This window comes from Silvimonas terrae, from assembly GCF_014202765.1.
GTDB classification, from domain to species: domain Bacteria; phylum Pseudomonadota; class Gammaproteobacteria; order Burkholderiales; family Chitinibacteraceae; genus Silvimonas; species Silvimonas terrae.
Window position 1 is genome coordinate 56,784 of the sequence record NZ_JACHHN010000002.1, and the last position, 56,216, is coordinate 112,999.

59 protein-coding genes and 1 pseudogene (2 of these 60 cut by a window edge) are annotated in these 56,216 nt (G+C 57.9%); 47 read left to right on the forward strand and 13 right to left on the reverse strand.

Features of this window, described 5'->3' with window-relative positions:
• Positions 1–576, forward strand: the end of a protein-coding gene (locus HNQ50_RS04465; protein WP_184098062.1) for a multidrug efflux RND transporter permease subunit. The gene continues 2,589 nt to the left of window position 1, outside the view; the window shows 576 of its 3,165 coding nt (coding positions 2,590–3,165); its start codon lies off the left edge, out of view; the stop codon is at positions 574–576.
• A gap of 72 nt (positions 577–648) precedes the next feature.
• On the opposite strand, the gene HNQ50_RS04470 is transcribed toward HNQ50_RS04465, so the two are convergent.
• Complete coding sequence (locus tag HNQ50_RS04470; RefSeq protein ID WP_184098064.1) at positions 649–1,479, reverse strand: triose-phosphate isomerase; 831 nt, start codon at positions 1,477–1,479, stop codon at positions 649–651.
• A gap of 247 nt (positions 1,480–1,726) precedes the next feature.
• Positions 1,727–3,307: an L-aspartate oxidase gene (gene nadB / locus HNQ50_RS04475; RefSeq protein ID WP_184098066.1), complete on the reverse strand. Its 1,581-nt coding sequence runs from the start codon at positions 3,305–3,307 to the stop codon at positions 1,727–1,729.
• Positions 3,308–3,670: 363 nt separating this feature from the next.
• Here nadB and rpoE point away from each other — a divergent pair, with 363 nt between their 5' ends.
• The 15 genes from rpoE to HNQ50_RS04550 all read left to right on the forward strand — a co-directional run bounded on the left by rpoE (position 3,671) and on the right by HNQ50_RS04550 (position 17,273).
• Positions 3,671–4,282, forward strand: a complete 612-nt coding sequence (rpoE, locus tag HNQ50_RS04480; RefSeq protein ID WP_184098068.1) for an RNA polymerase sigma factor RpoE — start codon at positions 3,671–3,673, stop codon at positions 4,280–4,282.
• Between the two features lie 58 nt (positions 4,283–4,340).
• Positions 4,341–4,853: a sigma-E factor negative regulatory protein gene (locus HNQ50_RS04485; protein ID WP_184098070.1), complete on the forward strand. Its 513-nt coding sequence runs from the start codon at positions 4,341–4,343 to the stop codon at positions 4,851–4,853.
• Complete coding sequence (locus HNQ50_RS04490) at positions 4,853–5,854, forward strand: MucB/RseB C-terminal domain-containing protein (RefSeq protein WP_184098072.1); 1,002 nt, start codon at positions 4,853–4,855, stop codon at positions 5,852–5,854. The genes HNQ50_RS04485 and HNQ50_RS04490 overlap by 1 nt, the downstream gene beginning before the upstream one ends.
• Positions 5,855–5,903: 49 nt before the next feature.
• A complete protein-coding gene (locus HNQ50_RS04495; RefSeq protein ID WP_184098074.1) occupies positions 5,904–6,395 on the forward strand; it encodes a SoxR reducing system RseC family protein in 492 nt (163 codons plus the stop codon).
• Positions 6,396–6,470: 75 nt separating this feature from the next.
• Positions 6,471–7,901, forward strand: coding sequence for a DegQ family serine endoprotease (locus tag HNQ50_RS04500; protein WP_184098076.1), 1,431 nt, complete (start codon positions 6,471–6,473; stop codon positions 7,899–7,901).
• Positions 7,898–8,161 (forward strand): glutaredoxin family protein, encoded by a 264-nt coding sequence (locus HNQ50_RS04505; RefSeq protein WP_246428586.1) that lies wholly within the window; start codon positions 7,898–7,900, stop codon positions 8,159–8,161. Before HNQ50_RS04500 ends, HNQ50_RS04505 begins: the two co-directional genes overlap by 4 nt.
• A gap of 166 nt (positions 8,162–8,327) precedes the next feature.
• Positions 8,328–10,121, forward strand: a complete 1,794-nt coding sequence (gene lepA, locus HNQ50_RS04510) for a translation elongation factor 4 (protein ID WP_184098078.1) — start codon at positions 8,328–8,330, stop codon at positions 10,119–10,121.
• 82 nt (positions 10,122–10,203) lie between these two features.
• On the forward strand, positions 10,204–11,166 hold the full coding sequence (gene lepB, locus HNQ50_RS04515) for a signal peptidase I (protein WP_184098080.1): 963 nt from the start codon (positions 10,204–10,206) through the stop codon (positions 11,164–11,166).
• A gap of 68 nt (positions 11,167–11,234) precedes the next feature.
• Positions 11,235–11,603, forward strand: a complete 369-nt coding sequence (locus tag HNQ50_RS04520; RefSeq protein ID WP_184098082.1) for a DUF4845 domain-containing protein — start codon at positions 11,235–11,237, stop codon at positions 11,601–11,603.
• A 3-nt stretch (positions 11,604–11,606) separates the two neighbouring features.
• Positions 11,607–12,317, forward strand: coding sequence for a ribonuclease III (gene rnc / locus HNQ50_RS04525; RefSeq protein WP_184098084.1), 711 nt, complete (start codon positions 11,607–11,609; stop codon positions 12,315–12,317).
• 56 nt (positions 12,318–12,373) lie between these two features.
• A complete protein-coding gene (gene era, locus HNQ50_RS04530) occupies positions 12,374–13,309 on the forward strand; it encodes a GTPase Era (protein ID WP_184098086.1) in 936 nt (311 codons plus the stop codon).
• A 60-nt stretch (positions 13,310–13,369) separates the two neighbouring features.
• Positions 13,370–14,113 carry a DNA repair protein RecO gene (gene recO / locus HNQ50_RS04535; RefSeq protein WP_184098088.1) on the forward strand — a complete coding sequence of 248 codons (744 nt, stop codon included), beginning with the start codon at positions 13,370–13,372 and terminating at the stop codon, positions 14,111–14,113.
• A gap of 161 nt (positions 14,114–14,274) precedes the next feature.
• Positions 14,275–15,045, forward strand: a complete 771-nt coding sequence (locus HNQ50_RS04540; RefSeq protein WP_184098090.1) for a pyridoxine 5'-phosphate synthase — start codon at positions 14,275–14,277, stop codon at positions 15,043–15,045.
• Between the two features lie 118 nt (positions 15,046–15,163).
• On the forward strand, positions 15,164–15,532 hold the full coding sequence (locus tag HNQ50_RS04545; RefSeq protein ID WP_184098092.1) for a SpoIIAA family protein: 369 nt from the start codon (positions 15,164–15,166) through the stop codon (positions 15,530–15,532).
• Between the two features lie 22 nt (positions 15,533–15,554).
• Positions 15,555–17,273 (forward strand): cyclic-di-GMP receptor FimW-related protein, encoded by a 1,719-nt coding sequence (locus HNQ50_RS04550; protein WP_184098094.1) that lies wholly within the window; start codon positions 15,555–15,557, stop codon positions 17,271–17,273.
• Positions 17,274–17,355: 82 nt separating this feature from the next.
• Here HNQ50_RS04550 and HNQ50_RS04555 read toward each other — a convergent pair whose 3' ends face one another.
• Genes HNQ50_RS04555 through yjgA form a run of 4 tightly spaced genes read right to left on the reverse strand, consistent with a single transcriptional unit; the run spans position 17,356 to position 19,844 of the window.
• Positions 17,356–18,036 carry an alpha/beta hydrolase gene (locus HNQ50_RS04555; RefSeq protein ID WP_308419130.1) on the reverse strand — a complete coding sequence of 227 codons (681 nt, stop codon included), beginning with the start codon at positions 18,034–18,036 and terminating at the stop codon, positions 17,356–17,358.
• Positions 18,037–18,039: 3 nt separating this feature from the next.
• Complete coding sequence (mog, locus tag HNQ50_RS04560) at positions 18,040–18,621, reverse strand: molybdopterin adenylyltransferase (protein WP_184098096.1); 582 nt, start codon at positions 18,619–18,621, stop codon at positions 18,040–18,042.
• Positions 18,618–19,274 carry an HAD-IA family hydrolase gene (locus HNQ50_RS04565; protein WP_184098098.1) on the reverse strand — a complete coding sequence of 219 codons (657 nt, stop codon included), beginning with the start codon at positions 19,272–19,274 and terminating at the stop codon, positions 18,618–18,620. Before HNQ50_RS04565 ends, mog begins: the two co-directional genes overlap by 4 nt.
• A 6-nt stretch (positions 19,275–19,280) precedes the next feature.
• Entirely contained in the window at positions 19,281–19,844 is a 564-nt protein-coding gene (yjgA, locus tag HNQ50_RS04570; RefSeq protein ID WP_184098100.1) for a ribosome biogenesis factor YjgA, read from the reverse strand.
• Positions 19,845–19,937: 93 nt separating this feature from the next.
• Between yjgA and pmbA the strand changes: the two genes are divergently transcribed.
• Both pmbA and HNQ50_RS04580 read left to right on the forward strand, forming a co-directional pair.
• Complete coding sequence (pmbA, locus tag HNQ50_RS04575; RefSeq protein WP_373282224.1) at positions 19,938–21,269, forward strand: metalloprotease PmbA; 1,332 nt, start codon at positions 19,938–19,940, stop codon at positions 21,267–21,269.
• Positions 21,266–21,775, forward strand: a pseudogene (locus HNQ50_RS04580) (DNA-3-methyladenine glycosylase family protein); the annotation flags it as partial. The gene pmbA and the pseudogene HNQ50_RS04580, both read left to right, overlap by 4 nt.
• A gap of 166 nt (positions 21,776–21,941) precedes the next feature.
• Here the strand turns inward: HNQ50_RS04580 and HNQ50_RS04585 are convergent.
• On the reverse strand, positions 21,942–22,262 hold the full coding sequence (locus HNQ50_RS04585) for a MarR family winged helix-turn-helix transcriptional regulator (protein WP_308419142.1): 321 nt from the start codon (positions 22,260–22,262) through the stop codon (positions 21,942–21,944).
• Between HNQ50_RS04585 and HNQ50_RS22030 the strand changes: the two genes are divergently transcribed.
• From HNQ50_RS22030 to HNQ50_RS04595, 3 genes are all read left to right on the forward strand, one after another.
• Positions 22,167–22,397 carry a hypothetical protein gene (locus HNQ50_RS22030; protein ID WP_246428633.1) on the forward strand — a complete coding sequence of 77 codons (231 nt, stop codon included), beginning with the start codon at positions 22,167–22,169 and terminating at the stop codon, positions 22,395–22,397. The two genes, HNQ50_RS04585 and HNQ50_RS22030, sit on opposite strands and share 96 nt — an antisense overlap.
• Positions 22,398–22,538: 141 nt before the next feature.
• On the forward strand, positions 22,539–23,675 hold the full coding sequence (locus tag HNQ50_RS04590; protein ID WP_184098104.1) for an aminotransferase-like domain-containing protein: 1,137 nt from the start codon (positions 22,539–22,541) through the stop codon (positions 23,673–23,675).
• Between the two features lie 38 nt (positions 23,676–23,713).
• Complete coding sequence (locus HNQ50_RS04595; protein WP_184098106.1) at positions 23,714–24,121, forward strand: hypothetical protein; 408 nt, start codon at positions 23,714–23,716, stop codon at positions 24,119–24,121.
• 5 nt (positions 24,122–24,126) lie between these two features.
• Here the strand turns inward: HNQ50_RS04595 and HNQ50_RS04600 are convergent, their stop codons facing one another.
• Entirely contained in the window at positions 24,127–25,080 is a 954-nt protein-coding gene (locus tag HNQ50_RS04600) for a LysR substrate-binding domain-containing protein (protein WP_184098108.1), read from the reverse strand.
• Between the two features lie 212 nt (positions 25,081–25,292).
• Between HNQ50_RS04600 and HNQ50_RS04605 the strand changes: the two genes are divergently transcribed.
• From HNQ50_RS04605 to HNQ50_RS04640, 8 genes are all read left to right on the forward strand, one after another.
• A complete protein-coding gene (locus HNQ50_RS04605; protein ID WP_308419131.1) occupies positions 25,293–26,237 on the forward strand; it encodes a DMT family transporter in 945 nt (314 codons plus the stop codon).
• 192 nt (positions 26,238–26,429) lie between these two features.
• Complete coding sequence (locus tag HNQ50_RS04610) at positions 26,430–26,918, forward strand: Lrp/AsnC ligand binding domain-containing protein (protein WP_184098112.1); 489 nt, start codon at positions 26,430–26,432, stop codon at positions 26,916–26,918.
• A 334-nt stretch (positions 26,919–27,252) separates the two neighbouring features.
• Positions 27,253–28,362 (forward strand): branched-chain amino acid ABC transporter substrate-binding protein, encoded by a 1,110-nt coding sequence (locus HNQ50_RS04615; protein WP_221303008.1) that lies wholly within the window; start codon positions 27,253–27,255, stop codon positions 28,360–28,362.
• Between the two features lie 165 nt (positions 28,363–28,527).
• On the forward strand, positions 28,528–29,442 hold the full coding sequence (locus HNQ50_RS04620) for an ABC transporter permease subunit (RefSeq protein WP_184098114.1): 915 nt from the start codon (positions 28,528–28,530) through the stop codon (positions 29,440–29,442).
• A complete protein-coding gene (gene livM, locus HNQ50_RS04625; protein ID WP_184098116.1) occupies positions 29,442–30,749 on the forward strand; it encodes a high-affinity branched-chain amino acid ABC transporter permease LivM in 1,308 nt (435 codons plus the stop codon). Before HNQ50_RS04620 ends, livM begins: the two co-directional genes overlap by 1 nt.
• Positions 30,746–31,564 carry an ABC transporter ATP-binding protein gene (locus tag HNQ50_RS04630; RefSeq protein ID WP_221303009.1) on the forward strand — a complete coding sequence of 273 codons (819 nt, stop codon included), beginning with the start codon at positions 30,746–30,748 and terminating at the stop codon, positions 31,562–31,564. The genes livM and HNQ50_RS04630 overlap by 4 nt, the downstream gene beginning before the upstream one ends.
• Positions 31,561–32,283 (forward strand): ABC transporter ATP-binding protein, encoded by a 723-nt coding sequence (locus HNQ50_RS04635; protein ID WP_246428588.1) that lies wholly within the window; start codon positions 31,561–31,563, stop codon positions 32,281–32,283. The genes HNQ50_RS04630 and HNQ50_RS04635 overlap by 4 nt, the downstream gene beginning before the upstream one ends.
• A gap of 121 nt (positions 32,284–32,404) precedes the next feature.
• Positions 32,405–33,310: a DMT family transporter gene (locus tag HNQ50_RS04640; protein WP_184098118.1), complete on the forward strand. Its 906-nt coding sequence runs from the start codon at positions 32,405–32,407 to the stop codon at positions 33,308–33,310.
• Between the two features lie 29 nt (positions 33,311–33,339).
• On the opposite strand, the gene HNQ50_RS04645 is transcribed toward HNQ50_RS04640, so the two are convergent.
• Both HNQ50_RS04645 and HNQ50_RS04650 read right to left on the reverse strand, forming a co-directional pair.
• Positions 33,340–34,674, reverse strand: coding sequence for a caspase family protein (locus HNQ50_RS04645; protein WP_184098120.1), 1,335 nt, complete (start codon positions 34,672–34,674; stop codon positions 33,340–33,342).
• A 10-nt stretch (positions 34,675–34,684) separates the two neighbouring features.
• Complete coding sequence (locus tag HNQ50_RS04650) at positions 34,685–35,506, reverse strand: lysozyme family protein (RefSeq protein ID WP_184098122.1); 822 nt, start codon at positions 35,504–35,506, stop codon at positions 34,685–34,687.
• A 401-nt stretch (positions 35,507–35,907) separates the two neighbouring features.
• Between HNQ50_RS04650 and HNQ50_RS04655 the strand changes: the two genes are divergently transcribed.
• The 15 genes from HNQ50_RS04655 to HNQ50_RS04725 all read left to right on the forward strand — a co-directional run bounded on the left by HNQ50_RS04655 (position 35,908) and on the right by HNQ50_RS04725 (position 48,626).
• On the forward strand, positions 35,908–36,408 hold the full coding sequence (locus HNQ50_RS04655) for a low molecular weight protein-tyrosine-phosphatase (protein WP_184098124.1): 501 nt from the start codon (positions 35,908–35,910) through the stop codon (positions 36,406–36,408).
• A gap of 366 nt (positions 36,409–36,774) precedes the next feature.
• Positions 36,775–37,344, forward strand: a complete 570-nt coding sequence (locus HNQ50_RS04660; RefSeq protein WP_221303010.1) for a TMEM165/GDT1 family protein — start codon at positions 36,775–36,777, stop codon at positions 37,342–37,344.
• 222 nt (positions 37,345–37,566) lie between these two features.
• Positions 37,567–38,859 carry an NCS2 family permease gene (locus HNQ50_RS04665; protein WP_184098127.1) on the forward strand — a complete coding sequence of 431 codons (1,293 nt, stop codon included), beginning with the start codon at positions 37,567–37,569 and terminating at the stop codon, positions 38,857–38,859.
• A 21-nt stretch (positions 38,860–38,880) separates the two neighbouring features.
• Positions 38,881–39,429 carry an adenine phosphoribosyltransferase gene (locus HNQ50_RS04670; RefSeq protein ID WP_184098129.1) on the forward strand — a complete coding sequence of 183 codons (549 nt, stop codon included), beginning with the start codon at positions 38,881–38,883 and terminating at the stop codon, positions 39,427–39,429.
• Between the two features lie 14 nt (positions 39,430–39,443).
• Positions 39,444–39,998, forward strand: a complete 555-nt coding sequence (locus tag HNQ50_RS04675) for a hypoxanthine-guanine phosphoribosyltransferase (protein ID WP_184098131.1) — start codon at positions 39,444–39,446, stop codon at positions 39,996–39,998.
• A gap of 1,148 nt (positions 39,999–41,146) precedes the next feature.
• Positions 41,147–42,394, forward strand: coding sequence for a serine hydroxymethyltransferase (gene glyA, locus HNQ50_RS04680; RefSeq protein WP_184098133.1), 1,248 nt, complete (start codon positions 41,147–41,149; stop codon positions 42,392–42,394).
• A 204-nt stretch (positions 42,395–42,598) separates the two neighbouring features.
• Complete coding sequence (gene nrdR / locus HNQ50_RS04685; protein WP_184098135.1) at positions 42,599–43,060, forward strand: transcriptional regulator NrdR; 462 nt, start codon at positions 42,599–42,601, stop codon at positions 43,058–43,060.
• Positions 43,057–44,169 (forward strand): bifunctional diaminohydroxyphosphoribosylaminopyrimidine deaminase/5-amino-6-(5-phosphoribosylamino)uracil reductase RibD, encoded by a 1,113-nt coding sequence (gene ribD, locus HNQ50_RS04690; RefSeq protein WP_184098137.1) that lies wholly within the window; start codon positions 43,057–43,059, stop codon positions 44,167–44,169. Before nrdR ends, ribD begins: the two co-directional genes overlap by 4 nt.
• 4 nt (positions 44,170–44,173) lie before the next feature.
• Entirely contained in the window at positions 44,174–44,353 is a 180-nt protein-coding gene (locus HNQ50_RS04695; RefSeq protein WP_221303012.1) for a YfgJ family double zinc ribbon protein, read from the forward strand.
• The gene (locus HNQ50_RS04700; RefSeq protein WP_184098141.1) at positions 44,354–44,965 is read left to right on the forward strand and encodes a riboflavin synthase; all 612 of its coding nucleotides are present in this window, start codon (positions 44,354–44,356) and stop codon (positions 44,963–44,965) included.
• Positions 44,966–46,075, forward strand: coding sequence for a bifunctional 3,4-dihydroxy-2-butanone-4-phosphate synthase/GTP cyclohydrolase II (ribBA, locus tag HNQ50_RS04705; protein WP_184098143.1), 1,110 nt, complete (start codon positions 44,966–44,968; stop codon positions 46,073–46,075).
• A gap of 40 nt (positions 46,076–46,115) precedes the next feature.
• Positions 46,116–46,589 carry a 6,7-dimethyl-8-ribityllumazine synthase gene (gene ribH / locus HNQ50_RS04710; RefSeq protein WP_184098145.1) on the forward strand — a complete coding sequence of 158 codons (474 nt, stop codon included), beginning with the start codon at positions 46,116–46,118 and terminating at the stop codon, positions 46,587–46,589.
• A complete protein-coding gene (gene nusB / locus HNQ50_RS04715) occupies positions 46,586–47,077 on the forward strand; it encodes a transcription antitermination factor NusB (protein ID WP_184098147.1) in 492 nt (163 codons plus the stop codon). The genes ribH and nusB overlap by 4 nt, the downstream gene beginning before the upstream one ends.
• 13 nt (positions 47,078–47,090) lie before the next feature.
• The gene (gene thiL, locus HNQ50_RS04720) at positions 47,091–48,062 is read left to right on the forward strand and encodes a thiamine-phosphate kinase (protein WP_184098149.1); all 972 of its coding nucleotides are present in this window, start codon (positions 47,091–47,093) and stop codon (positions 48,060–48,062) included.
• Positions 48,063–48,122: 60 nt separating this feature from the next.
• A complete protein-coding gene (locus tag HNQ50_RS04725; protein ID WP_184098151.1) occupies positions 48,123–48,626 on the forward strand; it encodes a phosphatidylglycerophosphatase A family protein in 504 nt (167 codons plus the stop codon).
• 65 nt (positions 48,627–48,691) lie between these two features.
• Here the strand turns inward: HNQ50_RS04725 and bamC are convergent, their stop codons facing one another.
• On the reverse strand, positions 48,692–49,933 hold the full coding sequence (gene bamC / locus HNQ50_RS04730) for an NlpB/DapX family lipoprotein (RefSeq protein ID WP_184098153.1): 1,242 nt from the start codon (positions 49,931–49,933) through the stop codon (positions 48,692–48,694).
• A 36-nt stretch (positions 49,934–49,969) separates the two neighbouring features.
• Positions 49,970–50,845 (reverse strand): 4-hydroxy-tetrahydrodipicolinate synthase, encoded by an 876-nt coding sequence (dapA, locus tag HNQ50_RS04735; protein ID WP_184098155.1) that lies wholly within the window; start codon positions 50,843–50,845, stop codon positions 49,970–49,972.
• Positions 50,846–51,471: 626 nt separating this feature from the next.
• Here dapA and nagE point away from each other — a divergent pair.
• The gene (gene nagE, locus HNQ50_RS04740) at positions 51,472–53,469 is read left to right on the forward strand and encodes an N-acetylglucosamine-specific PTS transporter subunit IIBC (protein WP_184098157.1); all 1,998 of its coding nucleotides are present in this window, start codon (positions 51,472–51,474) and stop codon (positions 53,467–53,469) included.
• A gap of 194 nt (positions 53,470–53,663) precedes the next feature.
• Here the strand turns inward: nagE and HNQ50_RS04745 are convergent, their stop codons facing one another.
• Positions 53,664–54,644: a malate dehydrogenase gene (locus HNQ50_RS04745; RefSeq protein ID WP_184098159.1), complete on the reverse strand. Its 981-nt coding sequence runs from the start codon at positions 54,642–54,644 to the stop codon at positions 53,664–53,666.
• 320 nt (positions 54,645–54,964) lie between these two features.
• On the opposite strand from HNQ50_RS04745, the gene HNQ50_RS04750 reads away from it, so the two are divergent.
• Entirely contained in the window at positions 54,965–55,687 is a 723-nt protein-coding gene (locus HNQ50_RS04750) for a GntR family transcriptional regulator (protein ID WP_184098161.1), read from the forward strand.
• A gap of 178 nt (positions 55,688–55,865) precedes the next feature.
• Positions 55,866–56,216 carry the 5' portion of a succinate dehydrogenase, cytochrome b556 subunit gene (gene sdhC / locus HNQ50_RS04755; RefSeq protein ID WP_184098163.1) on the forward strand. The gene runs 24 nt beyond the window's last position, so the window shows 351 of its 375 coding nt (coding positions 1–351); it begins with the start codon at positions 55,866–55,868; its stop codon lies beyond the right edge, outside the window.

The following is a 56,216-nucleotide window of genomic DNA, read 5'->3' on the forward strand; positions in this document are numbered from 1 at the left end:
GATTCGCTGGCATCGCAACCGTATCTGATCGCGGCGGCACTGGTTGCGGTGTATATCGTGCTGGGGCTGTTGTATGAGAGCTATATTCACCCGCTGACCATTCTGTCGACCTTGCCGTCGGCGGGGGTGGGCGCGCTCTTGATCTTGATGGCGGCGGGCTACGATCTCTCGGTGATCGCCTTGATCGGGATTATCTTGCTGATCGGCATTGTGAAGAAAAACGGCATCATGATGATCGACTTTGCCCTCACCGCCGAGCGCGAACATGGCATGGGGCCGCAGGAATCCATCTATCAGGCGTGTATCTTGCGGTTCCGCCCGATCATGATGACCACCATGTGCGCCTTGCTGGCGGGCCTGCCCTTGATGCTGGGGCACGGTGCGGGGTCTGAACTGCGCCGTCCGCTAGGTTATGCCATGGTGGGTGGTCTGGTGCTCTCGCAAGCGCTGACCCTGTTTACTACGCCGGTGGTATATCTATATCTGGATCGCTTCAGTCACTGGATTCAGACCCGGCGCTCCGCCAAAAAGCAGTCCCGCAAAGAGGCTGCCGTGTTGCAAGGGGCGGGCGAGTAAACCCGCCGGCCCACAAAAAAGCCGCATCGAGTGATGCGGCTTTTTTTATACCCGGTTTCCCGAGATATGGATTCAGGCGGCGGCGCCGTTCGCCAGTGGCGCATGGCGCGGGCCGTGGTAGGCGCCAATCCGGGCAGCCAGCGAGACTTCCAGGCAAATCTGCAAAAAGCGCTCGGCTGGATTGGATGCACGACCGACCAGCACGCCATCGATTTCTGCGCCGATCATCAAGCTCGCCGCGTTGTGTTCATCCACACTGCCGCCGTAGAGAATGCGCTGCGGAAAACCAACCCCGTTGTCCTCGTGCAGTTCCTGCAACAACTGACGCAAAACCCGGATCGTACCGGCCAGTTGAATGACGGAAATAACGGTGGAGCCATCCAGCGCCCATTGCGGCTGATAAACCAGGATCATGCGTGACCAGTCCGCGCCGAACAACGCCACTGCCTGCTGGAGCTGCTGTTGCAGCACTTTGGTGGTCTGGTTGCTGCGGCGCTGATCCGCATCTTCGCCAATACACAGTACCGGGGTGAGGCCACTTTGAATGGCTTGCTGGACCTTGTGGGCAATCTGGTGTTCGGCTTCGTTGAACATGCGCCGGCGTTCGGCGTGGCCAACGACCACGTATTTACAGCCGGCATCCACCAACGCACTGGCGGGGACATCCACCGCATCCGGAATATCAGGATCCAGGCTGCAGCTCTGGCCGCCAAGCACGTAACCGTTGGCGAGAAGCGGTGCTGCTGCTTCGGACAAAAATGCGTGCGCCGGACAAACAACAATTTCCACATCCTTGGGATGAGGTACTTCGGCCAGTTCGGCCAAAACGCCGGCGCTGGCTTCGCGAGAGACGTAGGTCTTCCAGTTCCCGATCACCAGGGGTTTGAGGTTTTCTTCACTCATCAAGATTCGACTCCGGGTTGCGGGGATGGATCTGGCTTTTCTTTGGTATAGCCTGGATGGGATTCCCGCACAGCGACGAGCCGGCAACCGGTCGTCATTCCGGTCAGCTTGAGCCCGTTGGCGGGGGCGCACATGAAAGGTGCATAAACACCTTAAACTGGCACGCCACCCACAATCAACCGGATTTTGTAGTTGTTGTCCGACAAGTACACAAACGGCGCCATCCGCACGAATGACTTGCCTGGATTTACGGTTTGAGGATGGTCGGCGTCGCATCCGGCAACATGCCAGGATAATCGCGGCTGTAATGCAGTCCGCGGCTTTCCTTGCGTGCCATGGCCGATTGCACGATCAATTGGGCCGTCGTCACCAGGTTGCGTAACTCGATCAGGTCATTACCCACGCGGAAATTGCTGTAGTAGTCGTGGATTTCGTGCTGCAGCAGTTCAATGCGGTGCAGCGCGCGTTCCAGCCGCTTGTTGGTCCGCACAATGCCGACGTAATCCCACATGAAGCGTCGCAGTTCATCCCAATTGTGGGCAATGACCACTTCTTCATCCGGATCGGTGACCTGGCTTTCATCCCATTCCGGGACCGCTGGCAAGGCCGCAGGTGGCGTGGCCAGAATGTCTTCGGCGGTGGCCTTGCCGATCACCATGCATTCGAGCAGGGAGTTGGAAGCCAGCCGGTTGGCCCCATGCAGCCCGGTGCAGGCCGCTTCGCCAACAGCATAGAGGCCACTGACATCGGTGCGACCATACAGATCGACCACCAGACCGCCGCAGGTGTAGTGTGCGGCCGGCACCACCGGGATCGGTTCACGGGTGATATCAATCCCCAATTCCAGGCAGCGCTGGTAAATGTTGGGGAAGTGTTCCTTGATGAATTCAGCCGGCTTGTACGAGATATCCAGGTACACGCAATCGTAGCCGCCTTTTTTCATTTCAAAGTCGATGGCCCGCGCCACGACATCACGCGGGGCCAGTTCAGCGCGCTCATCATGCTGCGGCATGAAGCGTGTGCCGTCCGGCAATTTGAGAATACCGCCTTCGCCACGCACGGCTTCGGTAATCAGGAACGATTTGGCGTGGGGGTGATACAGGCAAGTGGGGTGGAACTGGATGAACTCCATGTTCGAGACACTGCAACCCGCGCGCCAGCCCATGGCAATGCCATCGCCCGTCGCGACATCCGGATTGGTCGTGTATAGATAGACCTTGCCGGCGCCACCCGTGGCCAGCACGGTGTGACCTGCCACAAAGGTTTCTACCTTGTCGTTTGCTTTGTCATAGACATAAGCGCCCCAGCAACGGTCATCTGCAAGCCCCAGTTTCTTGCCGGTAATGAGGTCCAGCGCAATGTGGTCTTCCAGCACGGTAATGTTGGGGTGAGAGGCCACTTTTCTGGCCAGGGTGTCGATCACCGCCGCGCCGGTCGCATCTGCGGCATGAATGATGCGGCGATGGCTGTGACCCCCTTCACGCGTCAAATGGTAGCCGTGATAGTTGGTATCGCCGGAATCGTCGCGGGTAAAGGGCACGCCCATCTCGATCAGCCAGTCGATGGCATCACGTGAATTTTCAATAATGAAACGAGTGGCTTGCGCGTCGCATAATCCGGCTCCCGCAACAAAGGTATCCCGGATGTGTAATTCTATGCTGTCTGCATCATCCAGCACGGCGGCAATGCCGCCCTGGGCCCAGCCGCTGCCACCATCGCGCAGCGCCCGTTTGGTCACCAGCCCCACCTTCAAACTGTCGGCAAGCTTGAGGGCAATGGTCATGCCGGCAAGGCCGCTCCCCATGATCAACACATCGAACTGGCGCATAGCTACTCGTCGCTGTCGCAAAGTTGTAACTATAACAGCCTCTACCATTGGCCGACTTGCCAGTGGCATTAATTGAACGGTTTTTAAGCCGGTTTTAAGGCACGGATGCGACGATGAATACACAACGTCCGTCTTGTAAAACGGTTTTGTCAGCCCCACATAACAAAGAATCAATCAAGAAGGTCTGCATCTGACAGCAATCTGGATGGCATGCACAGCATGTCATGCTGCCAGTCTGGCGCGTGTGCTTGTTATCAAAATCAGGGGAGCCGCGCCATTTGCCCTGGAGTTATCCCGGTGTATTACCGGGATGCCATTGCTGTCATTTGAATATTTAGCAGGCCGGTCCTTACGGAGCCCGCATTGGAAAACCTAACCGAACGGGATGTCGATCAGGCTCTTGTCGTGCGCGCGCAAAGCGGCGACAAGAAAGCCTTCGAGCTCCTGGTCGCCAAATACCAGCGCAGAATTGCGCGTCTGCTTTCAAGGCTCATCCGTGACCCGCACGAAATCGAAGACGTAACGCAAGAGGCCTTCATCAAAGCCTATCGTGCCTTGCCCTCTTTTCGGGGCGAGAGCGCGTTCTATACCTGGCTTTACCGTATTGCCATCAATACCGCCAAGAATTACCTTGCGGCGATGGGCCGTCGGCCGCAGCTTGCTGCCGATTATGAAGACGACGAAGGCGAAACCCTGGATGCTGCGGCACAGATTCCGGATTACCATACGCCCGATGCTGAACTCTCCAACAGGGAGATTGTCAGAACTGTCAATGAGGTGGTCGACACACTTCCGGACGAACTGAAAACGGCCATCACGTTGCGTGAAATGGACGGTTTATCGTACGAAGACATCGCCGCCGTCATGAACTGTCCCATAGGTACCGTCCGATCGCGTATCTTTCGGGCTCGCGAAGCCATTGCCGGCAAATTGCGACCCTTGCTGGAGACAGTAGGCAAAGACAGGCGCTGGTAACAGGAATACACAGCACGACAAAGCCCGCTGGCGGCGGGCACCAAGAGGGTAACGAATCATGAAAGAACATTTGTCCGCACTGATCGACGGAGAGCTGGAACCAGCCGAGTTCGACCATGTTCTGGCGCAACTGCACGCCGATCCGGCCATGCGCAATGACTGGCAAGACTGGCACCTTGTGGGTGACGTGATGCAACAGCATCCCATTCTCTCGCCGGATTTCATGAAATCCTTTTCTGAGCGCCTTGCAGCTGAACCCGTCGTGCTGGTCGCTGCGGTCGCTTCACGCCGTCGTCGCTTCATGCGGCGTGCGCTGGCGCCGTTGTCTGCCGCTGCTTCTGTCGCCTTTCTGAGTGTGGTGGGCTGGCAAGCTTTCCACGGCGCATATACTGGTGCTCCGCTGGGTAATCCGCAGATGGCCGCCGCCAAGCAGCAGGTTGTACGCGTCGCGGCGACCGGTACCGACAACCGTTTCCGTGCTTACCTTGCTGCCCATCACGAAGATTCGGGCAACCCGATTGATGGCCGCGATATCGTTTACGCCTCGTTTGAGACCCAACCGACCAAATAATGATGAAAACCAAGGGCTGGATCCTTGCCGGCAGTCTGTTTCTGGCCGGCCACCGCTTGCTGGCTGCTACTCCCGTTGCCAATGAACTTTTGAATCCACAGGACGCAACCCAGTTGGTGACGCGCGTGGCCAATGCCGCGCGCACCGTGACCTTTCAGGGCGTCTACGTGCATCAGCACGGCGACAATATGGAAGCGTTCCGGGTTATTCACGAAGCCACTTCCGGCAACGACATTGAGCGCCGGGAATCGCTGGATGGGCCGCCTCGTGAATTTTACCGCCAGGGCAACCAGATCAGTCTGTATCTGCCAGGTGGCCAGGTGTACCCGATCGACCGTCGGCAGTCTTCCAAGCTGTTTCCGCGGCAATTTCCGGATGACCCGGAGCACGTACTGGTCAATTACCATGTGCGCTATATCGGCCAGGAGCGCGTGGCGGGGCAGGACACCAACATTTACGATTTCGAGCCCAAAGACAAACTGCGTTATCCGCATCGCTACTGGGTTCATACCGATACCGGTTTGATGCTCAAGTCGGTGATGCTGGGTGTGCGGCATGAGCCCGTTGAAGTCTTTGCGTTCTCGCAGGTGCAGATTGGCGGCACGATCGACAAACGTCAGCTCAAACCGGTTTACCCCGTCAAGCCGGCGCCGGTAGATGATGCGCCAGGCACGTTGACCCTGCCCAAAGATCCAGAATGGGATATCCATAATCTGCCGGGTGGGTTCCGCCTGTTGAAAGTGGGTCAGCGCCCCATGGTGGGCAAGCCGCGGCCAGTGATACACCACCTGTATGGTGATGGCCTCGTCACGCTCTCGGTGTTCATTGAACCGTTTGATCCGGCCGCACCGCTGGGTATTGCCCAGCAAGCCGGGATTACCGTGTTTGCCCGCAAAGCTGGCCCGTATCTGATTACGGTACTGGGTGAAGTGCCCGCTGAAACGGTTCAGGCATTTAGCTATGCCTATACGCCAAAAGGCGAAAAACCGAGCGCGCAGTAAGCGAAGCACGCATAATTGCGCATTGGTGTGCCCATTGAAATGAACTCATATGATTGAAAGCGAAGCACAAGTCGTCAGCCGTGAAGGCGAACATGTCTGGGTGCGGATTCGTCCCCATGCCCCTTGCGGCAATTGCGATCCGGAAACGGGATGCAAGTCGGTGGCCATTACCCGCATGTTTGGTAATGCCAAAGAGGCATTTCGTGTCCGTAATACCGTGGATGCCCAGCCGGGTGACTTTGTCCGTATCGGCGTTGCTGACGGCATGTTGCTGCGTACCGCGTTTGCCGCTTATGGCGTGCCCTTGATTGCCCTGATGGCTGGCGCGGTGATTGGCCGCAGCGTTGCACCGTTTGGCCTGCCAGACCTGGGCGCCGTCATCGGTGCTGCTGTGGGTTTTGTGGCGGGTTTCATGATTTTGCGTGGGCGCCGGCATCTGGCCACCCAGGCTGAACCGGCTACGCTGGAGCGCCTTCAACCTGGCGCGCAACCCATCAAGTTCTGTGATCGCAACACCCCCAGTCCGGATAGCGCACACTAAGCTTCAGGCTCTGCCTTGAACTTGTAGAGGGCGCGTTTGTCTGTGTTTGACCCGTTCCTGAACAGTGGCCAAATCATGCAAATCAAAACCTTGATGCTTAGCGGTTGTATTGCCCTCAGCAGCCTTGCTGCCAGCGCAGCAGTGACTGGTCTGCCTGATTTCACGCAATTGGTGGAAAAAGAAGGCAAGGCGGTGGTGAATGTCTCGACCACCTCGACAGTGCGCGAGTCGGACGAACAGTCTGGACTGGATGAAGACACGCTTAATCTTTTGCGCCGTTTTGGTTTTCCGGTCCCCCCATCGGCCGGGCAACAGCAACCACGCGAGCGTACAGCGCAGTCGCTCGGTTCGGGCTTCATCATTGACGCCAATGGCTATGTGTTGACCAATGCGCATGTCGTCGCGCAGGCGGATTCCATCAAGGTCACGCTGACCGACAAAAAAGAGTACAAGGCCACTGTCGTGGGTTCCGATACCCGCACCGACATTGCCCTGCTGAAGATTGAAGCGGCCAACTTGCCCAGAGTAGACCTGGGCAATTCTGATGCACTCAAGCCAGGCCAGTGGGTCGTTGCCATTGGCTCACCCTTCGGCTTTGAAAATACCGTCACCGCGGGGATTGTTTCGGCGACCGGGCGGCGTTTGCTGGATGAAAACCAGACCCCGTTTATCCAGACTGATGTCGCGATCAATCCCGGTAATTCTGGTGGACCGCTGTTCAATATGGATGGCCAGGTGGTTGGGATTAACTCCCAGATTTACAGCCGTTCTGGCGGTTTTATGGGCTTGTCGTTCTCCATTCCGATCAATGAAGCCATGAAAGTGGTGGATGAACTGAAGGCGCACGGCAAAGTGACGCGTGGCCGCATTGGTGTGGCCGTGCAGGCGGTTAACGACGATCTGGCCAGAAGCTTTGGCCTCGCAAAGACCCAAGGCGCATTGGTTTCTGCGGTAGACAAGGATGGTCCAGCCGGCAAGGCGGGCGTCAAACCGGGTGATATTGTGCTCAAATTCAATGGGCAGCCGGTGGAAGAGAGCGGTGATTTGCCGCGTCTGGTTACGGCGACCAAGCCGGGGTCCACGGCCACCATGCAGATCTGGCGTGACAAGGCAGCCAAAGATGTTTCGTTGACGGTGGGCACGCTGGACGAACAAGATGAGGCCGCGTCGGGCAAACCTGGCAAACAAGGCGGCAAAAAGAGTGATGAGGCGGTCTCCGCGCGTCGCTTTGGCCTCTCGCTGATTGAGCTCAATCCACGACAGTTGAAACAGCTGGGCATCAAATACGGTGTAGGCGTGCAGGGGGCTAGTGGTGCCGCCATGCGCGCCGGGCTGCAGGCCGGTGATGTGATCGTAGGCATTGCCGGGACTGATTTGACCAGCTTTGCCCAGTTGAAACAGTCGCTGGAAGCCCTCAAAGCGGGTGAAAGCCTGGCGCTTAGAGTGATGCGGCAAGATGGCTCCTTGTTCCTGACCATCAAGGCGCCCACAGACAAGGATAAATGAACGCAATGACCATGCCCATGCAGCTACGCCTTTACGGTCGCGAGTATTGCAGCCTGTGCCTTAATATGCGCGAGCAACTTGATGCGCTGTCGCGGCAACGCGGTTTTCATGTGACCTGGATCGACATTGACGACAATGACGATCTGGAAGACCGTTACGGCGAGCTGGTTCCGGTGCTGGCAGACAGTCTGGATGCAGAAATTTGTCACTACCACCTGGACCTGGAAGCGCTGGATGCCTGGCTGGTCAAGGCGCATTAAGTCAAGCCGGGCAGGGCGGCGGGCCGATGTTTTTGTTTGCAGCCCCGATTTCCGGTAAAATCCGTTCCAGTTATCCGGCTATCAACCGAGGGGCACGCAGGCGTGCCCCTTTTTGCAGTTGCGCGCCACATCTGCCCACTGCCTTGAAACAGACTGAAATCACTCGATGAAGCACATTCGCAATTTTTCCATCATTGCCCACATTGACCATGGCAAGTCGACGCTGGCAGACCGTTTTATCCAGTTTTGTGGCGGCCTCGAAGCGCGCGAGATGTCCGAGCAAGTGCTCGACTCGATGGACATCGAGAAAGAACGCGGTATTACCATCAAGGCGCAAACCGCTGCGCTGACCTACAAGGCACGTGATGGTCAGGTCTACAACCTGAACCTGATTGACACCCCGGGACACGTGGACTTCAGCTATGAAGTCAGTCGTTCGCTGGCTGCCTGTGAAGGCGCGCTGCTGGTGGTGGATGCCTCGCAAGGCGTGGAAGCCCAGACCGTTGCCAACTGCTACACCGCCATTGAACAGGGTGTGGAAGTGGTGGCCGTGCTCAACAAGATTGACTTGCCCGCCGCTGAACCCGAGCGCGTGATCCAGGAAATCGAAGACATCGTCGGCATTGAAGCTACTGACGCGGTGCGTGCTTCTGCTAAAAATGGCATCGGCATTGAAGACATCCTGGAAGAAGTGGTGCGTCGCGTGCCGGAGCCCAAGGGCAATCCGGATGGCCCGCTCAAGGCCTTGATTATTGATTCCTGGTTCGACAACTACGTGGGCGTAATCATGCTGGTCCGCGTGGTAGATGGCGAACTGCGGCCCAAGGACAAGATTCTGTTCATGTCGACCAAAGCGCAGCATCTGTGCGAACAGGTTGGCGTGTTTACCCCCAAATCGGTTCAGCGCGACGTCCTGCGTGCCGGTGAGGTGGGTTTTGTGATTGCCGGCATCAAAGAGCTGGCCAGCGCCAAGGTCGGCGATACCGTTACCCTGGTCAAGCCCGCAGCAGAAGCGCCGTTGCCCGGTTTCAAGGAAGTGAAATCGCAGGTGTTCGCCGGGCTGTATCCGGTGGAAAGCCACGATTTTGAAGCCTTGCGGGAATCACTGGAAAAACTGCAGCTCAACGATGCCTCACTGCATTTTGAGCCGGAAGTCTCGCAGGCACTGGGTTTTGGATTCCGCTGCGGTTTCCTGGGGTTGTTGCACCTGGAAATTGTGCAAGAACGCCTTGAGCGCGAATTCGACATGGATCTCATCACCACGGCACCGACCGTGGTGTACGAAGTGCTGATGAAAGACGGCACGATTGTCGAAGTGGAAAACCCCTCCAAGCTGCCGGACCCCGGCAAGGTGGAAGAAATCCGCGAGCCCATCATCACTTCCACCATCCTCGTACCACAGGACTACGTGGGCGCGGTGATGACGTTGTGCAACCAGAAGCGCGGCGCGCAACGCAATATGCAGTACATGGGCCGTCAGGTCATGCTGACGTATGACATGCCTATGGCGGAAGTGGTCATGGACTTCTTTGACAAGCTCAAATCTGTGTCGCGCGGCTATGCTTCGCTGGATTATGACTTCAAGGAATTCCGCTCTGACGACCTGGTGAAACTGGACGTGCTGGTCAATGGCGAGCGGGTCGATGCGCTGAGCCTGATCGTGCACCGCGCCAGTTCGGTGTACCGTGGCCGCGAACTTGTTTCCAAAATGCGGGAACTCATTCCGCGCCAGATGTTCGATATTGCCATCCAGGCCGCAATTGGCGCCCATATCATTGCCCGTGAAACAGTCAAAGCCATGCGCAAAGACGTGCTGGCAAAGTGTTACGGTGGCGATATTACCCGCAAGAAAAAGCTGCTGGAGAAACAGAAAGCAGGTAAAAAGCGCATGAAACAGGTGGGTAACGTGGAAATTCCACAAGAGGCTTTCCTCGCCATCCTGCAAGTCAGCGACAAATAACTACAAACACGGTCAACGGCATGTGCTGGCGGGGTGACGAAACGCCCCGCCTGTTCCAATCCAATCCATAACAAGGTTTCTGATGAACTGGCTTTTTATCGGCATCGTGGTGACTTTGCTTGGCCCGATCATGATCGCGCTGGGCAGCAAGCAGGAACGTACCGGTCCGGAAGCGCCGCAACTGGTGCAGTACGGTTACCTCTTTGCGATTGTGGGCGTGTTTATCCTGCTGGTGCAGTACCTGTCGATCGCTGCCGCCATGCTGGTGTTTGTCCTGCTGACCGGCATCGTCTGGGGGCTGGACAAGTTTGTGCTGGGTAAAAAGCGGGGCACTGCCCACGTGCCGGACTGGGTTGAATATGGCCGCGGCTTTTTCCCGGTGATCCTGGTGGTATTCCTGCTGCGCTCGTTCCTGATCGAGCCTTACCAGATTCCGTCTTCCTCCATGCGTCCGGGCCTCGTGGTCGGCGATTTCATTGTGGTGAACAAGTTTGCTTATGGCTTGCGTGTGCCTGTGCTGAACAATGTGTTCGTGCCGGTGGGCAAGCCACAGCACGGTGACGTGATGGTGTTCAACTACCCGGAAAACCCGGCAGTGAACTACATCAAGCGGACCATCGGTGTTCCGGGTGACACCGTGGAGTACCGCAACAAGCATCTGACCATCAACGGTCAGCCCGTGCCAACGCAAGATGCCGGTACGCTCGATTATGTGGAAGACGGCGTGCAGTTGGTGCGCAACAAGCAGTTCCTGGAAAAGCAGGGCGAGCATGTCTACAACACGCTGGAAGCCATCGAGAATCCGCCATACGTAATGCTTTCGGAGGTGCGTGACTTTCCGTACCGCGAAAACTGCCGCTATGATGACGAAGGTTTTACCTGCAAGGTGCCGGACGGGTATTACTTCATGATGGGCGACAACCGCGACCACTCTGCGGACAGCCGTTATTGGGGTTTTGTGCCGGACAAATACGTGGTGGGCAAGGCATTCCTGGTGTGGTTCAACCCCAAGCAGTTGAGCCGTATCGGTACCGTCATTCACTAAACACAGCCGCGCACGGCTGTTTGCCAACCGGGCAGGATGATCCGGGGGCATGAAGGGGACTATAAAAAATGCGCAAGCAAGCGGGTTTGTCGTTCTTTGGTTTTATCATCGTCGCCATGGTGATTGGTGCGGCGGCGGTAACTTTCTTCAAAGTGGTACCGGCCTGGGTTGAGTATTTCAATATCCAGAGAACCATCACTTCGCTGGTCAAAGAAGAAGGAAGCGCACCGCCTGCTGAAATTCGTGGCGCATTTGAAAAGCACGCGGAAATTGATGATTACGTCTCAGTGAAGGCAGACGATCTCAAAATCTCTCAGGCTGGTGGCACGACCAATATCAGCGTCAGCTACGAGCGTGTAGTGCCCTTGGTTGGTAATACCAGTCTGCTTTTTGCATTCGATATTTCCAAATCAAGCGGGCCGGCGGCAGGTCAGTAAACAGTGTCTATCGTGCTTCCTCCCGAGCACCTGCAAAAGGTGCTCGGTTATACCTTTTCCGAGCAGCGCCTCATCAAGCAGGCGCTGACTCATCGCAGCTTCGCTTCTACCCACAACGAACGCCTTGAGTTTGTCGGTGATGCCGTACTGAATGCGGTGGTCGGGCGTTCGTTGTACATCCATTTTCCCAAGCTCAATGAGGGTGAGTTGTCGCGCTTGCGCGCCAGCCTTGTGCGGCAAGAGTCTTTGGCCAATGTCGCCAGCGAACTCAATCTGGGCGACTATCTATGGTTGGGCGAGGGTGAACTGAAAAGTGGTGGTCATCGCCGCCCGTCCATTCTGGCTGATGCGCTGGAAGCGATTTTTGGCGCAGCCTGGCTGGACGGTGGTTTTGAAGCGGCGCAATCGATTATCGAGCGGCTGTTTGTCAGCCGTATCGAGTCCATTGATCCGGCGCGTGCGCTCAAAGACCCGAAAACTGCGCTGCAAGAGTGGTTGCAGGCCCGTCACCACGCCTTGCCGTTGTATGAAGTGGTACGGCAGGAAGGCGAGTCGCCCAATCTCGTGTTCGAGATGTCCTGCAGTATTCCGGCACTGAAAGTCACCACGCTGGCGCAAGGCCCAAGCCGGCGTTCAGCAGAACAACTTGCCGCCGGTGAAGCACTGGGTATGCTGAAAGAGAAATACCCAGGCAAAGCGCCCCGGCGCGCCTGAGTGTCCCGCCCGCTTGCCGGGCCGACCTGCAATTCAATTCAAGTCTGGAGCCTGTCATGGCTGATTCCGAAGTTATCGCCGGTGCGCAAAGCGCCGACGGGTTCCGTTGTGGTTTTGTGGCCATTGTCGGGCGTCCGAACGTGGGTAAATCCACGCTGATGAACCACCTGATTGGTCAAAAGATCAGTATCACCTCACGCAAGGCGCAAACGACGCGCCACCGCATTACTGGCGTGTATACCTCAGACGAAGCGCAGTTTGTCTTTGTCGATACTCCCGGTTTTCAGACCCGTTACAAAAACGCGCTGAATGATGCGATGAACCGCAACGTAACCACCACGCTGGCCGATGTGGATGCGGTGCTGTTCCTGGTTGAAGCCGGGCAGTTTGGCGCGGCCGACGAAGCGGTGCTCAAGCTGTTGCCCAAGCATCGACCCGTGTTGCTGGTGATCACCAAAATTGATCAACTGGCGCAAAAAGATGCGCTGCTGCCATTCATTGAGAAGATTGCCGGCCAGTTTGATTTTCATGCCATCGTCCCGGTCTCGGCCTTGCGCGGGCAGCAACTCGACGTACTGATGAAAACGGTACAGCCGCTGTTGCCAGAGTCCGTTCCGATGTATCCGGAAGACCATATCACCGACCGCAATTCCCGTTTCCTGGCGGCCGAGATCGTGCGCGAGAAGCTCTTTCGCACGCTGGGCGATGAGCTGCCTTACGCCATGACGGTTGAGATCGAGAAATTTGACGAAGAAACCATGCGTGACGGTCGCCCGCTTTATCGGATCTATGCCGCTGTGCTGGTAGATCGTGACGGTCAGAAAGCCATTTTGATCGGCAAGAATGGCGAGAAGCTCAAGCGGATCGCCACCGAGTCGCGCCAGGATATGGAAAAGCTCTTTGACGCCAAGGTGTATCTGGAAGTCTGGGTCAAGGTCAAAAGCGGCTGGGCAGACGATACGCGCGTGCTGCGTCAGCAAGGTTTTGAATAAAGCAGGCGGAGTCCAGATTTGGCGCGCCGCCCGCCCGGCTCTCCCGCTCCTGCCCCCAAAGTGTCCCGTACGCGCGGTGGCAAAGGCCAGCCGCGTGTAGACACGCAGCCTGCATTTATCCTGCATCAGTATGCCTGGCGCGAAACCAGTCGGCTGATTGAGGTGTTTTCTCGCGACCATGGTCGTGTCTCTATCGCTGCCCGCGGCGTGCAGCGGCCAGGTTCGCAATTACGCGGCACGCTGCTGGCGTTCCAGCCCTTGCTGATGTCCTGGTTTGGTGGTACTGACGTCAAAACGCTGCATGCCGCAGAATGGCAGGGTGGCATTGCCCAGCCGTCTGGTTTGCCATTGCTGTGTGGCTTTTATCTGAACGAACTGCTGGTGCGCTTGTTACCGCGAGAAGAACCCCAGCCGCGGCTGTTTACTGCCTACTATGAAGCGGTGCGGGATCTGTCGGCGCTGCCCGCCGCAGCCGGCAACGCCGTCGAGCCGATACTGCGCGGCTTCGAGCTCGCCCTGTTGAGTGAACTGGGTTACGGCGTTGATCTTGCCCATGACGTCACGGGCGCTGCTGTGGTGCCCGATCAACAATATGATTTTGTGGCAGGCCAGGGTTTGATCGTTGCTGACAGTCGTGGCGGCCGCTTTGACGGTGACGTCATGCAAGCCCTTGCCAAAGGCCTGCTTGCTGACGAGCGTGCGCTGGCGCAAGGCAAGTTGTTGATGCGGCAGGCGCTCACTGTGGCCTTGGGTGATGCGCCCTTGCACACGCGCCAGCTATTGCTGGACTTGCAACGCATTTAGGCCACGACCATTGGCAAAACGGGCCGATGTCCAGTTCTGGCTTGGGTGCAGGGCAGGAGTGGCTTATGATTAAGGCGTGAGTTTGCCCGGTGGCAGCGATACGCAACATTCAGGGTGTATCCTCAGGCGGACAAGCAACGTTGCATTGGAGAAACAGTTTCATGGCTGGTGACCTTTCGCTTGGCGTCAATATCGATCACGTCGCAACGCTGCGCAACGCACGCGATGCCCGTTACCCAAGCCCGGTCTTTGCCGCGCAGGTGGCAGAACAGGCTGGGGCGGATCACATCACCGTGCACCTGCGGGAAGATCGTCGCCATGTGGGCGATGAAGATGTCCGGTTGATCAAGGCATTGCTGCAAACCCGCATGAATCTGCAAATGGCGCTCAACCCGGCGCTGCTCGATTTCGTGCTGGGCATTGCGCCCCAGGATGTCTGCCTTGTCCCGGCGGATGGCGATCAGCAAAGTGGCTCGCACGGGCTGGATGTGCGGGGCAATCGGGCCGAGGTTGGGGAGTACATCAAAAAACTGAACGCGGCGGGTGTGCGCACCAGCGTATTGCTGGCCCCCGATTTCGAACAGATTCGCCTTGCCCATGCGCTTGGCGCGCAAGCCATTGAACTTGATACAGGGCGGTACGCAGCCGCGCTTGATCGAAAAGCCAGAGAGACAGAATATGCCCGGGTCAAGGTAGCGGCAGAATACGCGGCCAACCTGGGGCTGGTGATTTCCGCCGGGCACGGTTTGAACTATCACAATGCCGAGCCGATTGCGGCGATTGCCCAGGTCTCTGAACTGAATATCGGGCACGCGATCATTGCACATGCATTGATTGTCGGGTTGCCGACCGCCGTGCGTGAAATGAAAATGCTGATGATCCGGGCCCGTTTGACGGCCAAGCGTGAACTGGCGGAAGACGACGATAACTGATCTGCTGAACTGATGCCTGTAGAACGGGTCGCAACAGAGGGTGGTCTGGTGTAAACAAAGGCAGGCCATGCCGCGTTTTTAGTGAACAAGCCGAATCGTCAAGTCCAAAGGGGGTGCCATGATCAGCGTTGCCCATGAGCCAGGTTATGTGTCGGTTGCTGTCTTCAACGAATTCACCGTGCATGATTTTCGCCAGTTTGAAGACGATGTACGGTACAAGATCAACTTTGAAGGCAAACCCAATCTGCTGTTCGATTTGACCGGAATGGTGCGTTACACGCTGGATATGGCCATTGAGGAATACAAGTTCGCCAAGGCGCATCGCTCTGATTTTGGGCGGGTTGCGGTGGTGACCGACGACCAGTGGGTAACCTGGTCGGCCTGGATGAACACCTTGTTTTCTGAAGCCCGTATCGAAATTTTTGATAACCTGGACGAAGCCGTGGACTGGGTGCGGCAAGACGGGACACAAGGCGCAGCCGCGTAAGACGGCAAAGCACAGGATGACCATGAGATCTTTTCTCAATAATCTGTTTTCCAAAGATGTATCACCGCTGGAAAATCCGCGGCAGGTAAATGCCTGGTGCAAGAAGCTTGAACTGGCAGACCCGCAGGCCCAGCGCCAGAAAGTGGCGGCGGTCGTGAACGCCTTTCTGGCGGACAAGATCAAGCCAGAGCCCGCAGTACTACAGGCTCTGATCCGGATCGACGAAAGTGTGCAGATGGGCTATGAGCGCATCCGCTATCAGTACGTCTCCAATCCGCGCATGCCCAAAGAAATCGAGCAAAGCCTGTGGCAGGACATTACCGGGCTGGCCGATTCCATGGTCAAGGCGTATCTGAGTTTTGCCAAAGTCGAGGCCGATGGCGAAGAGAAGCAGGCCTACGACGCCATGATGCCGCTGGTGCTGGCGCGTTGCCTGCACTACGTTGGCATCCTGGCCAAATGGCACTACTTCCGCTTTGATCGGGTGCCGGCCCAGCTTTGGTCGCAGGCACATAGCCTGTACCGGCTTTCCGAGATTGATGGCTTCGACTGCAACCCGTTTCCGCTTTATCCGCATCATGGGGCGGAGGTAAGCTCCTGCGCCGACGAATACATCCAGTTGTTGATGCTCAATACGGTTTCGTCCAACAACCTCTCGGTGCGGCAACTGGACTGGGTGGATCAGTGGCTGGATAAGTGGTCCCGTAACGTGCTGATTGCCCGGCGTTTCCAGCCTGACCATCATCACTACTGTGTCAATCTGAGCGGCAAACAGGGGCCGGAAAAGATTGGTGACGATAGCCAGGGTGATCCCTATCGCTACTGGGGCATTTACGAGTTGCTCAATGAAGTGCAGGGGTTGATCGCCAAGCTTGAAAGCGGTACCTCGCCGGCCAACCTGGGGCTCGGCAATGATGTGCGCGGGCCGGCTTGCCTGGAACTGTTGAAACATCTGGATGTGTTCTGGGGCATGGCGGTGCGCAATGCGCAATTTACCCGCAGTGATCGCCATGATGTGAGCAAAGAGGCGGACGTCGTGAACGGGCTGGACCGCCTGCACCGCAAGGTGCGTAGCGACAACGAACGCTTTACCCGCCAGCCGGATGAGGCGAAAACCGGTGTCGATTACGACGAAGTCATGGACATGCGCTTGTATGGCTTTGTTTCTGCCCGCACGCGTTCGCGGCAGGCACAGGCCCCGCAGATTGTGCAGAGAACGGAAGCGCCCGACTGGCAATCCTGGCGCGTGGAAAACGAATCTGAAGGCGGTTATGGCGCCACGCTGGAAGTAGCGGGGGCCGAGTGGGTACGGCCTGGCGTCATGATTGGCATGCGGTTTGGGCCGGACGATAGCTGGAAGGTCTGCGTGGTGCGCCGGATTTCCCGCATGAATGAATTCCAGATTTACGCGGGCCTGCAATTATTGAGCGCCACACCGGTGGCGGTGAGTATCCAGACGACCTCGACGACACCAGCACCGCCGCGTGCGCTGGAAGTCACGGATTTTGAAGCCTTTGACAGTGCCGCGCTCCATACCATGAATTCGGCGCTGTACCTGCCGTATGAGGTCGACGGCGTGACCACCAACACCTTGTTGATGCATTCCGCTAATTACGATGCGGATCGCACCTATGACGTGCAGGCGCGTGAGCGGCACTTTACCGTCAGCCTGGGGCGCTCGCTGGATAAAGGCGTGGACTGGACTTGGGTCACGGTGCAGGTGCTGAGCCAGAAACACTGAACGGTGGCGTTCCGCACATGAAAAAAGGCTTTGTCCGAGAGGGCAAAGCCTTTTTCTTGGGGGGGCCTGTCAGAGCCGTAACTCAGGCCAGCACTTTGGTCAGAAACCGGCCAATAGCGTGGATTTCCGGCAGGCAAACTGAATGCTGCATAGGCCAGTCATGCCATTCAACCGGGTTACCCAGCGCCTCGGTTGCCGCTTTGGCGCGTCGGCCCAATGCAACGGGTACGACCGGATCCGCCGTGCCATGCGCCGCCAGCACTGGCGTCGTGGCGTTGGCGGGGCTGCGCGCTTGCTCAATCAATACGGGGGAGGGCCAATAGGTGGAGAGCGCAACGATACCGGCCAGCTTGTCCGGGCAGGTCAGGCCCGCCGTATAGGCAATCGCACCGCCTTGAGAGAAACCAGCCAGTACGATGCGTTCGGTGGGCACGCCACGTGCATTCTGGTCCGCAATCAGCGCGGCAACGTCCTCCAGCGACTGCCGGATACCGTTTTCGTCCGCATGCCGATCAATATCGTCAAAGTACAGAATGTCGTACCACGCGCGCATGGTGTAGCCGTTGTTGCAGGTGATCGGCATGAAGGGCGCATGCGGGAACACAAATCGCACGGCCAGATCGTCTGGCAGTCCCAGTTCTGGCACTACGCCGGCAAAGTCGCTGCCATCCGCACCCAGACCGTGCATCCAGATGACGGCGGCGGTGGGTTGTGGGCCAGTTTCAACTTCAATGGTATCCAGCAAAGCTCTGGTGTTACTCACGGTTTATTCCTGCGGTTTGACGGCGGATTTAGGGCGGAAAGCGGCAACCACGTCAGCGCGGGTTTCGATATACGGGCCTTCCAGCAACTGGATGCAGTAGGGCACTGCGGCGAAGATACCCGGCACGATCACATGGTCCAGCCCGTCTTTAAGGCCTTCCAGCGTTTCGCGAATGGACTTGGGCTGGCCTGGCAGGTTGAGAATCAGGGCGCGCTTGCGGATCACGCCGACCTGGCGCGACAAGATGGCCGTCGGCACAAACTTGAGACTGATCTGCCGCATTTGCTCGCCAAAGCCGGGCATTTCCCGGTCGGCAATGGCCAGCGTAGCGTCCGGCGTCACGTCACGCAGTGCGGGGCCGGTGCCCCCAGTGGTCAAGACCAGATCGCAGGCCAGATCGTCAACCAGTTCGATCAGCGTAGCCTCGATGATGGTTTGTTCGTCTGCAATCAGGCGGGTGACGGTTTCAAATGGCGTAACCAGGGCCTTGCGCAGCCAGTCTTCCAGTGCCGGAATACCCTTGTCTTCGTAGACGCCTTGGGAGGCCCTGTCAGAGACCGAGACCAGACCAATCTTGAATGTCATGCGCGTTGTTCCAGAATCAGCGCCGCACCATCGCCTGGACGCAAGGTCAGTTCTTCGTAATGCGCTACCTTGGCGCCCGCCAGACCGGTGGGTTCGTGGCCACTGGCATGCAAGATCGCCACAACGTTCATGCCTGCCGCATGGGCCGAGCGTATGCCGGCCTCAGCGTCTTCAAACGCAACGCAGCGCTCTGGCGCCAGTCCCAGCAACGCCGCGCCTTTCAGGTAGGGTTCCGGATGCGGCTTGCCGCTTTGCACATCGTCCGAACTGACCATCAGTGCGGGTACCGGCAAACCGGCTGCCTGCAATTTGGCCGTGGCAATGGCGCGGGACGCTGAGGTGACGACCGCCCAGCGATCCGCCGGCAAGCTAGCCAGAAAGGCTGCCGCACCGGGGATTGGCGTAATGGCATCCATTTCCCGTAGTTCCTGTTCCAGCAGGGCCACGACTTCCGCCTGGGCATCCATATGCGGGGCAACGATCTGGATGGTCTCAACGCCGCGGCGGCCATGGACGTACTGCATCAGGTGGTCAAAATCGATGCCGTTCTTCACAGCCCAGCCATACCAGATGCGTTCGATCAGGATGGTGGAATCGACCAGGGTGCCGTCCATATCGAACAGAAAGCCTTCACATTGCATTTGCCAACTCATCTGCGCTTATTCCTCGTCAGTGTCGGGCAGGGTGCCGTCCGGGTTGGGTTGCACTGGTTGGGCAAATTGTTCTTTCAGGAGCTGGAACAACTCACGAAAAGCCTTGGGCGGCTTTTGCTGTTCACGTTCCTTGACGGCATTGCGGATCAACTGGCGCAAGTGCTGCACGTTGACAGTCGGGTGCTCTGCCACAAATTCTTCGACCGCTTTAGGCTCCGTCAGCATTTTTTCGCGGATGCGTTCGAGCTTGTGCAGCCAGGCGTTGTGTTCGTCCGATTGACCGGCAATCCGGGCCAGCAGGGCGCGGATCGGCTCTGGATCAACATCACGCATCAGTTTGCCGATGTATTGTTTATGCCGCGCAACGGCACCATTTGCCTTGAGTCGCTTGGCTTCGCGAATGGCTGCGACCAGGCGTTCGGGCAAGCCCAGAGGCTCCAGCAGCTTGATGTCCAGTGGAATCAGTTCTGCGCCCAACTCTTGCAGCGCGGTCATCTCTCGCTTGAGCTGGGATTTGCTGACCAACTCGACATCATCGTCGTGCTGGTTGTTATTGTCGTTGTGTGCCATGTTTGGGGCCATTACTGCAAAACCGCTATCATAACAAACTAGTTCACAGACCACGCCGCATGCGTGCTCGCCAATCATGAAAAAAGGATAATCGTGTCGGGATTCAGTTTTAGCGAACAGCAACTGACCACGCTGGTCGGTCAGGTACTGGATGAAGCCGCAAAGCAGGGCGCCAGCGATTGCGAAGTGGATATTTCCGAGTCATTTGGCCAGAACGTGAACGTGCGCCTGGGTGAAGTGGAAACCATCGAATACAACCGGGATAAAGGCCTGGGCGTCACGGTGTTTCTGGGCCAGCAAAAAGGGCATGCCAGCACGTCTGACTTTTCGGGCCAGGCACTGGCCGATACGGTCAAAGCCGCGTTGGCCATTGCCCGGTATACGGCGGCCGATGAATACGCCGGTTTGCCCGACAAAACCCTGCTGGCGACGCATTTCCCGGAGCTGGACCTCTACCATCCTTGGGATTTGCCGGTAGAAGACGCCATTCGCATTGCCACACAGTGTGAAGACGCGGCACGCGGGGTTGATCCGCGTATCACCAACTCGGAAGGCGGCTCGGCCTCTACCCATGCTTCGCGCTGGGCCTACGGTAACTCGCTGGGGTTTGTCGGCGCGGGTACAGGGTCGCGCTATGGCGTATCCGCCGCTGTGATTGCGGAAGACGAAAGCGGCATGCAACGCGATTACTGGTACACCAGCATGCGTGACCCCAAAGATCTGGAACCGGCGGTGATTGTGGGGCGCAAAGCGGGTGAGCGGGCCCTGCGTCGCCTTGGCGCGCGCCGCGTCAAAACCGGGGAATACCCGGTGCTGTTTGAAGCATCGCTAGCCTCATCCTTGCTGGGTAACTGGGTTAACGCTGTCAGTGGCAGCAGCTTGTATCGCAAGTCTTCATTCTTGCTCGATAGCCTGGGCAAGCCGGTATTTGCCCCTTGCGTCACCATTGTGGATGACCCGTTCCTGAAAAAGGGCCTGGGTAGTGGCGCGTTTGATGCTGAAGGTGTCGCAACGCAGCGGCGTACCGTCGTTGATGCGGGGGTACAGCAAGGGTATTTCCTGTCCAGCTACAGCGCCCGCAAGCTGGGTATGCAAAGCACTGGTAACGCTGGTGGCGCGCACAATCTGCTCGTGACGCCGACGGCCAGTTTCGAAGAATTGCTGGCGGAACTGGGTACCGGCCTCTTCGTGACCGAATTGCTGGGGCATGGCACCAACATGGTGACGGGCGATTACTCGCGCGGCGCGGCTGGTTTCTGGGTGGAAAACGGGCAGATTCAATACCCGGTGGAAGAAATCACCGTGGCCGGCAATCTCAAGCAGATGTTCCTGGACGTGGTTGGTGTGGGTAGTGATATCCAGCTCTCCAGCAGTCGCCGGATTGGTTCCTTGCTGATCCGCAACATGACTGTGGCGGGCGAATGAGCGGCACCCCGCGCCCGCTTTACTGGGATGAAGCCACCGCCGCGCTGGCGGTGGCCGACCCGGTGCTGGCGGCGTTGATTGCGCAATTTCCGGATATCAGCCTGCGTGGTCGGGGTGATGCCTGGCAAACGCTAGCCCGGTCCATCGTCGGACAGCAAATCTCGGTCAAGGCGGCAGAATCGGTCTGGAACCGCTTTCTGGCCGCGCTGGGTGGAGAGTTATCCAGCGGTGCCGTGTTGGCGCTGGAAACCACGCAGTTGCGGGAATGCGGGCTGTCAGGCCGCAAGGTGGAGTATCTGCAAGATCTTTCCCGCCATCATGCCGCCGGCCGCCTGGATATGGCTTTGTGGCAAGACTGGGAGGACGAGGCCATCGTCGCGGAACTGGTGTCGATCCGCGGTATTGGTCGCTGGACGGCAGAGATGTTCCTGATGTTCTCCATGCTGCGCCCCAATGTGCTGCCACTCGATGACATCGGCGTGGTCAATGCCATTGCACGGCTGTACAACGGCGGCGAGCGCATGACGCCCAAGGCCATGCGTGAACTGGCCGAGCGCTGGCAGCCTGGCGTAGCGCGGCGACGTGGTATTTATGGCGTAGCCTGGAAGCCACGCCGATCGAATATTGATAGGCAGGGGAGCAGGCCAGGTGCTGGCACCACCCGCTCCGCGCTTATCCAACCCGCTTTGCCATCGCCTTCATCACGGCTTCCCACCCTTGCACAGCCTGTGGCCCGCATTGCGCAAATACTTCATCCAGCATGGCAAATTGCGGTGAGGAGAGCGCGGTTTCCAGCTGCGCGCCGGCCTCTGTCAGGGTCAGACATTTCACCCGCCGGTCTTCGACATCTGGCGCGGTATCCACCAGTCCGGCCTCTACCAGCGCCTTGAGCGGGCCGTGTACGGCCTGTTTGCTCACGCCCAGCTTGTCGAGCAGCTCATTGACCGCAATGCCAGGATCGCGCCCGATAAAGTGCAGCAGCCGGTGATGCACCCGGTTCCAGCCGCGTTGGGCGAGGAAAGCATCGGGGGCGGCGGTGAAGGCACGATAGGCGTAAAACAGCAGTTCCTGGGCTTCGCTGAGAACACGTTTGGTGGTCATGAAGGATTGGGCAACTGTTATGGTTGATATGGTTGGTCAATGATATTGACAATATCCGCGCCGGGAAACAACATATGGTCAAATTAATTGACCTAAATGGTTGTATCTGTTGTCTTCTTTGTCACAGTCGCTGGCAAGGGGCCATGATCAAAAGCCGGAGACTTAGCCATGTTTGCCAAGCGTATTGAACGCCTTACCTCGTCGCTGGTGCGCGACATTCTTGCTGCCGCCAGTCGTCCGGGTGTGATTTCTTTTGCAGGTGGCCTGCCGGCAGAAGAGGCGCTGTATCGGCCAGATCCGGCACAACTGCAATCCTTGCAACACTGCTGGCAATACGGCCAGACCGAGGGTGAGCCGCAACTGCGCGAAGCCATTGCCGCCGAGGCCAGAGCGCTGGGCATTGCCTGTGATGCCAGTCAGGTGCTGGTGTTGTCCGGCTCCCAACAGGGTATTGATCTAGTCTCCAAGCTGTTTATCGAGGAAGGCACGCGGGTGCTGGTAGAAGCGCCGGCCTACCTTGCGGCCGTGCAATCCTTCCGGTTGTTTGGTGCAGACTTTCTGCCGGTGACGGTTGATCCGGTCACCGGGCCGGATGCGCAATCCTTCAAATCTGCACTGGATTCGGCGCAACTGGCATATCTGACCCCCACATTTCAGAATCCCTCCGGTTATTGCTATCCCGCGGAGCAGCGTGAGCACATTGCCGCTGCGGTGGATGCGGCTGGCGTACCGCTGTTTGAGGATGACCCCTACCGTGAACTGGCTTTTGACGGCGCGGCACCACAGCCGATTGTTGGCCGGCTGAAAAATGCACCGTGGGTCTACCAGGGGTCGTTTTCCAAAACATTGGCGCCGGGCTTGCGGTTGGGCTTTCTGGTCGCCCATCCGGCGCTGGTGCCGCACCTGACGCGCCTGAAACAGGCCGCCGATCTGCATAGCAACCGGCTGAGCCAGCACTTGATTCTGCAAGCCCTGCAAAACGGCCTGCATGAACATGTGGCGCAAATCCTGCCGGTATACCGGGAACGGCGCGATGCCATGGCTGACGCCTTGACCCGTCATCTGGGCGATCTGGTGTCCTGGCAAAAACCGGTCGGTGGTTTGTTCTTCTGGGTGCGTTTCAAACAGGCCGTTGACACCCATGCGCTAATGCGGCGCGCGCTGGAGGCGGGGGTGGCCATCATGCCCGGCGACGCGTTCTATACCACGACACCGGAACACAGTTGCCTGCGCCTTAATTTCAGCCATTCCAGCCCGGCAGAGATTGAAGAAGGCATGGCGCGGCTTGCCAGCCTGCTGCGCTGATTTACAATGCCCGATCACCCGCGCCCGGAGCCGACAGCATGAACGCAGTACAAACCAGCAAATCGCAGAAATGGCAGATGTGGTTGTTGCTGGGGGTGTTTGTCGTGGGAGCGGCGAGCATGATGATTGATGTCGTCGGGCTCAGCGGTGTCGCCAGCGCTCCAACCCAGGTATTGCAAGCGGGTGCGGCGGTCGAGCCGTCACGCCCGGGCGCCTATGCCTGCGCATTTGCTGATACGGCACATAACAGCGTGACATATGTGCAGAACGGCCAGCAAGACAAGTTTCAGGCACTGTTTGAAAGCCGGGAATGCCGCGAACTACCCCAAGATCAGCATTTGCAGGTGATGGCGGTGGATGGCGGTTACGCCCAGGTCAAAGGGACCGACAGCTACTTTGCCAAGGGCGCATGGGCCCCGCCGGGCATGTTGCAGGCGGAGCGCTGACCGCTTCAGGCCGGCTGCTCGCAGAGTTCATCGCGTAGCCAGCGCGCGGCGGCGGTGCCGGACGGATGAGGGGGCCACACAATGTGCAACTGCAGATTGACCGTTTCCTGCAAGGGCAACATGGTTACGCCCGCAGTGCTCAGGCGCTGGTAGCTTTGCGGCAGCAGTGTAATACCCAGGCCCTGACCGATCAGGGTGAGGGCACTTAACGGGCTTTGCACCGTGTGCGCCACGCGCGGAATGAACCCTTGCGCCATGCAAATGGTATTGAGAAAGCCCGCGCTGTAGGCCTCATTCGACCGATGCTGGATGAATTCGGCCTGCGCCAGTTGTTTGAGCGAAACGCGCTCATGCTGCGCCAGTGGATGGTTGCTTGGTAATGCCAGCATGAGTGGTTCACGCCGTACCAGTTGATGTGACAGCTTGGCCGGTGCGGTGTCCCCGCTGAGATACCAGAAACCCACGTCCAGCTTCCGGGATTGCAGGGCGTTTGTCTGCTCGGCCGGGCTGAGTTCCTGATAGTTGAAGTGCAGACCGGGCCGACTGGCTGCGATCTCCTGCAATTGCGCAGGCAGGGAGCCGACCAGGGCGGTGGCGCTCAGGCCCAGGGTGATTTCACCTGACTGCATCTCGTTCACATTGCAGACCTGGGCAATGGAATGGCGCGCGTGGACGAACAGGCTGGATAGCTCATACGACAGTTTCTCGCCAGCAGGGGTGAGTAGCACTGCACTACCACGGCGAATAATGAGCGGCGCTCCGATGAGCTCTTCCAGTTCCCGTATTTGCCGGACCAGCGGCGGTTGCGACATGCGCAATACCACGGCGGCGCGCGCAAAATTGCGCTCGCTGGCTATTGCGTGAAAAGCGTGCAGCAACAAAAGGTTAACCTTGTCGCTGCCTGCGGGCGGAGAGAACGGCTGCGTCCCTAACAGGGCGGGAAGAATCGGCATATTCATGGCAGTGCAATACGGCCAGGGCCGCACTCATCAAAACGATACCGTATTGTCAGGACGATAAAGCGTTGATTCCATCGGACAAATCCGTATTTCTCAATAATGGGAATTTTTTTTGACAGCGGATTACGCGCACCGCCATTGCGGTAAACCCCCAGCGTTGTGGTTTGGCATCGTGCGGTATGCTGGTGTGGATACGCAAAACGGAGAAACCAGTGTTCGCAGGCATTGTGTACGGCGTCATGGCGGGCGCGCTGTGGGGTGTGATCTTTCTGGTGCCGCGCGTGTTATCCATGTTCAGCGCAACGGAGCTGATGGTGGGGCGCTATGTGGCCTACGGGCTTGTCTCTCTGCTGTTTTTGCTGCCGGTGGCACGCAAGCTATTGCCACGACTGGGCCGGCGTGACTGGCTTACGCTGCTGTGGCTGAGCATAGCCGGGAACCTTGTTTACTACCTGATGCTCGCCATCGCGGTGCAACGTGTTGGTGTTGCGGCGACCTCGCTGGTGATCGGGATGCTGCCGGTGTTGGTGACCCTGGCGGGCAGTGCCGACCATAATGCGGTGCCGCTGCGCAAGCTCATTCTGCCGCTGGGTGCCATTGTGCTGGGTGTGCTGTGCAATGGGGCGGATGTGCTTACTGCCAGGTTACCCGTTGGTTATGCCCAAGGCACTGGCGCGCGTTTGCTGGGTTTGCTGGCAGCGGTGGCGGCATTGGTCAGTTGGAGCGCCTATGCGATTGGCAATGCGCGCTACCTGATACGTCGCAGCGATCTCTCCAGCCATGACTGGTCGTTGCTGATGGGGGTGACCACAGGCGCCCTCGCTTTGCTGACCGGCCTTGCGGTACTGGGGCCGACCAGCACGCCCGAGGAGGTCGCCCGTCCTTGGGGCGGGTTTGTGCTGGCCATGTTTGCCATTGCCATTGGTGCGTCCATGATCGGCACTGGGCTATGGAATGCTGCAACGCGCCGCCTGCCGCTCACGCTGGGCGGGCAAATGATCATCTTCGAGACCGTCTTTGCCTTGCTCTACGCCTTTATGTACGAGGCCCGCTTGCCGCGTCCGCTAGAACTGGCGGCCATCCTGCTATTGCTGGGTGGTGTGGCCGGATCGTCATGGGTCCATGCGGTCAGGCATGCACCCGAGCATCCGGGTTAAGCATCGCCGCCAGGTGACCGTTTGTCCTGCGTTACTTCTTGTGCTGGAAATCCCCAACTTCGCAGAACAATCTACTGCGGTATTTTTGCAACTCAGAAATAACAATTTGTTCCTTGTCAAAAGTTTGGTTTATCGTCCTGTGCATTGATGCGTGAGCGGATTTCACGTGGTCGTGATGTATACGGGGATCGCATGGCAAAACTGGATCAGATTGACCTGGATATTCTGGAAAACCTGCAGCGCGAAGGGCGTATGACCAATGTGGCGCTAGCCAAAAAGGTTGGCCTTTCCACCACGCCTTGCCTGGAGCGGGTGCGTTCGCTGGAAGAATCCGGCGTGATCAAGGGCTATGCCGCGCAACTGTCTACCGACAAGCTTGGGTTGGGCTTGATGGTGTTTGTTGAAGTGTCGATGGAGAAAACCTCGGAAGAGGCCTTTGACGAGTTTCGCAAGGCGGTACTGGGGATTCCGGAAATTCTGGAGTGCTTCATGATTGCCGGTGGATTTGATTATCTGTTGAAAATCCGCGTGCCCGATATGGGCTCTTATCGGTCTTTTCTGGGCAAGGTATTAAGCAGCGTGCCGGGTATCCGGGTGACGCACAGTTATACGGTAATGGAAGAAGTCAAAGAAACAACGTCGGTTTCTTTGGGCCATCTGGCGCATCGACCGATGGAATAATCCAGGCCTGGTTCTGGATTGAATGACCAATGATTATCTGTAATTTCAGATAATGCTTATTTGTTAATCAATATCAATTGTAATTACATATAAAGATCTGCTTTTTATCCAGGCTAAAACAAAAAGCAGAAACGGACCGGGAAAACCATTTGGTGCAGTACCTCATGGATCATGAGGCACAAGCAGGCGCGTGCCAGCGGACGCAGATCCGCACGCCTGCTGTTTTCCGGCGACAAAGTCATGCTGTGCTGCGGCCCCTGGTCTCAGCCCGCTCTGCGCATGCCTTTTCGCTGATTCTTTCTAAGCGGGCTTTTCTTTTTGGAGGCGAGGAATCATGAAAGTGGCATTGAAAAAAAGTATTGTGATTGCAGGCTTGGGTTTGCTGGGCGCACTGGCAGGGCCGGCATGGGCCGATTATTCGGTAGGTATTGCTGGCCCAATGACGGGCGAATATGCCTCGGCAGGTGCGCAGATTCGGGCCGGTGCTGAAATGGCCGTGGCCGATATCAATGCCAAAGGCGGCGTATTGGGCCAGAAAATCAAACTGGAAGTCGGCGATGATGCTTGTGATCCCAAGCAAGCCGTTTCCGTTGCCAATGCCATGGTGAATAAACATATTGTGTTTATGCATGGTCACTGGTGTTCCAGTTCTACCATTCCGGCATCGGATATTTATAACGATGCGCAGATTCCGATGGCGACCGTGTCGACCAACCCCAAGGTGACCGAGCGCGGCCTGAAGAACATTTTCCGCATCATGGGTCGTGATGACCAGCAAGGTGGTGTGGGGGGCGGTTTCCTGGCCGAACACTTTGGCAGCAAAAAGATTGCCGTGGTGGATGACAAGAGCGCCTACGGCAAGGGTCTGGCTGATGAAATGGCCAAGGGCATCCAGGGCAAGGGTGTGAAGCCGGTACTGCGTGAATCCATCACCGCCGGCGAAAAGGATTACTCCGGCCTGATTACCAAACTCAAGGCGGCCGGGGTTGAGGTCGTGGCCTACGGCGGTTATCACACCGAGGTGGCGCTGATCTTGCGTCAGGCACAGCAGGCAGGTCTGAAATTGACCATCCTGGGCGGCGACACCATGAGCAACAGTGAGCTGGTGACGGCCGCAGGTGGCGACAATGCCAACAACGTGCTGTTCACCTTTGCGCCGGATTCCCGTCTGGAGCCGGCCGCGGCCGATGTGGTCAAGCGCTTCCGCGACAAGAAAGTCGAGCCTGATGGCTATGTGCTGTACGCCTATGCGGCCATGCAGTTGTTCCAGCAAGCCGCTGAAAAAGCCAAGAGCGTCAAATACGCCGATCTGGACAAGGCGCTCGCCAACGGTTCATTCAATACCGTAGTGGGCACTCTGTCGTTTGATGCCAAGGGCGACCTGAAAGTCCCGGCCTTCCGCGTCTATCAGTGGAAAGGCAACAAGTACGAGTATTTCAAGTAAGGCGTGAAGTGTGAGGGGTGAGCTGGAAAACCCTGGCGACGGGAGTCCATGGGTTTTTCATCTCACTCCAATTTCATCTCACTCCAACGACAGGAACCAGGGGCGGGAAGGGGTGTTGGGGATGGTTTCCCCTCAGCCTCCCTTCTCACACCTCACGGAGTAACCATGGGGCAGTTCATTCAACAGTTGATCAACGGCCTCACGCTGGGTGCGGTCTACGGCTTGATCGCACTGGGTTATACGATGGTGTACGGCATCATCGGCATGATCAATTTCGCCCACGGCGATATCTATATGGTCAGCGCGATTATCTCGGTCACCGCGCTGACGCTGATGAGCGCATTTGGCATCAGTTCCGTGCCGCTGGTATTGGCACTGGTCCTCATCATCGCCATTGCGTTTACCTCTGTGTACGGCTGGGCGGTGGAGCGTACGGCTTACCGGCCCTTGCGCAATGCCTCGCGCCTGGCGCCGCTGATTTCTGCCATTGGTATGTCGATTTTTCTGCAAAACATGGTGCAGGTGACACAAGGTGCGCGCGTCAAACCCGTGCCAACCCTGATGCCCGGCGGGATAGAACTCTTCACCCATGCCGGCTTTTCGGTGCATCTGGCCTATACGCAAATCATGATTTGCGTGATCACGGTCGTGCTGATGGTGGCATTTACCGGGCTGATCACGCGGACTTCGTTCGGGCGGCAGCAGCGCGCCTGTGAGCAAGATCGCACCATGGCGTCCTTGCTGGGTATTGATGTCGACAAGACCATCTCTTACACCTTCATGCTGGGCGCGGCGCTGGCCGCGGTGGCGGGCGTCATGGTCACCGTTTATTACGGTGTGGTGGATTTCTCGATCGGGTTTGTCGCCGGGATCAAGGCATTTACTGCCGCAGTACTGGGTGGCGTGGGCTCTTTGCCGGGGGCCATGCTGGGTGGCGTCTTGATCGGGCTGATTGAATCGTACTGGAGCGCCTATCTCTCGCCGGAATACAAAGACGTGGCGACGTTTGCCATTCTGATCCTGGTGCTCATGTTCCGCCCCAGCGGTTTGCTGGGCCGTCCTGAAGTGGAGAAAGTCTGATGAGTGCGCATGCGGCACAACAATCCGCTGGCATGGCGCTGGCGGACAAACTCAAAGACGCGTTGCGCATTGGCCTGGTGGCCTTGCTGTTGGGTATACCCATGCTGGGTTTGACGACAGTCGATCAGGGCGGCGGTTTGCAGGTGATGACCCGCTGGCCGCTGCTGGCGCAGTTTGTCGGTGTGGTGTTCTTTGGCCGATTGATATTGCAATGGCTGGTCGGACACTTTCATTTGCGCAAACTGCAGCGGCAACGGGTGGCCGCCAAAACGGCGGTGGTGCAAGAACGACCGTGGCTTAAATGGCTGGGCGCTGTCGCACTGGCCTTTGCCGTGGCGTTGCCTGTTGCGTTCTCCGGCAACCGTTATGTGATCGATATCGCCACTACTGTGCTGATCTACGTCATGTTGGGTTGGGGCCTGAATGTGGTGGTAGGGCTTGCCGGGCTGCTGGACCTGGGCTACGTGGCGTTCTACGCCGTCGGCGCTTACAGCTATGGCTTGTTGTCCACCCTGTTTGGCTGGGGCTTCTGGGAAACACTGCCGGTCGCTGGCGGTATGGCCGCCTTGTTTGGCTTGTTGCTGGGCTGGCCCACCTTGCGTTTGCGCGGTGACTATCTGGCGATTGTGACGCTGGGCTTTGGCGAGATCATCCGCATCATCCTCGTAAACTGGACGGATTTCTCGGGTGGCCCTAACGGCATCAATTCCATCCCGCGCCCCAGTTTCTTTGGCCTGGAGTTCAAACCGCCGGGCGACACGCCGACGTTTGCCTCGTTCTTTCATCTGGAATACTCGGCCGATCACCGTGTGGTGTTCTTGTACTACGTGATTCTGGTGTTGGCACTGCTTACCCATGTGTTCGTTTCACGTTTGCGCCGACTGCCCGTGGGTATGGCGTGGGAAGCCGTGCGGGAAGACGAACTGGCCTGCAAGGCGCTGGGCATCAATGTCACCGGCGTCAAGCTCTCGGCCTATGCCATCGGGGCCATGCTTGGTGGTTTTGCCGGCGTGTTTTTTGCCGCACGGCAGGGGTTTATCTCGCCAGAAAGCTTTGTGTTTTCGGAGTCTGCCACCATCCTGGCCATTGTCGTGCTGGGTGGGCGTGGCAGCCAGTTGGGGGTGGTGTTTGCGGCCTTGTTGCTGGTGGTATTGCCGGAGCTTGGGCGTGATTTTTCGGACTACCGCATGCTGCTGTTTGGCGCCGCCATGGTGTTGATCATGGTGTGGCGTCCGGGCGGCCTTGTGGCCCGCCGTGAACCGACCATCCAGATCGAAACCGCCGCCGTGCAAGGAGCGACGCCATGATCGATACGCCGCTGCTGGAAGTTAATCATCTGACCATGCGCTTTGGCGGGCTGACCGCGCTGGATGACCTGTCGCTGGCGGTGCCGGCCGGCAAGGTGACCTCCATCATCGGGCCCAATGGCGCAGGTAAAACCACCTTCTTCAACTGCCTGACCGGGTTTTACAAACCCACGGTGGGCGACGTGGTCATGCACCACCCGCAGCACGGCAAGCTGATACTCAATCACCTGGCGACCCATCGTGTGGCGCGTCATGCCGGAGTGGTCCGGACCTTCCAGAATATCCGCTTGTTCCCCAGTATGACCGTGCTGGAGAACCTGATGGTGGCGCAGTACAACACCTTGCAGCATGCCTCCCGCTTCTCGCTGGCGGGCTTGCTGGGTTTGGCCGGGTATCGGCAGGCCAAAGAAGAGGCGCTGGCCAAAGCCACCACCTGGCTGGAGCGCCTGGGGCTGATTGACCGCGCCAATGTGGCGGCGGGCAATCTCTCTTACGGGACGCAACGCCGGATCGAAATTGCCCGGGCGCTGTGTGTTGATCCGCTCTTGTTGTGTCTGGATGAGCCCGCTGCGGGGCTGAACCCGCGCGAGTCGGCAGAACTCAACGAGCTGCTGCTGTATCTGTCGCGTGAGCACGGTAAAGGCATCCTGCTGATCGAGCACGATATGAATGTGGTGATGCGCGTGTCCGACCAGATTTGCGTGCTGAACTTTGGCCACAAGATTGCCGAAGGAACACCGCAAGAAATCCAGCAAGACCCGAACGTGATCAAGGCCTATCTGGGCGAAGAAGAGATCGAAGAGGCCAGCGCATGAGCATGTTGACAATGACGGGCGTACACGCCCATTACGGTGCCATTCATGCCTTGCGCGGAGTTGATCTGACGGTAGAGCAGGGCGAGATCGTCACACTGATCGGCGCCAATGGCGCGGGTAAATCGACGTTGATGATGACGCTGTTTGGTCAGCCCAAAGCGTCTGAAGGCAGCATCCAGTTTCAGGGTCAGAATCTTCTGAAAGTGTCGACGCACCAGATCGCCCGGCAGGGCATTGCCCTGGTGCCGGAAGGCCGGCGGATTTTCCAGCGCATGACCGTGCTGGAGAACCTGCAAATGGGCAGTAGCTTTGCGGACCCGGTGCATTACCAGGATGATCTGCAACGCATGTACCAGATGTTCCCGATTCTGGCGCAGCGCCTGACGCAACGCGCTGGCACGCTTTCCGGGGGCGAGCAACAAATGCTGGCGATTGCCCGCGCGCTGATGAGCCGCCCGCAATTGCTGCTGCTGGATGAGCCGTCGCTGGGCCTGGCTCCGCTCTATATCCGCCAAGTGTTCCGCATCATCAAGGAACTCAATGAGACGTGGGGCATGACCATTTTGCTGGTCGAGCAAAACGCGCATCACGCCTTGCGGGTTGCGCATCGGGGCTACGTGCTGCAGCATGGCGCCATTGTGCTGGCGGGAACCGGCAAGGACTTGCTGGAAAACCCGCAGGTGCGCGCGGCCTATCTGGAAAGCGGGGCGCACGCATAAGCCCCGATCCAGCCATCAACCATCGATAATCAGTATCAAACCCAGCGGCAGGTGTACCTCGATCCTGCCGCGGGCGTTTGTCTGCACTATCGACCTACACTCCCTGACTGATCCCGCACCCATGACGTTTAACCGCTATACCTTGTTCCTGATTGTTTCCATGGCGCTGGTCGGCAGTAACGTCGGGATCGGCAAATCCATCGTGATGGTGGTACCGGTGACGCTGTTTGCGCTGCTGCGCTTTGTGGTCGGAGTAGGAATCTTGCTGCCGCGCTATCGCCTGAGCCGTATGCGGCAGGTCAACCGCAAACAGTGGTTGGGACTTTTTCTGCAAGCCTTGTTCGGTACTTTCCTGTTTACCCTGTTGATGCTCAGTGGCGTCCAGCGCACCACGGCATTGGCGGCCGGGGTGATTACCAGCACCATCCCGGCGGTGGTGCTGATCCTGTCGTGGATTTTCCTGCGCGAACATCTGGGGCGCCGCGCCATCATTGCGGTCGGCCTGGCGGTGCTGGGCATGGTGATCATCAACGTTACCCGTTCAGGTAGCGGTGGCAGTGGTTCTCTTGCCGGCAACCTGATGGTGGCGGGGGCGGTGGTGTGTGAATCCATCTACGTGATTTTGTCGCGCCGTCTCACCCAGTCCTTGCCCGCCATTGATATTTGCGCCTACACCCATCTGATTGGTCTGGCGCTGATGCTGCCGCTGGGGCTGCCGGCGTTGATCCACTTTGATCTGACCAGTGTGGATACAGGGACCTGGCTGCTGGTGTTCTGGTACGGCCTGGCGGCCAGCGTGTTGTCTTTCTGGCTGTGGATGAAGGGCATCCGGCATATTCCAGCGCAAAAGGCGGGCGTATTCACGGCGGCGTTGCCGGTGGCGGCGGTCAGTTACGCGGTGTTGTTCCTGCACGAACAACCCATGCTGGCACATGCGGTGGCGCTGGTGTGCGTGCTGGCGGCTATTTTTCTGGTGAGCTGGCAAGAGCCGGAATCCCCGGTGGCCAAGGCGCCGCCGTTGGCTTGATGCGTGTTTAAGCCCACTTCTTGACCGACTTACTGTCGGGCCGGCATGGGTTCTTCATTCAGGCAAACAAAGGCAGAGATGTAATTGAGGGTTGGCGCGCCGTTGACACCAATACCGGGCTTGGGCAGAAAACCCGCGTCCGGGAACAGGCTGGCGATGCGGATCACCGCTTTGCGTTCCATATTCGCTTCAATCGGAATCGGCTTGCCGTTGGCGTAAAACCCGTCATAACGCATGATATTGCGGTGCACCCGGTAGCCGGCCTCGTTGTTTTTCTCCTCGGTCAATTGCTTGAGTTGAATCCGCCCCAGCCCCAGTTCTGCGCGTTGTTCATTCAGTTGCTCGGCTATGTTTCTGGCTTGGGCAAACCGTGTTTCTTCGCCGTTTCCGGCGCACCACAGTAAATCCAGCCGCACATTGCGCTTATCCAGGTCTTCTTTGGTTTCCGCGTGGACCTCATAAAGCTTGGGGAGTGTGCCGGTTGACGGCTTGGGCGTAACGGTGACGGCAGAGGGCGGTTTGTAGTCCACTTTGAGCGGCAAGGGCGCTAGCGCCATAAATGCCGGGCCGGGCTTGGTGTCGGCGTAGGTGGTGATCTGGTTGGCGCGGTACAGCTTCCACATGCGTGCCTGCACCCGCCCCAGAATAGCCCCCATATCACCACCACGCGCCAGTTCTGCGGCCAGGATATTGGCGTAGCGCTTGTCGGCATTGCCGCCATCCGGCGTGGTTTCGCCTTCGGTCGTGGCGTATTGCACGACAGTATTGGGCGGCACTTGAACAGAGACGGCCTCGTTGTAGCCCACGGATTCGGTCAATGGGTCGTCCCGGCAGCTATCCAGTGCGACCACAACGCCAATGTCATCGCTGCTTGGTAGTGCATCGAACAGAGCGCGCACGTCGTTGGCGTTGTGTTTGAAGAACTTGATCTGATTGTCCGCCGTGTCTTTGTCCAGCACGGTCTGATCCCACTGGAACATCACCGGTACAGTAAAAGTGTAACCATGGCGCGCCATACCGTGGCCGGCGTAATACACAAATACGGCAGAGTGCCCAGGCAGGCTTTTGAACTCGGGCTTGAGCGCCGCCAGGGTGGTGTCCAGATCGGCCTGTTTCAGATTGCAGCGTTCCAGTACCTCAAACCCGGCACTCTTCAAGGGTTTGGCAATCAGATCAATGTCATGGCAGGGCTGCTTTAAATCCGGCACGAAATGCGGCTTGGTAGGCGAGGTAAAGTGACCATCCATATCGTAATCATCGTTGCCGATCAGCAACGCAATACGCTTGGGGTCCGCAGCGAGGGCCGCGTGCATAAGCGCCAGCACCGCGAACGTCAGCACCAGTCGGAAGAGTGCGGCAGGCATGGCGTGCTCCTCAGGCCAGACCTTGCTTGAACAAGGCTGCCTCCAGTTCCCGCCGTGTGACCAGGCCCTTGGTATCCGGGTTGTTTTGCCACAGCCGGCGCATATCCAGTAATTCTTGCGGGATACCGGTAAAGGCCTCGTTTTCCATGTGAGCGCCAATCTGATGCATTTCGGTATAACGATCCCCCGTTTTTTTGAAAGACGGGCCGCGGTTGTAAACCAGTGATACCAGCGCACCCAGACTATCGGGCGAGAGTTCTTTGGTATTGAGCAAGGCGTTTTCGGTCTCGGCTACGTACCGAGGCAGCAGGATCTCTTTGAACTGTTTTTCTGCAGTGGCCCAGGGCACGTCAATGTCTTTCACTTTGGGCAGTACTGCTTTGGCTTTGGTCCTGGTCAGGCCGCACGCCACGGCAAGGCGTTTGACGGTAGCGCCATCCAGGTAATCGCCCCAGTCCTGCGTTAACCATTCAGGCTGCACGTAACCCAGATCGTAGCCCACGCCAATCGTTACGCCGCTTTCTGCTGCGGGCACCACCGGGTGCCGGTATTTCTTCTCGTAGACCGCCTGGCTGGTGACCTCAAACAGAATAATCAGCTTGGCCGCGTTGTCAGACACCGGCGTGGCCGAGGGTTTGATGTGCGGCGTGATGGCGCGGGTTGCGGATTCGGCCATGCGGCCTTCCCGGTCATTGCCGCCGGCCAGTAGTTCCGGATGCGCAAGCAGCATGCTGTACAGCGTGTTGAAGTCCTGGTCATCGGCCCACGCCGGCAGCAGGGCGAGCATACCGGTAGCTGCCGCTGCCTTGAGCAGGGCGCGTCTTGTCACCATGTTGCATCTCCGAAAAGTCTGTCTGAAGCAATGACGCGGGTGGGCAAAAAAGTCGCCACCAGGCAAAGAGAGGGGTTGGGCGTGATGAATCACAGACGCTCACTGGCCGGATGTTTTTGATCACACCATGGATTGAGTTTCCGGCCATTGGTGTCAGATAAAGCAAATATTTTGACTGTATTCAATGACTTGCTGATAGCCGGAGGGACGCGTTGCGCTGTTGTTGTATTGCAGCGGTCGCCGTTTTACGCTGCCTTGGTGATAACCCGTATGAGACAGTTTCAAAGCCTTGTTTCAAACGGGCGGTTGAGGCCGGGTGAGGGGTGGTAACATGACGTTTCTGTGGTGCCGGCGCCCTTCAAGGCCGGCGTGTCTGTGGCTGGAAAAATGAATCCAGGTGTATGAAAAATATAAAAAAATTCAGAGTTCTCTTTGTCTGTACAGGGAACATCTGCCGTAGCCCCACCGCGGATGGCGTCATGCGCCAGCTGGTGCGCAAGGCTGGCTTGCAGGATCAAGTGGATATCGACTCTGCCGGGACGGATGACTATCACGTCAGCGAAGCACCGGATCGTCGGGCGCAGCAGCATGCACGCAAGCGTGGCTACGATTTGTCGTTTCTGCGTGCCCGCCAAGTTCACAAACCGGATTTCAGCCAGTTCGACCTGATTCTGGCTATGGACAAAGGGCACTACACGCGGCTGGAACGACAATGCCCGGCCGAGCAGCGCCATCGCCTCAAGATGTTCCTCGATTTTGCCCCCGGTCAGGAAGGCAAAGATGTGCCTGATCCGTACTACGGCGGCCCGGATGGATTTGAGCACGTGCTCGATCTGGTGGAGGCCGGTTGCGAAGGGCTGGTCAAGCATATTGAACAGGCGTTGGCGACGCCTCAGGAATAACGTGCCAGACCCGCATGGCTGCAGCAAGGCAGCAGGTATGAGGGCCCCGGATGGGCAGGCGGGAAAACAAGGCGGCGCAATGGGCGCCGCTTTGTTTTTATCTGACGCCTGCGGCACACACTGCGGCAATCCCCAGGTGATCAAGCCCGGTTGTAAGGTTGAATTGAAAGCTTCGCGGGAGTAAACTGCGCACCTTTTGGTCTTCAGGAAAGTATTTTCCGTTGATCGCGGCAGAAACAAGAGTCGCTCGCAAATCCGTTTCAAGGCGCAGTAGGGGTCTTTATGAGGGATTTGCCAGCGGCTTTGTTGCTGTTGCAGGCGGTAAATCACGCGCACCACAAGCGCAGTACTGAATAGACACAACAGATGATCGACGCATTTCTCGTCTCTACCGGCGTAGTTGCCATTGCTGAAATGGGGGATAAAACCCAGCTTCTGGCACTGGTGCTGGCCGCGCGCTTTCGCAAACCGCTGCCTATCGTTGCGGGCATTTTCGCGGCCACCATTTTCAATCACTTTGCTGCGGGCTGGATCGGCGTGTTGCTGGCCGGCTTCATTTCGCACGAAGTCCTGCGCTGGGTGGTCGGCATTGGCTTTCTGGCCATTGCGGCCTGGGCGCTGATCCCGGATCAATACGAAGAGGGCGAGAGCCCCATCAAGGCACATGGCGCGTTTATCGCGACAGCCATGACGTTTTTTCTTGCTGAAATGGGCGATAAAACGCAAATTGCCACGATTGCCCTTGCGGTTAAATACCAACCGTTGTGGCAAGTGGTTGCTGGCACCACGCTGGGTATGTTGCTGGCGGATGTGCCGGCGGTCTTTATCGGCAACTGGATCAGCGCCCGGATGCACATCTTGCGATACGTCCGCTTTGTCGCCGCCGCGATTTTCGCCCTGATGGGCGTGCTGGCGCTGGCTGGCGCAGGCAGTTAGCCCCACGGTTTTTTGATCTGGCGCACAACGCATGCGCCGGACAAGTTGTTGATCTTGCACTGACCTGGCTTTAGGCATCGGAGAAACCGAAAGCAATAAAAAAATGGGATGGCAGCCCGACTGGCAAACACGGCCCGGCTGGCGCTATAAACCATTATTCAATCAGCGTTTTCAACGCAACAAACCAAGTAGTCAGGATAATTTCAAACCGGGGAATAAGAGATGCTCGAAGCGTTCTTCAAGCTCAAGGAACATGGTACCGATGTCCGGACCGAAGTTCTGGCAGGCTTCACCACCTTTTTGACGATGGCGTACATCATCTTCGTCAATCCTTCCATCCTGTCCATTACAGGGATGGATTTCAACGCCGTGTTCGTCGCGACGTGTATTGCCGCAGCAACGGGCTCGCTGGTGATGGGGCTGGTCGCCAATTACCCGATCGCGCTGGCACCGGGTATGGGCCTGAACGCCTATTTCACCTTTACCGTCTGCAAGGGCATGGGTGTGCCCTGGCAAGTGGCGCTGGGTGCGGTGTTTATCTCCGGCATCATTTTCCTCGTGGTGAGCCTGTTCAAGGTGCGGGAAGCCATCGTGAACGCGATCCCGCATTCGCTCAAGCTGGCTATTTCTGCCGGTGTCGGTATTTTCCTGGCGCTCATCGCACTGAAGAGCGCGGGTGTGGTGGTGGCTTCGCCGGCAACCCTGGTCACACTGGGTAACATCCACGCCCCGACCACGCTGCTGGCCGTTGTTGGTTTCTTCCTGATCGTGGCGCTGGAATACCGCCGTATTCCGGGCTCCATCATCATCGCCATTCTGGCCGTGACTGTGGTGTCTGTGCTGTTGGGTCTGTCCAAGTTCCAGGGCGTGATGTCCGCGCCGCCGTCGATCGCGCCGACCTTTCTGCAGATGGATTTGCGTGGTGCGCTCAACGCCGGTCTGTTGGGCGTGATCTTTGTGTTCTTCTTTGTTGATCTGTTCGACACCACGGGTACGCTGATTGGCGTGTCGCACCGTGCTGGTTTGCTCGACAAAGACGGCAAGCTGCCGCGCCTGAAGCGCGCCCTGATGGCTGATAGCTCTGCCATCGTGGTCGGTTCTGTACTGGGCACCTCGTCCACCACTGCTTATATTGAATCTGCAGCCGGCACTGCCGTGGGTGGCCGCACTGGTTTGACCGCAGTGGTTGTTGCGATTCTGTTTCTGGTGTCGCTGGTGTTTGCGCCGCTGGCCAACTCGGTACCGGCTTTCGCTACCGCCCCGGCCTTGTGCTATGTCGCCGTACTGATGGCACGTGGCCTGGCAGAAATTGAATGGAATGACCTGACCGAATCGGCGCCCGCTGTCATGACCGCGCTGGCCATTCCGTTTACGTATTCGATCGCAGATGGTATTGCGATCGGCTTTATCAGCTACGTCGCCATCAAGTTGCTGGCTGGCCGTGTGCGTGATCTGTCGCCTGCTGTGGTGGTGATTGCACTGTTGTGGCTGGTGAAATTTGCCTTCTTTGGCTGATCCACTTCAAGGTTTTCCAGGATGAATGAACCGCTTTACGCCGACTATATCCAGTCGCATATCCGTACCGTGCCAGACTGGCCGCAACCCGGGGTGATGTTTCGCGACATCACGCCGCTGCTGCAAGACCCCAAGTTGTTCCGGGTGCTGGTCGATACGTTTGTCCATCGTTACATGGACGCCCAACTGGATGTGGTGGCGGGCGTCGATGCGCGTGGGTTCATCCTGGGGGCCGTGGTGGCTTATGAGCTGAATCTGGGGTTCGTGCCAATCCGCAAGAAAGGCAAGCTCCCCTATCTGACCGTGGCAGAAGAATATGAACTGGAATACGGTTCGGCTACGGTCGAAATCCATACCGATGCCTGCAAGCCAGGTGATCGGGTCTTGCTGATTGATGATCTGGTCGCCACCGGCGGCACCATGCTGGCGGCGTACAACTTGCTGCATCGCCTGGGTGCAACCGTCGTGGAGGGCGCTGCGATTGTCGATCTGCCAGAACTGGGCGGCTCCAAACTGATCCGGGATCAGGGTTTGCCGCTGTTTACCATTTGTGATTTTGCCGGACATTGATCGGGGTATCGACCGTGACGCTTGAACTACCTGCAGCCAACACCATCATCGACAACGCAGACTGCCTGCATACCGAACAGGAGGTCATTGCCGCGATCGAGCGCATGGCTGCGCGCATTACGGACGCCATGTCCAGCAGCAATCCGATTGTGTATACGATCATGAACGGTGGCCTGATTGTCTCGGGCCACTTGTTGCCCAAGCTGCGTTTCCCGTTGGAGTGCTCTTACCTGCATGCCAGCCGTTATCGTCATGAAACCAGCGGCGGCCAGATCAACTGGCTGGTGCCGCCGCGTGACGACATGAAAGGCCGCACTATCCTGATCATTGATGACATTCTGGACGAAGGCCACACCCTGGCTGCCGTGATTGAAGATTGTCTGAAGCGTGGCGCCAAAGAAGTGAAGGTGGCCGTGCTGGTCGATAAAAAGCACGACCGCAAAGCGCCTGGCGTAACGGCTGACTTTGTTGGTCTTGAGGTTGAAGACCGGTTCCTGTTTGGTTGCGGGATGGATTACCAGGGGTATTGGCGCAATACCTTGTGTATCTATGCGGTGAAGGGGCTGTAAGTAGCCTTTGCACTTGGCAGTGCGTGGCTTTTGGCGGAACCCGGTCTTTTGGCCGGGTTTTGTGTTTTTTGGGGGTATGGGGGGCCGGGCGGGTATGTAGGGTGGATTGGGGTTGTGGCGACAATCCACCGTTGCGATGCTTGGGTGTTAGCGCCTGTGGCGCGGTTGTTTTGGATGCCGGCGGTGGCCGGAGCACGTTACTTTCTTTGCTTCGCCAAAGAAAGTAACCAAAGAAAGGCGACCCCTGCGACAGCGCCCTTCGGGTTCCCTGCGCTTCTCGCGAAGTCCGGCTGGCTCCAGGGAACTCGGCCTTTGGCCTCAAACACCCTTACGCCGAAACCCCGGACTTCGCTGCGATGCTCGGCGCTGCCGGAGGGGAGGCCGGTCAAAAACAACGACAACATCTAGAGCCAAAGCCAAAGCCAAAGCCAACCCAACCCAACCCAACCCAACCTAACCTAACCCAACCTAACCCCGCAAACCATCTGTTCGCAAGAATGGTTCATCTTGCCCACCACCTCGTCATTCCTGCGAAAGCAGGAATCCAGTCCGCAGCCCAACGGGCTGCTTGCGGTGGATTGTCGCTGCGCTCCGAATCCACCCTACACAACCCGCACCTGGATGATTTGGCCGTTGCCGTTGCCGTTGCCGTTGCCGTTGAAGTTGGGGTTGCTTTTGACTTTCTTCCCCCATCAAAGCCCAGCGCCGAAGGAGTGGAGGGAGACCCAGGCTCCCGACCAACCGAGGGCAGCCCGGAGGGCCGCCCGGCTGGGGTCGCCTTTCTTTGGTTACTTTCTTTGGCGAAGCAAAGAAAGTGACGTGCTCCGGCCACCGCCGGTATCAAATGCTGTTCACAACCGCGCCGAAGGCGCTAACACTGCATTGCAGTGGTGGATGATTGTCGGGGCCTAAAGGCATCCTCCTGTCAGGCTTTTAAAGCCAACCAATGGTAGATCACAATCTCCACATACCAACACCCACAGCAACCCACTCCCGCCGCCAGGCACCCACCCCTCCCATGGATCCCGCTCATCCCCCCATGCGCAAGTTGCCGAGCGTTCGCGAAGATTTGCCTTCATATCCAGGTAATAAACCACATGAACCATGATAAAATCCCGGATTCTTCTGACTCACCTGGACTTGTCACGATGTTCTCCCGATCCCTGACCATTGCCCAGTACGACCCCGCACTTGCCGCAGCCATGGCCGGCGAAGTAGTTCGTCAGCACGAACATATCGAGCTGATCGCCTCTGAAAACTACACCAGCCCGGCCGTCATGGAAGCCCAAGGCTCGCAATTGACCAACAAGTACGCTGAGGGTTATCCCGGCAAGCGTTTCTATGGTGGTTGCGAATATGTAGACGTGGTTGAGCAACTGGCCATTGATCGTGTGAAAGAACTGTTCGGCGCTGAATACGCCAACGTGCAGCCACATTCCGGCTCGCAAGCCAACCAGGCGGTGTATTTCTCCATCCTCAAGCCGGGCGATACCGTCATGGGCATGAACCTGGGTCACGGTGGTCACCTGACTCACGGCTCGCCGGCCAACCTGTCGGGCAAGCTGTTCAAGATCGTGCCTTACGGTCTGAACGAGAAAGAAGAGATCGATTACGACGAGATGGAACGCATCGCCATCGAAGCCAGGCCCAAGCTGATCATCGGTGGCGCTTCGGCTTATGCCCTGCGTTTTGACTGGGCCCGCATGGCAGAGATCGCCAAGAAGGTTGGCGCGTACTTCATGGTAGACATGGCGCACTACGCCGGTCTCGTGGCCGCTGGTGTGTACCCGAACCCGGTGCCGCACGCTGACTTCGTGACATCGACCACCCACAAGACCCTGCGCGGTCCGCGTGGCGGCATCATTCTGGCCAAGGCTGAACACGAAAAGATGCTGAACTCCAACGTGTTCCCGACGCTGCAAGGCGGCCCGCTGATGCACGTCATCGCCGGCAAGGCCGTGGCGTTCAAGGAAGCGCTGACCCCCGAGTTCAAGGAATACCAGGCCCAGGTGATCAAGAATGCCCAAGCCATGGCTACCACTCTGGCTGAACGTGGTCTGCGCATTATCTCTGGCCGTACCGAGTCGCATGTGTTCCTGGTCGATCTGCGTCCCAAGGGTCTGACCGGCAAGGCGGCTGACGCGGTATTGGGCAAGGCGCACATCACCGTCAACAAGAACGCTATTCCGAATGATCCGGAAAGCCCGTTCGTGACTTCCGGTATCCGTATTGGTAGCCCGGCCATCACCACGCGTGGTTTCAAGGAGGCCGAAGCTGTTCAGGTGGCTCACCTGATCGCTGACGTGCTGGATAACCCGAACGATGAAGCCAATCTGGCGACCGTGGCAGAAAAGGTGAAAGCCCTGACTGCACAGTTCCCGGTTTACGGCGCGTAATCAATGCGTTAGCTCCGGCTTGGGTGCATCGTCTGGTGCGCCTGGGCTGGCAAAGCAGACAGGGTGGGGCATTGCTCCACCCTTTGCTGTTTCATGATCTTTGATTAATCAGTCACAATACGCTGCGCGTTCAACCAGCAGCAGTTTGCCTACTGACTGGTTGTTTTTGCCCGATCCGGGCCTGATCTTTGCCGGAGGCTTCGAGTGAAGTGTCCATTTTGTGGTTCCCCCGATACCCAGGTTGTCGATAGCCGGGTGTCCGATGAAGGTGACGTGGTTCGCCGTCGCCGCCGTTGTGCCGTCTGCGATAAACGCTTTACGACCTTTGAAACCGCCGAAGTGCGCATGCCGCAGGTGGTCAAGCAGAACGGCCAGCGTGCCGAATTCGACCGCGAAAAAATCCGCACCAGTTTTCATCGGGCGCTGCACAAGCGGCCGGTGCCAACGCATCTGGTCGACGAAGCGATCAGCCGCATCATCCAGAAAGTCCTCACAGTGGGTGAGCGCGAAATCATGTCCCGTCAGATTGGCGAGATGGTGATGGGCGAACTGGCGCGGCTGGACAAGGTGGCGTACATCCGCTTTGCCTCTGTTTATCGTTCCTTCTCTGATCTTGATGATTTCCGTGACGTAATTCGCGAAGTCGACCACAAGGCACAGCCGTGAACTGGTCTGCCGAAGACCTCGTCTACATGCAACGTGCGCTGACGCAAGCGGCGCGTGGGCAGTATTACGCGCCGCCCAATCCCAGTGTGGGTTGTGTGCTGGTGCGAGACGGCGAGGTGGTCGGTGAAGGTCATAGCCAGCCGGCTGGGCAGGCCCATGCAGAAATCATGGCACTGCGCATGGCTGGCGAACGGGCCGCGGGTGCCACCGCGTATGTCACGCTTGAACCCTGCAGCCACCATGGCCGCACTCCGCCGTGCGCAGATGCGTTGGTCAACGCCGGTGTTACACGGGTAGTGGCCGCGTTGCGTGACCCCAATCCGCTAGTGGCCGGTCAGGGGCTGGCCCGTTTGCGGGCGGCGGGCGTTGATGTTGCACACGGCTTGCTGGCCAAAGAAGCGGCCGAACATCACCGGGGTTTTCTGAGCCGGATGATCCGGCAACGGCCCTGGTTGCGGCTCAAGGTGGCGACGTCGCTGGATGGGCGCACCGCGCTGCAAAACGGCCAGTCGCAATGGATCACCGGCCCGCAAGCCCGTGCTGACGTGCAGCGCTTGCGCGCGCGTTCCAGCGCCATGCTGACCGGCATTGGTACTGTCCTGGCGGATGATGCCCAACTAACCTCCCGGGATATCGATATTGGCCGGCCGTTGCTGCGGGTGGTGGTCGATAGCCGTTTACGCATGCCACCTACCGCCAGGATGCTGCAAAGTCCCGGCGTGCTCATTGCCACGGCCTATGCTGAGGAAAGCCGGGCCAGTGCGCTCGTCAATGCAGGAGCGGAAGTCCTTGTCTGTGCCGATGCGGCAGGGCAGGTTGATATGGGGGCCTTGCTGCATGAACTGGGCCGGCGCGGCTGTAACGAAGTCACCACTGAAGCCGGTGCCAGCCTGAATGGTGCCTTGTTGCGGGCGGGGCTGGTCGATGAGTTGGTCCTGTATCAGGCCCCTGTCTTGATTGGCGATTCCGCGCGCGGTACCGCCTGGCTGGAACTGGATGATCTGGCCAACAAGCACGCGCCGGTGGTGAAAGAGCGGCGGATGGTGGGCGATGATCTGCGCTGGGACTTGCGATTCACCGATTCGGCTCTATTTGTCACGCAGGAGTAGCGAGATGTCCGATAGCCAAAACCCCGTCATGCTGTGCCCGGATTGTGGCAAGCCGCTGGAAGAACTGGTGGCCTGCGGCGCTCGCGACTATTTCTGCAATAGCTGTAACGAACTCAAATCAAAAACGCGCGTGCGTGAAGCTGCCGCTGCGTTACTGGCCGCCCAAAGCAAGGAAAACCACTGAATGTTTACCGGTATTGTTCAAGCCGTTGGCACGATTGAAAAGATTACCCCGTTTGAAGGCGGCCTGACGCTGACGGTCGCTGCGCCTGAACTGGATATGTCGGATGTGGCATTGGGCGACAGTATTTCTCACAACGGCGCATGCATGACCGTGATCGAAATTGCCGAAGGTCATCGTTATCGTATTGATGTATCCAACGAATCGCTGGGTGTGACCGTGGGTCTGGCGCAGCAGGGTGGCAAGGTCAATCTGGAAAAGGCCATGCGCCTTTCAGACCGCGTTGGCGGCCACCTGGTGTCGGGCCATGTGGACGGTGTGGGTACGGTGGTGAGCTTTGAGCCGGTGGGTGATAACCGCGAACTGATCGTAGAGGCCCCACAGAGTCTGGCCAGGTATCTGGCCGTGAAAGGCTCGGTGGTCGTGAATGGCGTTTCGCTGACGACTAACTACGTGAACGACGTAGCTGGCGGTTGCCGGTTCTCCATCAACCTGATCCCGCACACCTTGTCGGTGACAACGCTGGGTGGCATCAAGGCCGGCGACAAGGTCAATCTGGAAATCGACCTGATCGCCCGGTATGTAGAACGCATGATGGCGCTGGAGCAAGCATAAATGGCCGCCAGCATTTCCCCGATCAAAGACATCATTGCCGACATCCGTGCCGGCAAAATGGTCATTCTGGTGGACGAAGAAGACCGCGAGAACGAGGGTGATCTCGTGCTCGCCGCAGATTACGTCACACCGGAAGCCATCAATTTCATGGCCAAATACGGCCGTGGTCTGATCTGCCTGACACTCTCTGCCGAGCGTTGCCAGCAACTGGCGCTGCCGCTGATGGTGAACAACAACGGCTCCAGTCATGGCACCAACTTCACAGTATCGATTGAAGCGGCCGAAGGTGTCAGCACCGGTATCTCGGCCCATGATCGCGCGCTGACCATCCGCAAAGCGGTTGCCTTTGACGCCAAGCCGGGTGATCTGGTGTCGCCGGGACATGTGTTCCCGCTGCTGGCGCAGCCCGGTGGCGTGCTGGTGCGCGCTGGCCATACCGAGGCTGGTTCTGATCTGGCCATGCTGGGCGGCTTGTCGCCAGCCTCCGTCATCTGCGAAATCATGAACGATGATGGCACCATGGCGCGCCTGCCAGAACTGCTGGCGTTTGCCGCCGAGCATGACATCAAGATCGGCACCATTGCTGACCTGATCCATTATCGCAGTCAGACAGAAACGCTGATTGAGTGCAAAGGTCGTCGCACCGTGGAAACCTTTGCCGGCGATTTTGAACTGGCGGTGTTTCGCGACAAGCTGACCGAAACCACGCATCTGGCGCTGGTGAAGGGTACGCCGTCGCCCGACACGGAAACGCTGGTGCGCGTGCACGAACCGGCATCGCTGATCGACTGGCTTGATCTCTCGCATTCCGGTCATTCCTGGAATGTGCGCGAGTCACTGGACGCCATTGCCAAAGCGGACAGCGGCGTGATGATTCTGTTGCACCGAACCGAAGACGGGAACGATCTGCTGGCGCGGGCGCTGCCGGAACTCAAGCTTGAGCAAGTGCGCAAGTGGGATATGCGTACCTACGGCATAGGCGCGCAAATGCTCAAATCGCTGGGTGTGGGCAAGATGCGCTTGCTCAGCCCGGAACGCAAAATCCCGAGTATGACCGGGTTCGGGCTGGAAATTACCGGTTTCGAACTGCCGCGTTGTGCAGAGAAATAAACGAAATAAAACAGATAACCTGACCAAGGAATACCTCGACATGTCGATCAATCCGTCGATTCCATTTATTGCCCCCAACCTGAACGGGGAAGGGCTGCGTATTGCCATCGTGATGGCGCGTTTCAATACACCGGTGTGCGAAGGCCTGCGTGATGCTTGCCTGACTGAACTCAAAAAACTAGGCGTCCAGGACGAAGACCTGCTGCTGACCACTGTGCCCGGCGCGCTGGAAATTCCGCTGGTGCTGCAATCCCTGGCCGAGTCGGACCAGTACGATGCGCTGATCGCACTGGGTGCCGTGATCCGCGGCGAAACCTATCACTTTGAACTGGTTTCCAATGAATCTGGCGCGGGTGTCACCCGTATTGGCCTGGATGCCGGCATTCCCATTGCCAATGCCATTCTGACGACCGAGACTGACGAGCAAGCCGAAGTGCGCGTGCAGGAAAAGGGCACGGATGCGGCCCGCGTTGCCGTGGAAATGGCTAATCTGCAAAAGGCGTTGCGAGCATGAGCGAAGTCAACCAGCCCGGCACCGATGCACCGAAAAAGCCGCCCAAATCTGCCCGCCGCCGTTCGCGCGAATTTGCCATGCAGGGTCTGTATCAATGGCAACTGACCGGTGAATCCATCCCGGCCATCGAGCGTTTCCTGAAAGAAAGCAGCCCGTATTTCGTGAAGGCGGATGAAGGCTTGTTCAAGTCTATTCTGGTGGGGGGCATTCAGAGCAATGCTGCGCTGACTGAGGCCTTGAAACCGCACGTGGATCGTGACTTTGAAGAAGTCAGCCCGGTTGAGCGCGCCATTCTGTTTGTGGGCGCGCAAGAAATCATCAATATGCCAGAAACCCCATATCCAGTCATCATCAACGAAGCGATCGAACTGGCCAAAACCTTTGGCGGCACTGATGGCCACCGTTTTGTGAACGGTGTCCTGGATAAACTGGCCGCTGTCGTGCGCCCGGTTGAAGTGGAAGCCATCCGCGCCAAACGCGCACGCTGAGTTAACCACGGCAGTGAACGAGTTCGACCTGATCAAGCGGTATTTCAACCCGTCCACCCAGCCCGTCGTTGCGGATCTGGGGATCGGGGATGATGCCGCTTTGTTCACCCCTCAGCCCGGTTTTCAATTGGCGATTTCGGTCGATATGCTGGTCAGTGGCCGGCATTTCTTTGCCGATGTTGATCCGTGGCGACTGGGTTATAAAGCGCTGGCGGTCAACCTCTCGGATATGGCAGCCATGGGCGCGGCGCCGCGCTGGTTTACCCTGGCGCTGGCCTTGCCTGAGGCCAATCCGGCCTGGCTGGCTGCATTCAGTCAGGGGATGTTTGCCCTTGCGGCGGAACACCAGGTTGAACTGGTTGGTGGCGACACGACGCGCGGCCCCCTCACCATCAGCATCCAGATTGCCGGCGAAGTTGAAAGCGGCACCGCATTAACCCGCGGCGCAGCCGGCGCGGAAGATGATGTCTGGGTGTCGGGTGTGTTGGGCGCCGCCGCCGCCGCAGTTGCCCACCGGGTGGAGGCGTTGTCACTGGCCGAAGAGGCACTGGCCCGTTGCCAGGACCGGCTGGAACTGCCCACGCCGCGGGTGGCTCTGGGCCGTGCGCTGCGTCATCTGGCTAGCGCCTGTCTTGATTTGTCGGATGGCATTGTCGGAGACCTGGCGCATATTTGCGCGCGCTCGGACTTGCGTGCGGAACTGGTGGCCAGCCAATTGCCGATCGATCCTGCGCTCGCGGTGCTCCCCCTTTCATTGCAACAAAAGTTTGCCCTTACCGGGGGCGACGAATACGAACTGTGCTTTTGTGCCCCTGTCGCTCAGCGCGATGCCATTGCCCGACTTGGTGAACAATGCGGCTTGCCCTTGACCCGGGTCGGCCGTATGCTCGCGCCGCAGGTGGGGGCCCGGCCGGTGCAACTGGTGGATGACACCGGTGCGACGCTGGATTTCGGGCAGGGCGCATTTGACCATTTTGGCGCGTGAATCCACGTGTCAGCACCGAATGGCCATCTCTGAAATTTCACGAGTTACTGAAGGTTATCCATGGGAAAAAGTGGAACGGTCCCGGCAGACTGGCGTTTTTGTTTCAGTCATCCAGCACATTTTATTGCGCTAGGGTTTGGCAGTGGTGTTGCACCCAAAGCACCGGGCACGTTTGGCTCTTTGGCCGCGATTCCACTGTTTGCAGCCATGCTGTATCTGTGGCCGCCCATATTTATTCTGTCGATCACCGCGCTGGTGTTCGTGATTGGTTGGTGGGCTGCCAGCAAAACGGGTCATGACCTGGGCGTGCATGATCACGGCGCCATTGTCATCGATGAGATCGTGGCCATGTGGCTGGTCTTGCTGGTGGTGCCGCTCAACTTCTGGTGGTGGCTCGCCGCATTTGCCGCTTTTCGGCTGTTTGATATCTGGAAGCCCTGGCCGATCCGCTGGTTTGACGCCAAAGTGCCGGGTGGGCTTGGCGTCATGGTGGACGACATCGTCGCGGCTTTTTATGCGGTGATTGTGCTTTTGGTGGCGCAGATGATGCTGGGCCACGCGTAGGCAGGTGGGGAGTGCAATAAAAAAACGGGCCAACTGGCCCGTTTTTTATTGCAGCACACCCGCGCTTACTTGAGCTGGGTTTGCAGCTTGGAGAGGATGTCATAGACCACTTTGCCGTCGGCAGCCTGACCCTCTTTGCCGATGACCGTCACCTTGATGGTGTTCAGTTCTTGCTTGAGAACCACCTGGAATTCGGACTGCTTGGCCACGGAGTTGTCCGGCTTCTTCTTCCAGAAAGCCAGTTTGTTCATGAAGCCGTCGCTGGTTTCTTCCTTGCCGATGTCGGCCTCGGCCTGCTTCACGAAGTACACACCCTCAGAACGGTTGCGATCGAACACAACATAACCGGTACGATCCAGAGCCAGGCCAACGCGACGCCATGCACGGTCATATGTGTCGTTCACGCTCAGCGCGGTGTTGTTCTCGGTCAGCGTTGCGCCATCAGGTACCTTCACCGGGGCAGCCACAACCTGTTGGGCTTGCTGTGTCGGCATGCCGAACTTCTGCAGCATCAGCGCCAGCATCTGGGCTTCCAGCTCCGGATCTTCGTCACGCGGAGTCCACACGGTTTGCACATTGGTGTCGCCACCTGCGCCGCCGCCAGTGCGCGGGCTATCACTGCCGTTGTCTTTGTAGACTTCCTTCATGCCCTGATGGGTCAGGTAAATCTCGACGGTGCCAGGCTCAGTGCCTTGTTCCACGCGAGTGCGGAAGCGATCCAGCAGGCCGGTAGAAACAACGCCGTCCGCAATCTTGCGCAGCATGCGGGTCACAATATCTTGCGGCAGATTGGCGCGGTTTTCTTGCCAGTCGGTTTCCATGATGCCGATCGACGAGTTGTCGGTTGTCAGCAGAAAGCCGTTATCCAGCCAGAACTGGCGAATTTCCGGCCACAGCTTGGCGGGGTCACCCTGGACAACCAGCCAGCGTTGCGAACCTGCCTGCACCAGGCGGGCAGCTTGATTGGCGGGCAGTGTGGACGCTTTGGCAATGGCGGCTTCATCTGTCGCTACCGGGGCGGTCGTGCTGGCCGCTGCGGCGGTACCCGAAGCAGCAACGGCTACTGGTGCGGTTGCGACAGGCGCCTTGGCCGGCGTAGTGCCAGCCAGGGTTTTGCCCGGCACGACAAAATTGTTGGTCGTATTGGGCGAGCTCAGATCAGGCGGGACTTCCAGCGAATTGCTCGACAGGTTATCGCTACCGGAGCGGTAATCAACCTTGCTCTGGAACGGCATCTGGTCAACGGAGGTGCAACCCGCTGCCGCCAGTACGGCAACAAGGGGGATCAAACGAAACACGTTTTTCATGAGCGGATTCTGTGTCGGGTAATTGTCGGGGACTGGTTATTGCAGACCAGCGGTGCGAAGAGCATTGCGCACAACGGCCTGCGCACTTTCCGAGAGACGAGTCAGCGGCAGGCGGATGCCATTGCCGATATGCCCCATTTCTTCCAGTGCCCATTTGACCGGGATCGGGTTGGCTTCAACAAACAAATGCTTGTGCAGGTCTTGCAGGCGATCGTTGATGGCGCGCGCTTCGGCAATGTGGCCGGCGCCGGCTGCAACGCACAGCTCGTGCATCTGGCGGGGGGCCACATTGGCGGTGACCGAAATCACGCCATGACCACCCAGCAGTAAGAAGGCAATCGAAGAAGCATCGTCACCACTGTAAAGACCAAAGTCTTTCGGTGCGCGCTTGATCAGGTCTGCGGCACGTTCAAGGTTGCCCGTTGCATCTTTCAGGCCAATGATGCCCGGCAGCTCGGCCAGACGTAGCACGGTATCGTTGGCCAGATCGGCCACGGTACGGCCCGGTACGTTGTAGAGCAGGGTAGGCAGGCCAGACTCTTCTGCAATCGCCTTGAAATGGCGGAACAGGCCTTCCTGGGTTGGCTTGTTGTAATAAGGGACAACCGACAAGCCGTACTGGGCGCCGACGTCACGCGCCTTTTTCGACAGGTGGATGGCCTCGCGGGTGGAGTTGGCGCCGGTGCCGGCAATCACCGGAACGCGGCCGGCAGCCTGTTCGACCACCACGCGGATGATCTCTACATGTTCTTCTACATCAACGGTCGGAGATTCGCCGGTGGTGCCCACTGCGACAAGGCCGTCGGTGCCTTGAGCGATGTGCCAGTCAACGAACTGCCGCAAACGATCAAAATCGAGAGCGCCGTCTTCCTTCATCGGGGTTACGAGCGCAACCAGACTACCTGTCAGCATGTGCAAATACCTGTATTGTCCACTGGAGTTCGTCGACGCAGGATACCCGCTACCGACGATTATGCAAGCCGCCATTCTAACTGAACCCAGGCCCGCTTGGCATCAAGTGTGAATGGCAGATTTTGTGACGAACGAGACAAGCGCGTACTTTGTCTGTGTACGGCTGCTGCCAGGACTTTAACGCATAGCCAGGAAGGTGGTGTACCTGGCGCGCCCAATGTAATCGGTTAACTGAAAATTGAGAAAAAACAAAACCGCAAAGCATTTTTGCGCGTAAGTTATCTTGGCTTAATATTGATAATCACCTCGGTAAATGGCCTGTACGCGCTTTGCCAGAGGGTAATAAAACGACAAATACGTAGTAACAGAAGATGGAAATGAAGGCCGTCTGTTGTTGTCACATCGCTGCAATAGCGCGCTCTTCATGTATTAAAAAGCATTGCCGATCAGTAACTCAGGCAATTGCGGCAAATGCTTTTTAAGCCCGACATTGCACTGGACATAGCACGGTGGAATAATTCGCGTGGGTTTACATGTACCCTGGAAGCGATTACAACACCACAAGGTGCTGCCTGGTGCAGCCTGATTTCTATTAAAAATTTTTCGTATGTATAACAGGAGGCAACATGAACTTGCTGGGCGGATTGCAGCGGTTAGGCCGTTCCTTGCAGCTGCCAATTGCAACGCTGCCAGTGGCCGCATTGCTGTTGCGGTTGGGGCAGCCGGATGTGTTCAACCTGCCGTTCATTGCTGAGGCGGGTGGGGCGATTTTCGGTCAGTTGGCATTGATATTTGCCATTGGTGTTGCAGTGGGCTGGTCCAAGGATGATGCAGGCGCAGCGGCGCTTGCTGGTGCCGTGGGTTATCTGATCCTGACCAAAGCCATGGTCGTGATCAACAAAGACGTTAACATGGGCGTGCTGGCCGGTATTCTTTCCGGGCTGATTGCCGGTGTCATGTATAACCGCTTTCACGCGATCAAGTTGCCGGACTGGCTGGCTTTCTTCGGTGGCAAGCGGTTTGTGCCAATCATTACCGGTTTGACCATGCTGATCCTGGCGGCGATCCTGGGCTATGTCTGGCCCCCGATCCAGAACGTCATCAAGGAAGCTGGTGACTGGATGGTGAACGCGCACGCACTGGGTGCTGCGGTGTTTGCTACCGTGAACCGTCTGCTGATCCCGACTGGTCTGCACCAGGTGATCAATTCGATTGCATGGTTCCAGATTGGTGATTTCAATGTGATGAAAGACGGCGTTCAGGTCATGAAGGACGGTCAGCCCGTTATTGCTCACGGCGACTTGAACCGCTTCTTTGCAGGTGACGTGACCGCAGGTCAATTCATGGCCGGTTTCTACCCCGTCATGATGTTTGGTCTGCCGGGCGCCGCACTGGCCATGTACTTTGCGGCACCGAAGAATCGTCGCGCCGCTGTCGGGGGGCTCTTGTTCTCCGTGGCTTTCACCGCATTCCTGACTGGCGTGACAGAGCCGCTTGAATTCCTGTTCATGTTCCTGGCTCCGGTCTTGTATGCAGTGCATGCCGTATTGACGGGTGTGTCTGCTTACATTGCGACCATGCTGGACGTGCACGCAGGCTTCTCGTTCTCTGCGGGTGCCATCGACTTTGTGCTGATGTCCAAGCTGCCTGCCGCCAAGAACGTCAGCATCCTGTTGATCATGGGTGTGATCTGGTTTGTAGCCTACTACGCACTGTTCACGTTCTTCATCAAGGCATTCAACCTGAAGACGCCGGGTCGTGAAGATGACGCCCCGATTGCTGGCGGTGCTGCTCCGGCGCCTGCTGTGTCTGGCGATATGGCTTCGCTGGCTTCCTCCTACATTGCTGTAGTAGGTGGCGCTGCCAACCTGACCGGTATCGACGCGTGCATTACCCGTCTGCGTCTGCAAGTGAATGACTCCAGCATCGTGAATGAAGCTGAAGCCAAGCGTCTGGGTGCTTCTGGCCTGATCCGCCTGAACAAGCAAAACGTCCAGATCATTGTTGGGCCGAAAGCTGAAATGATTGCCGATGGCATGCGTCGTCAAGTTGGCGCACCGGCTCCTGTGGCTGCTGCTCCGGCGCCGGCTCCCAAGCCTGCCGCTGCTGCACCGGCTCCGGCGGCTGCTCCGGTAGCTCCGGTTGCCGTGCCGACCTCGTCCAAGGGTCTGGTGCTGGTGGCGCCGCTGACCGGCAACATCGTGCCGCTGGAACAAGTGCCTGATGCTGCGTTTGCCAGCAAGGCTGTGGGCGAGGGTATCGCCATTCAGCCGACGGGCAAGTTTGTGGTCGCTCCGGCGAGCGGTACGCTGGTCAAGATCTTCAACAGCAACCACGCCTTTGCTCTCGTGGCAGACAGTGGTGCGGAAATCATCGTTCACATTGGTATCGAAACTGTGAAACTGGGCGGTCAAGGCTTTACCCGTCTGGCTGAACAAGGTGCTCACGTGAATGCTGGTGACCCGGTGCTGGAACTGGACCTGGAATACCTGGCCGCCAACGCGCAGTCGTTGATCAGTCCGGTGGTGATCAGCAATTCCGACCAGTTCTCTGGTCTGGCTGATCTGGCTTCCGGTTCGGTGGAAGCTGGCAAGTCTGCGCTGTACACCGTCGTGAACAAGTAATTGTTCCCAAGCCCCGCGCCTTCTGGTGCGGGGTGATCACGGTAGCAACAACAAGGGGATGGTTGAAAAACCATCCCCTTGTTGTTTGTGCTTGCCGTCCGTGACTCGGGGGAGTGTATGGATGCACTCCAGCAAAAAAGGCGAACCGCAATGGCTCGCCTTTTTCATACAGCGGTTGACTCGATGCGAGTCGCTTAAGACAGCAGATGCTTCACGGCATCACGCTCTTCGGACAGTTCCTTGTAGGTCGCGTCCATGCGTGCACGGCTGAAATCGCTGACGGAGAGGCCTTGTACGATTTCGTACTTGCCATCTTTGCAAGTGACCGGGTAGCCGAAAATGATGTCGTTGTAACCGTATTCGCCATTGGCCGGAACACCCATGGTGACCCAGTCGCCTTCCGGTGTGCCCAGCACCCAGTTGCGGATGTGGTCGATGGCGGCGTTGGCGGCCGACGCGGCAGAAGACAGGCCGCGCGCCTTGATAATGGCGGCGCCACGCTGTTGCACGGTCGGGATGAACTCGGCTTCCAGCCATTTTTGATCATTGATCAGTTCGGCGGCGTTCTTGCCGTTCACTTCCGCGTGGAAGATGTCCGGGTATTGGGTGGAGGAGTGATTGCCCCACACCGTCAGCTTTTTCACGGCGGTGACAGCGTTGCCGGTTTTCTGGGCAATTTGTGTCAGGGCACGGTTGTGATCCAGACGCATCATGGCGGTGAAGTTGGCCGGATTCAGATCTGGCGCGTTCTTCATGGCGATGTAGGCGTTGGTGTTGGCCGGGTTACCCACAACCAGCACTTTCACGTCACGGCTAGCCACTTCATTCAGGGCACGACCCTGAGCGGTGAAGATGGCGCCGTTGGCTTCCAGCAGGTCTTTACGTTCCATGCCCGGGCCGCGCGGACGAGCGCCGACCAGCAAGGCAACGTCCACATCCTTGAATGCCACTTTCGGGTCATCGGTTTGCACGATGCCGGCCAGCAGCGGGAATGCGCAGTCGTCGAGTTCCATAACCACGCCGTTGAGGGCCGGCAGGGACGGGGTAATGTCCAGCAACTGCAGAATCACCGGTTGATCCGGGCCCAGCATCGCGCCGGAAGCAATACGGAACAGGAGGCTATAGCCGATCTGGCCGGCTGCGCCGGTAACGGCAACGCGTACGGGTTTTTTCATTGATTACTACTCCGCGTAAAAGTGGGCGGGTGTCCCGCCATCGACGACAGCGCAGGGCTTTGCCTTGCGCGCCATGAAGCAGTGTGTCCAGTTCTCGTCAGCCCGTATGTTGTCATTGTGCGGGCGCTACATCTTTTTGAGGGCTTGATCCGGGCTGTACCGAACCAGACTGTAATTGCAAAGTGGCGAAAGTCTATCACGCACTCCTGTGCAGGTGGTACGTTTTGGCGGCCTGGTGCCGCTATTCGGTGGTTTGTCTTATGTCTTATATAAGACTGTAGTAGACTCCATCGCGACAACATGTTAAAAAGCTGCAAATCATGAAAAAGCTCATTGCCCAATCGCTCTATCAACAGGTGATGCGGGAGGTGCTCAATGATATTGAAACCGGCATGTGGCAAGGCGATGAAGCTTTGCCCAGCGAGCAAGAACTGGCTCAGCGTTTCGGTGTCAGTCAGGGAACCGTCCGCAAAGCGCTGGATGTACTGGTCGCCAGTGGAGTGTTGTATCGGCGCCAGGGTGTAGGCACGTTTGTCACTGATGCCGGGGATGATCTGGGTGGCATGCGTTTTTCGGCGCTGAACGAGCATGCGACAAGAGCGCCCAAGGTAGAAGTGCTGAGTTGCGTGAAAATTCATGCCGGCGAATACCTTGCAGAAGTGCTCAATCTGCGCCGTAGCGCGCCGTTGTGGCAGGTTCGCCGGCTGGTGCGCATTGAAGGTGAAGTGATTGGCGTGGACGAGTCCTTGTTGTCCGAGACCACCTTTCCAGCGCTGGATATGCGGCGCTTGCGTGAGTTGGGCGGCAACATCCGCGCGCTGTGCTGGCGTGACTATCGGGTCCGGCTGAAGGGCTGCGATATTCGCTACCGTGCCATGCCGGCGGCGCAAACAGAGGCGCGTCTTTTGCAGATTGAAGTGAATGAGCCGGTACTCCAGGTGATCCGGCTTTCCAAAGATTTTGAAGACGTGCCGCAGGTGTGGAGTGCGGCATGGTTCTGCAGCGAAAAATATGCGCTGCAGTCGGTAGAAATGATCGGTTAGGTGACCACGGTGTCACGTCACCTCCTGTGAGAGATGACAGGGTGGGGCGCTCGCAGATGGTCAAGGGTTGTATCGAGGTTGTTCGTATTGCTGAAAAGTGAAATGAGCAATTTGAACGATGCAGTGGATGGTAGTAACGGTTCTCAAACTTGTGAATCAAAAAGAAGGATTTGTGCGTATGAGTCAAACAAGACCCAAGCACCTCGCGTTATGGCAGATCAGATTGCCCATACCGGGGATAGTCTCGATTCTGCATCGTGCCAGCGGTGCGCTGATGTTTGTGGCGATTCCGTTTATCCTCTACGCCCTCTCCGGTTCCCTCTCATCCGCCGAGCACTTTGAAGCTTTCCGCGCCTGTATTGCCAACCCCCTCGTCAAGCTGTTGCTGCTGGTCGTGCTGTGGGGTTTTCTGCATCACGCCTGTGCCGGCATCCGTTTTCTGGCGCTGGATATCCACAAAGGCCTTGATCTGGCCACGGCCCGTCTGACCGCCAAACTGGTGCTGATCGTCAGCCTGGCGCTGACCGTG

Bases quoted from the DNA above. Each gene is read 5' to 3' on its own strand.
- HNQ50_RS04470 (WP_184098064.1), bottom strand. From the start codon at position 1,479: ATGAGTGAAGAAAACCTCAAACCCCTGGTGATCGGGAACTGGAAGACC.
- nadB (WP_184098066.1), bottom strand. From the start codon at position 3,307: ATGCGCCAGTTCGATGTGTTGATCATGGGGAGCGGCCTTGCCGGCATG.
- HNQ50_RS04485 (WP_184098070.1), top strand. From the start codon at position 4,341: ATGAAAGAACATTTGTCCGCACTGATCGACGGAGAGCTGGAACCAGCC.
- HNQ50_RS04490 (WP_184098072.1), top strand. From the start codon at position 4,853: ATGATGAAAACCAAGGGCTGGATCCTTGCCGGCAGTCTGTTTCTGGCC.
- HNQ50_RS04495 (WP_184098074.1), top strand. From the start codon at position 5,904: ATGATTGAAAGCGAAGCACAAGTCGTCAGCCGTGAAGGCGAACATGTC.
- HNQ50_RS04500 (WP_184098076.1), top strand. From the start codon at position 6,471: ATGCAAATCAAAACCTTGATGCTTAGCGGTTGTATTGCCCTCAGCAGC.
- HNQ50_RS04505 (WP_246428586.1), top strand. From the start codon at position 7,898: ATGAACGCAATGACCATGCCCATGCAGCTACGCCTTTACGGTCGCGAG.
- lepA (WP_184098078.1), top strand. From the start codon at position 8,328: ATGAAGCACATTCGCAATTTTTCCATCATTGCCCACATTGACCATGGC.
- lepB (WP_184098080.1), top strand. From the start codon at position 10,204: ATGAACTGGCTTTTTATCGGCATCGTGGTGACTTTGCTTGGCCCGATC.
- HNQ50_RS04520 (WP_184098082.1), top strand. From the start codon at position 11,235: ATGCGCAAGCAAGCGGGTTTGTCGTTCTTTGGTTTTATCATCGTCGCC.
- era (WP_184098086.1), top strand. From the start codon at position 12,374: ATGGCTGATTCCGAAGTTATCGCCGGTGCGCAAAGCGCCGACGGGTTC.
- HNQ50_RS04540 (WP_184098090.1), top strand. From the start codon at position 14,275: ATGGCTGGTGACCTTTCGCTTGGCGTCAATATCGATCACGTCGCAACG.
- HNQ50_RS04545 (WP_184098092.1), top strand. From the start codon at position 15,164: ATGATCAGCGTTGCCCATGAGCCAGGTTATGTGTCGGTTGCTGTCTTC.
- HNQ50_RS04550 (WP_184098094.1), top strand. From the start codon at position 15,555: ATGAGATCTTTTCTCAATAATCTGTTTTCCAAAGATGTATCACCGCTG.
- mog (WP_184098096.1), bottom strand. From the start codon at position 18,621: ATGACATTCAAGATTGGTCTGGTCTCGGTCTCTGACAGGGCCTCCCAA.
- HNQ50_RS04565 (WP_184098098.1), bottom strand. From the start codon at position 19,274: ATGAGTTGGCAAATGCAATGTGAAGGCTTTCTGTTCGATATGGACGGC.
- yjgA (WP_184098100.1), bottom strand. From the start codon at position 19,844: ATGGCACACAACGACAATAACAACCAGCACGACGATGATGTCGAGTTG.
- HNQ50_RS04590 (WP_184098104.1), top strand. From the start codon at position 22,539: ATGTTTGCCAAGCGTATTGAACGCCTTACCTCGTCGCTGGTGCGCGAC.
- HNQ50_RS04595 (WP_184098106.1), top strand. From the start codon at position 23,714: ATGAACGCAGTACAAACCAGCAAATCGCAGAAATGGCAGATGTGGTTG.
- HNQ50_RS04600 (WP_184098108.1), bottom strand. From the start codon at position 25,080: ATGAATATGCCGATTCTTCCCGCCCTGTTAGGGACGCAGCCGTTCTCT.
- HNQ50_RS04610 (WP_184098112.1), top strand. From the start codon at position 26,430: ATGGCAAAACTGGATCAGATTGACCTGGATATTCTGGAAAACCTGCAG.
- HNQ50_RS04615 (WP_221303008.1), top strand. From the start codon at position 27,253: ATGAAAGTGGCATTGAAAAAAAGTATTGTGATTGCAGGCTTGGGTTTG.
- HNQ50_RS04620 (WP_184098114.1), top strand. From the start codon at position 28,528: ATGGGGCAGTTCATTCAACAGTTGATCAACGGCCTCACGCTGGGTGCG.
- livM (WP_184098116.1), top strand. From the start codon at position 29,442: ATGAGTGCGCATGCGGCACAACAATCCGCTGGCATGGCGCTGGCGGAC.
- HNQ50_RS04630 (WP_221303009.1), top strand. From the start codon at position 30,746: ATGATCGATACGCCGCTGCTGGAAGTTAATCATCTGACCATGCGCTTT.
- HNQ50_RS04635 (WP_246428588.1), top strand. From the start codon at position 31,561: ATGAGCATGTTGACAATGACGGGCGTACACGCCCATTACGGTGCCATT.
- HNQ50_RS04640 (WP_184098118.1), top strand. From the start codon at position 32,405: ATGACGTTTAACCGCTATACCTTGTTCCTGATTGTTTCCATGGCGCTG.
- HNQ50_RS04645 (WP_184098120.1), bottom strand. From the start codon at position 34,674: ATGCCTGCCGCACTCTTCCGACTGGTGCTGACGTTCGCGGTGCTGGCG.
- HNQ50_RS04650 (WP_184098122.1), bottom strand. From the start codon at position 35,506: ATGGTGACAAGACGCGCCCTGCTCAAGGCAGCGGCAGCTACCGGTATG.
- HNQ50_RS04655 (WP_184098124.1), top strand. From the start codon at position 35,908: ATGAAAAATATAAAAAAATTCAGAGTTCTCTTTGTCTGTACAGGGAAC.
- HNQ50_RS04660 (WP_221303010.1), top strand. From the start codon at position 36,775: ATGATCGACGCATTTCTCGTCTCTACCGGCGTAGTTGCCATTGCTGAA.
- HNQ50_RS04665 (WP_184098127.1), top strand. From the start codon at position 37,567: ATGCTCGAAGCGTTCTTCAAGCTCAAGGAACATGGTACCGATGTCCGG.
- HNQ50_RS04670 (WP_184098129.1), top strand. From the start codon at position 38,881: ATGAATGAACCGCTTTACGCCGACTATATCCAGTCGCATATCCGTACC.
- glyA (WP_184098133.1), top strand. From the start codon at position 41,147: ATGTTCTCCCGATCCCTGACCATTGCCCAGTACGACCCCGCACTTGCC.
- HNQ50_RS04695 (WP_221303012.1), top strand. From the start codon at position 44,174: ATGTCCGATAGCCAAAACCCCGTCATGCTGTGCCCGGATTGTGGCAAG.
- HNQ50_RS04700 (WP_184098141.1), top strand. From the start codon at position 44,354: ATGTTTACCGGTATTGTTCAAGCCGTTGGCACGATTGAAAAGATTACC.
- ribBA (WP_184098143.1), top strand. From the start codon at position 44,966: ATGGCCGCCAGCATTTCCCCGATCAAAGACATCATTGCCGACATCCGT.
- ribH (WP_184098145.1), top strand. From the start codon at position 46,116: ATGTCGATCAATCCGTCGATTCCATTTATTGCCCCCAACCTGAACGGG.
- nusB (WP_184098147.1), top strand. From the start codon at position 46,586: ATGAGCGAAGTCAACCAGCCCGGCACCGATGCACCGAAAAAGCCGCCC.
- HNQ50_RS04725 (WP_184098151.1), top strand. From the start codon at position 48,123: ATGGGAAAAAGTGGAACGGTCCCGGCAGACTGGCGTTTTTGTTTCAGT.
- bamC (WP_184098153.1), bottom strand. From the start codon at position 49,933: ATGAAAAACGTGTTTCGTTTGATCCCCCTTGTTGCCGTACTGGCGGCA.
- dapA (WP_184098155.1), bottom strand. From the start codon at position 50,845: ATGCTGACAGGTAGTCTGGTTGCGCTCGTAACCCCGATGAAGGAAGAC.
- nagE (WP_184098157.1), top strand. From the start codon at position 51,472: ATGAACTTGCTGGGCGGATTGCAGCGGTTAGGCCGTTCCTTGCAGCTG.
- HNQ50_RS04745 (WP_184098159.1), bottom strand. From the start codon at position 54,644: ATGAAAAAACCCGTACGCGTTGCCGTTACCGGCGCAGCCGGCCAGATC.
- HNQ50_RS04750 (WP_184098161.1), top strand. From the start codon at position 54,965: ATGAAAAAGCTCATTGCCCAATCGCTCTATCAACAGGTGATGCGGGAG.